The 57,671-nt window shown below is 60.3% G+C and carries 47 protein-coding genes, 2 pseudogenes and 1 riboswitch (1 of these 50 running past the window's edge); of the genes and pseudogenes, 21 read left to right on the top strand and 28 right to left on the bottom strand.

Annotated features, from left to right (window positions below; translation table 11 throughout):
- From CHU95_RS03815 to CHU95_RS03805, 3 genes are all read right to left on the bottom strand, one after another.
- A protein-coding gene (locus CHU95_RS03815) for a hypothetical protein (protein WP_094453911.1) crosses the window boundary here: on the bottom strand, positions 1-158 show its 5' portion. It extends 73 nt beyond the left edge of the window; 158 of the gene's 231 nt are visible here — the first part of the coding sequence; the start codon lies at positions 156-158; the stop codon falls past the left edge of the window.
- 86 nt (positions 159-244) lie between these two features.
- Positions 245-1,057: an OmpA family protein gene (locus CHU95_RS03810; protein WP_094453909.1), complete on the bottom strand. Its 813-nt coding sequence runs from the start codon at positions 1,055-1,057 to the stop codon at positions 245-247.
- 169 nt (positions 1,058-1,226) lie between these two features.
- Positions 1,227-5,558: a chemotaxis protein CheB gene (locus tag CHU95_RS03805; RefSeq protein WP_245837840.1), complete on the bottom strand. Its 4,332-nt coding sequence runs from the start codon at positions 5,556-5,558 to the stop codon at positions 1,227-1,229.
- Between the two features lie 171 nt (positions 5,559-5,729).
- Here CHU95_RS03805 and dps point away from each other — a divergent pair, with 171 nt between their 5' ends.
- Entirely contained in the window at positions 5,730-6,209 is a 480-nt protein-coding gene (gene dps, locus CHU95_RS03800) for a DNA starvation/stationary phase protection protein Dps (protein WP_094453905.1), read from the top strand.
- 396 nt (positions 6,210-6,605) lie between these two features.
- Here the strand turns inward: dps and CHU95_RS03790 are convergent.
- Positions 6,606-7,661 (bottom strand): annotated as a pseudogene (locus tag CHU95_RS03790) (transposase).
- Between the two features lie 404 nt (positions 7,662-8,065).
- On the opposite strand from CHU95_RS03790, the gene CHU95_RS03785 reads away from it, so the two are divergent.
- The 4 genes from CHU95_RS03785 to CHU95_RS22840 all read left to right on the top strand — a co-directional run bounded on the left by CHU95_RS03785 (position 8,066) and on the right by CHU95_RS22840 (position 10,871).
- Entirely contained in the window at positions 8,066-9,082 is a 1,017-nt protein-coding gene (locus CHU95_RS03785; RefSeq protein WP_165771993.1) for an SH3 domain-containing protein, read from the top strand.
- Between the two features lie 258 nt (positions 9,083-9,340).
- A complete protein-coding gene (locus tag CHU95_RS03780) occupies positions 9,341-9,904 on the top strand; it encodes a DUF3320 domain-containing protein (RefSeq protein WP_094453899.1) in 564 nt (187 codons plus the stop codon).
- 347 nt (positions 9,905-10,251) lie between these two features.
- Entirely contained in the window at positions 10,252-10,398 is a 147-nt protein-coding gene (locus CHU95_RS22845; protein WP_165771992.1) for a hypothetical protein, read from the top strand.
- A 95-nt stretch (positions 10,399-10,493) separates the two neighbouring features.
- On the top strand, positions 10,494-10,871 hold the full coding sequence (locus CHU95_RS22840; protein WP_094453897.1) for a transposase: 378 nt from the start codon (positions 10,494-10,496) through the stop codon (positions 10,869-10,871).
- A 14-nt stretch (positions 10,872-10,885) separates the two neighbouring features.
- Here CHU95_RS22840 and CHU95_RS23190 read toward each other — a convergent pair.
- Together CHU95_RS23190 and CHU95_RS22670 are read right to left on the bottom strand one after the other, a co-directional pair.
- A pseudogene (locus CHU95_RS23190) lies at positions 10,886-11,095 on the bottom strand (ABC transporter ATP-binding protein); the annotation flags it as partial.
- Positions 11,002-11,301 carry a hypothetical protein gene (locus tag CHU95_RS22670; RefSeq protein WP_207762366.1) on the bottom strand — a complete coding sequence of 100 codons (300 nt, stop codon included), beginning with the start codon at positions 11,299-11,301 and terminating at the stop codon, positions 11,002-11,004. The gene CHU95_RS22670 and the pseudogene CHU95_RS23190, both read right to left, overlap by 94 nt.
- A gap of 128 nt (positions 11,302-11,429) precedes the next feature.
- A riboswitch (glycine riboswitch) is annotated at positions 11,430-11,516 on the top strand.
- A 299-nt stretch (positions 11,517-11,815) separates the two neighbouring features.
- Between CHU95_RS22670 and CHU95_RS23025 the strand changes: the two genes are divergently transcribed.
- The 6 genes from CHU95_RS23025 (at position 11,816) to CHU95_RS03735 (ending at position 26,064) form a co-directional block, all read left to right on the top strand.
- Positions 11,816-14,833: a TonB-dependent receptor plug domain-containing protein gene (locus tag CHU95_RS23025; protein ID WP_133065417.1), complete on the top strand. Its 3,018-nt coding sequence runs from the start codon at positions 11,816-11,818 to the stop codon at positions 14,831-14,833.
- 126 nt (positions 14,834-14,959) lie between these two features.
- On the top strand, positions 14,960-18,235 hold the full coding sequence (locus CHU95_RS03760) for a S41 family peptidase (RefSeq protein WP_133065416.1): 3,276 nt from the start codon (positions 14,960-14,962) through the stop codon (positions 18,233-18,235).
- Positions 18,236-18,940: 705 nt separating this feature from the next.
- Positions 18,941-21,397, top strand: a complete 2,457-nt coding sequence (locus CHU95_RS23015) for a methyl-accepting chemotaxis protein (protein WP_094453889.1) — start codon at positions 18,941-18,943, stop codon at positions 21,395-21,397.
- A gap of 251 nt (positions 21,398-21,648) precedes the next feature.
- Positions 21,649-23,499: a putative bifunctional diguanylate cyclase/phosphodiesterase gene (locus tag CHU95_RS03745; protein ID WP_094453887.1), complete on the top strand. Its 1,851-nt coding sequence runs from the start codon at positions 21,649-21,651 to the stop codon at positions 23,497-23,499.
- Entirely contained in the window at positions 23,496-24,953 is a 1,458-nt protein-coding gene (locus CHU95_RS22810) for a methyl-accepting chemotaxis protein (RefSeq protein ID WP_094453885.1), read from the top strand. The genes CHU95_RS03745 and CHU95_RS22810 overlap by 4 nt, the downstream gene beginning before the upstream one ends.
- A 79-nt stretch (positions 24,954-25,032) precedes the next feature.
- Complete coding sequence (locus CHU95_RS03735) at positions 25,033-26,064, top strand: GGDEF domain-containing protein (protein WP_094453883.1); 1,032 nt, start codon at positions 25,033-25,035, stop codon at positions 26,062-26,064.
- 439 nt (positions 26,065-26,503) lie between these two features.
- On the opposite strand, the gene CHU95_RS03730 is transcribed toward CHU95_RS03735, so the two are convergent.
- Together CHU95_RS03730 and CHU95_RS03725 are read right to left on the bottom strand one after the other, a co-directional pair.
- Positions 26,504-28,819 (bottom strand): TonB-dependent receptor, encoded by a 2,316-nt coding sequence (locus CHU95_RS03730; protein WP_165771991.1) that lies wholly within the window; start codon positions 28,817-28,819, stop codon positions 26,504-26,506.
- A gap of 329 nt (positions 28,820-29,148) precedes the next feature.
- Positions 29,149-30,603 carry a flavin monoamine oxidase family protein gene (locus CHU95_RS03725; protein ID WP_165771990.1) on the bottom strand — a complete coding sequence of 485 codons (1,455 nt, stop codon included), beginning with the start codon at positions 30,601-30,603 and terminating at the stop codon, positions 29,149-29,151.
- A 265-nt stretch (positions 30,604-30,868) separates the two neighbouring features.
- Between CHU95_RS03725 and CHU95_RS03720 the strand changes: the two genes are divergently transcribed.
- Positions 30,869-31,975 (top strand): DUF3089 domain-containing protein, encoded by a 1,107-nt coding sequence (locus tag CHU95_RS03720; protein WP_165771989.1) that lies wholly within the window; start codon positions 30,869-30,871, stop codon positions 31,973-31,975.
- 363 nt (positions 31,976-32,338) lie between these two features.
- Here CHU95_RS03720 and CHU95_RS03715 read toward each other — a convergent pair whose 3' ends face one another.
- From CHU95_RS03715 to CHU95_RS03690, 6 genes are read right to left on the bottom strand one after another with little or no spacing between them, the layout of a single operon-like run.
- Positions 32,339-33,415 (bottom strand): ArsO family NAD(P)H-dependent flavin-containing monooxygenase, encoded by a 1,077-nt coding sequence (locus tag CHU95_RS03715; protein ID WP_094453877.1) that lies wholly within the window; start codon positions 33,413-33,415, stop codon positions 32,339-32,341.
- The gene (gene arsH / locus CHU95_RS03710) at positions 33,412-34,173 is read right to left on the bottom strand and encodes an arsenical resistance protein ArsH (RefSeq protein ID WP_094453875.1); all 762 of its coding nucleotides are present in this window, start codon (positions 34,171-34,173) and stop codon (positions 33,412-33,414) included. Before arsH ends, CHU95_RS03715 begins: the two co-directional genes overlap by 4 nt.
- A 5-nt stretch (positions 34,174-34,178) precedes the next feature.
- Positions 34,179-35,246, bottom strand: coding sequence for an ACR3 family arsenite efflux transporter (gene arsB / locus CHU95_RS03705; protein ID WP_094453873.1), 1,068 nt, complete (start codon positions 35,244-35,246; stop codon positions 34,179-34,181).
- 41 nt (positions 35,247-35,287) lie between these two features.
- On the bottom strand, positions 35,288-35,713 hold the full coding sequence (gene arsC, locus CHU95_RS03700) for an arsenate reductase (glutaredoxin) (protein ID WP_094453871.1): 426 nt from the start codon (positions 35,711-35,713) through the stop codon (positions 35,288-35,290).
- Positions 35,710-36,216 (bottom strand): arsenate reductase ArsC, encoded by a 507-nt coding sequence (locus CHU95_RS03695; protein WP_094453869.1) that lies wholly within the window; start codon positions 36,214-36,216, stop codon positions 35,710-35,712. Before CHU95_RS03695 ends, arsC begins: the two co-directional genes overlap by 4 nt.
- Before the next feature lie 29 nt (positions 36,217-36,245).
- Positions 36,246-36,587 carry an ArsR/SmtB family transcription factor gene (locus CHU95_RS03690; RefSeq protein ID WP_094453867.1) on the bottom strand — a complete coding sequence of 114 codons (342 nt, stop codon included), beginning with the start codon at positions 36,585-36,587 and terminating at the stop codon, positions 36,246-36,248.
- A gap of 210 nt (positions 36,588-36,797) precedes the next feature.
- On the opposite strand from CHU95_RS03690, the gene CHU95_RS03685 reads away from it, so the two are divergent.
- Positions 36,798-38,060, top strand: a complete 1,263-nt coding sequence (locus tag CHU95_RS03685) for a hypothetical protein (RefSeq protein WP_094453865.1) — start codon at positions 36,798-36,800, stop codon at positions 38,058-38,060.
- 3 nt (positions 38,061-38,063) lie between these two features.
- Here CHU95_RS03685 and CHU95_RS03680 read toward each other — a convergent pair whose 3' ends face one another.
- The 14 genes from CHU95_RS03680 to ligK all read right to left on the bottom strand — a co-directional run bounded on the left by CHU95_RS03680 (position 38,064) and on the right by ligK (position 48,873).
- Positions 38,064-38,918, bottom strand: a complete 855-nt coding sequence (locus CHU95_RS03680) for an OmpA/MotB family protein (protein WP_165771988.1) — start codon at positions 38,916-38,918, stop codon at positions 38,064-38,066.
- A complete protein-coding gene (locus CHU95_RS03675) occupies positions 38,908-39,702 on the bottom strand; it encodes a motility protein A (RefSeq protein ID WP_094453861.1) in 795 nt (264 codons plus the stop codon). The genes CHU95_RS03680 and CHU95_RS03675 overlap by 11 nt, the downstream gene beginning before the upstream one ends.
- Before the next feature lie 70 nt (positions 39,703-39,772).
- Complete coding sequence (locus CHU95_RS03670; RefSeq protein ID WP_094453859.1) at positions 39,773-40,531, bottom strand: F0F1 ATP synthase subunit gamma; 759 nt, start codon at positions 40,529-40,531, stop codon at positions 39,773-39,775.
- On the bottom strand, positions 40,528-42,006 hold the full coding sequence (locus CHU95_RS03665) for a F0F1 ATP synthase subunit alpha (RefSeq protein ID WP_094453857.1): 1,479 nt from the start codon (positions 42,004-42,006) through the stop codon (positions 40,528-40,530). The genes CHU95_RS03670 and CHU95_RS03665 overlap by 4 nt, the downstream gene beginning before the upstream one ends.
- Positions 42,003-42,719, bottom strand: a complete 717-nt coding sequence (locus tag CHU95_RS03660) for a F0F1 ATP synthase subunit B (RefSeq protein WP_094453855.1) — start codon at positions 42,717-42,719, stop codon at positions 42,003-42,005. Before CHU95_RS03660 ends, CHU95_RS03665 begins: the two co-directional genes overlap by 4 nt.
- A 4-nt stretch (positions 42,720-42,723) precedes the next feature.
- Positions 42,724-42,966, bottom strand: a complete 243-nt coding sequence (locus CHU95_RS03655; protein WP_094453853.1) for a F0F1 ATP synthase subunit C — start codon at positions 42,964-42,966, stop codon at positions 42,724-42,726.
- A 3-nt stretch (positions 42,967-42,969) separates the two neighbouring features.
- Complete coding sequence (atpB, locus tag CHU95_RS03650) at positions 42,970-43,647, bottom strand: F0F1 ATP synthase subunit A (protein ID WP_094453851.1); 678 nt, start codon at positions 43,645-43,647, stop codon at positions 42,970-42,972.
- Positions 43,647-43,919, bottom strand: coding sequence for an N-ATPase subunit AtpR (locus CHU95_RS03645; protein ID WP_165771987.1), 273 nt, complete (start codon positions 43,917-43,919; stop codon positions 43,647-43,649). The genes atpB and CHU95_RS03645 overlap by 1 nt, the downstream gene beginning before the upstream one ends.
- Positions 43,909-44,187, bottom strand: coding sequence for an AtpZ/AtpI family protein (locus CHU95_RS03640; protein ID WP_094453847.1), 279 nt, complete (start codon positions 44,185-44,187; stop codon positions 43,909-43,911). The genes CHU95_RS03645 and CHU95_RS03640 overlap by 11 nt, the downstream gene beginning before the upstream one ends.
- The gene (locus CHU95_RS03635; RefSeq protein ID WP_165771986.1) at positions 44,184-44,591 is read right to left on the bottom strand and encodes a F0F1 ATP synthase subunit epsilon; all 408 of its coding nucleotides are present in this window, start codon (positions 44,589-44,591) and stop codon (positions 44,184-44,186) included. The genes CHU95_RS03640 and CHU95_RS03635 overlap by 4 nt, the downstream gene beginning before the upstream one ends.
- Positions 44,588-45,988, bottom strand: coding sequence for a F0F1 ATP synthase subunit beta (gene atpD, locus CHU95_RS03630; RefSeq protein WP_094453843.1), 1,401 nt, complete (start codon positions 45,986-45,988; stop codon positions 44,588-44,590). Before atpD ends, CHU95_RS03635 begins: the two co-directional genes overlap by 4 nt.
- A 275-nt stretch (positions 45,989-46,263) precedes the next feature.
- A complete protein-coding gene (locus tag CHU95_RS03625; protein WP_094453841.1) occupies positions 46,264-47,139 on the bottom strand; it encodes an amidohydrolase family protein in 876 nt (291 codons plus the stop codon).
- Positions 47,136-48,206: a 4-oxalomesaconate tautomerase gene (locus CHU95_RS03620; protein WP_207762361.1), complete on the bottom strand. Its 1,071-nt coding sequence runs from the start codon at positions 48,204-48,206 to the stop codon at positions 47,136-47,138. Before CHU95_RS03620 ends, CHU95_RS03625 begins: the two co-directional genes overlap by 4 nt.
- Complete coding sequence (ligK, locus tag CHU95_RS03615) at positions 48,199-48,873, bottom strand: 4-carboxy-4-hydroxy-2-oxoadipate aldolase/oxaloacetate decarboxylase (RefSeq protein ID WP_094453837.1); 675 nt, start codon at positions 48,871-48,873, stop codon at positions 48,199-48,201. The genes CHU95_RS03620 and ligK overlap by 8 nt, the downstream gene beginning before the upstream one ends.
- 105 nt (positions 48,874-48,978) lie before the next feature.
- On the opposite strand from ligK, the gene CHU95_RS03610 reads away from it, so the two are divergent.
- The 8 genes from CHU95_RS03610 to CHU95_RS03575 form a co-directional block, all read left to right on the top strand.
- Positions 48,979-50,142, top strand: coding sequence for a LysR family transcriptional regulator (locus tag CHU95_RS03610; RefSeq protein ID WP_094453835.1), 1,164 nt, complete (start codon positions 48,979-48,981; stop codon positions 50,140-50,142).
- Between the two features lie 62 nt (positions 50,143-50,204).
- Positions 50,205-51,080 carry an NAD(P)-dependent oxidoreductase gene (locus tag CHU95_RS03605; RefSeq protein WP_094453833.1) on the top strand — a complete coding sequence of 292 codons (876 nt, stop codon included), beginning with the start codon at positions 50,205-50,207 and terminating at the stop codon, positions 51,078-51,080.
- On the top strand, positions 51,077-52,102 hold the full coding sequence (locus CHU95_RS03600; RefSeq protein WP_094453831.1) for an amidohydrolase family protein: 1,026 nt from the start codon (positions 51,077-51,079) through the stop codon (positions 52,100-52,102). The genes CHU95_RS03605 and CHU95_RS03600 overlap by 4 nt, the downstream gene beginning before the upstream one ends.
- Positions 52,099-52,506, top strand: coding sequence for a protocatechuate 4,5-dioxygenase subunit alpha (gene ligA / locus CHU95_RS03595; RefSeq protein ID WP_094453829.1), 408 nt, complete (start codon positions 52,099-52,101; stop codon positions 52,504-52,506). The genes CHU95_RS03600 and ligA overlap by 4 nt, the downstream gene beginning before the upstream one ends.
- Before the next feature lies 1 nt (position 52,507).
- Entirely contained in the window at positions 52,508-53,350 is an 843-nt protein-coding gene (locus tag CHU95_RS03590; RefSeq protein ID WP_094453827.1) for a class III extradiol dioxygenase subunit beta, read from the top strand.
- The gene (locus CHU95_RS03585) at positions 53,347-54,288 is read left to right on the top strand and encodes a Gfo/Idh/MocA family oxidoreductase (protein ID WP_094453825.1); all 942 of its coding nucleotides are present in this window, start codon (positions 53,347-53,349) and stop codon (positions 54,286-54,288) included. The genes CHU95_RS03590 and CHU95_RS03585 overlap by 4 nt, the downstream gene beginning before the upstream one ends.
- 94 nt (positions 54,289-54,382) lie before the next feature.
- Positions 54,383-55,369, top strand: coding sequence for an aldo/keto reductase (locus CHU95_RS03580; RefSeq protein ID WP_094453823.1), 987 nt, complete (start codon positions 54,383-54,385; stop codon positions 55,367-55,369).
- Between the two features lie 794 nt (positions 55,370-56,163).
- A partial coding sequence (locus CHU95_RS03575) for a Calx-beta domain-containing protein (protein ID WP_207762360.1) occupies positions 56,164-57,671 on the top strand: 1,508 nt, incomplete at its 3' end.

Genomic DNA, 57,671 nt, shown 5'->3' with positions numbered 1-57,671 from the left:
TCATGTTCAAAGGCGCCGAGATCGTAGCCTTTTGTGAACCGCTTTTGCAGCCGGTCCAGAAACTTCGGCTCCGTTTCGGCCATATGGGCGATCAGAACCTGCAATATCCGCTCATGTGCAAGGACACGGCGTTCAAGGTCGGTGTTCTCGATGGGCATGGGGTAGCCCTTTCCCGTTGTGACCAGCAAACGGTCGGGCCCGTGTTCACCGGCCCGACCGTCAGTGTTTGGGTTGCAGTCGCAGTCTATTTGACTGTGCCCTCTACCACCCGATTGAGTGGCTCCCGTTTACCGTCGCGCTGGGGCACTGCCAGTTCCCGCTCGCCCACCCAGAGCACCTCGATACGCGAACTGGGGACGCCGGCCGCGATCAGGGTGTTGCGAACGGTTTCGGCGCGTTGCCGGGAAAGGTCCATATTGTAATAGTCCCCCCCGATGCTGGAGGCCTTGCCGACCAGGGTGACATGTCTGTCGGGATTGCTTCGGATCTCCTTGGCCGCTTCGCGGAGAATGGCTTCGCCATCCCTGGTCAGCGTCGCTTTGTCGAATTCGAAATAGGTATTGTAGGATGTCTGCTGGTAAACAGCGGCCACCGGTCCTGGTGCGGCAACGACGGCGACCACCAGCGTTGTCTGACAAGGCGTCGCGGTGCCTTCAATGGTGGCTGGTGCCAAGCCCAGGGACAGGTTCCGGCAGGCCACTTCTTCCACCGTCATGCCCTTGGCCCAATCCTGGCTGGATTCTGCTGGCATCAGCCCATGCCCATGGGTGATCGCCCGGCGCAGTAACGGTTCTGCCAGATCCATCCGTCCTTGCGACTGATATGATGCGCCGAGATTCAGTTCGTCATAGGGGCTGTTCGGCCATTTGATATTGGCTGCTTCCAGGATCCGGGTCGATTTGTCGAAATTTCCGGCCTTCAATGCAACATATCCCGGCGAGGTCACGGAAACGTCATGCCCCGGTCCCCGATAGCCCGCTTCCTGATGTCGATTGGAACAACCGTTCAGCAGTAAAAGCCCGATGGGCAACGCCCATAATAAATTGGCATTGGGCATGGTATCAATCCTTGGATTTCAAGCTCCAGGAAGCCGGAGCTACTTCAAAGGAATGATATACAATAATGATCTATCAGAACATCGTCGGTATATACCTACAGAGGAAATATTATCTGCATTCAGAATGATTAACCTACTTTAATATTTATCTGTATGTTTATATTTCTGATTAATCCACTTCTATTTCTGCCGAAATGTCCCAGTCTGCCAGTAAGGCAATCCGCGCCAGGGCGGGAATGGATCGTGCTCCCGTCCGGCGCATGATGGCGGCCCGGTGATGCTCCACCGTGCGCTGACTGATCCCCAGGTCTGTGGCGATGTTCTTGCTGGGGTGTCCGGCCAGTACCATGGTCATGATCTGCCGTTGCCGAGCCGTCAGCCCGGCCAGGTGTTCGGCAGCGTCCTGATGCCATGTGGCCAGCTTACTCCCGTCCTCTGCCCTTTCCAAAGCAAGGCCGATGCTGGCCACCAACTCGGGTTGGCTGACCGGCTTTTCGATGAAATCAGCAGCTCCCGCCCGCATGGCGGCCACAGCCACGGGCACGTCGCTGCTGCCAGTCATGACAATGGCGGGGGTCATGACGCCGGTCTGCCGCAGATGGTGCAGCAGATCGATCCCGCCCATGCCGGGCAGGTAGGCGTCGATCAACAGACATCCCCGTCCTGTTTGTTGCCGTTCAGCTAGGAAATCCTCGGCACTGGCATGGTCAACCAGATGCCAGCCTTGCCCTTCCAGGGCTTGGTGGACGCTGTTGCGCAGCAGGGCGTCATCGTCGATGATGTGGATGGTGACGCCCTCCACCGCCTCGACTCTGGGTTCCGGCATCCGCGCTGACAGTGGCGGCATGGACAGCATCCGCTGAATCGTGCGCAGCAAATTGGCGGGATCAACTGGCTTGTGCAGTTGCAATTCGTTGCGCAGGGCGATAGCGCGCAACGTCTCCGTGGAGATATCTGCTGTCAGCAACAGGCCCGGAACTGCGCGATGCAAGTCGCGGCGCAGGGCCGTCAGCAGATCCAGCCCATTGGTCCCTCCCGGCAGATTAAAATCGACCAATAAGAGGTCCGGGCGGAAGACCTCTCTCGCTATCTGGCGTTGGGCCGACGGCGCATCGACCGCCAGCAACACCCGGTGGCCAGCATCGCGCAGAAGCGTACATAACAGATCACCCACCTCTGGGTCATCCTCCACTACCAGGATATTACCGGGGGTGGTGACTTCTTGTTCCAGACCATCCGGTGTGAGCAGGACGGGTACCTCCTGTGCCTGCGGATCGGCGAAAGTATCGATAGCGAACACCGACCCCTTGCCCGGTACCGACCGTACCCTCACCGGATGGTTCAGAAGCCCGCTCAGCCGGCGGACGATCGACAATCCCAGGCCTAGGCCGTTGCCCGGTTTACCGTCGGCCTGGATGATCTGATGATGTTCCTCGAAAATCGCCTGCTGTTCGGCTTCCGGAACGCCGATGCCCGTATCCCAGATTTCGATGCTGATCCCGCCTGCCCGGCGGCGGCAGCCCAGCAGCACCTTACCCTGCCGGGTATATTTCAGGGCATTGGACAGCAGGTTGCGCACCATCTGCTCCAGCAGGCGCCGATCACTGAAGACCTGAACACCGCAGGGAACCACGCGCAGGGCCAGGCCACGGGCATGGGCGTGGTAACTGAATTCGTCCCGCATCCGGGTCAGAAGGTCGTTGATGGGAAAGCGCGAGAGCTCGGTGGCGATGACGCCGGCTTCGATCTGGTTGATATCCAGCAGGGCGTTCAGCATGCCCGACATAGCGCCGATGGTTTCCCCGATCCGGTCCAGCAGTTCCCGGTCTTTGTCAGCCTGTATGCGGCCCGCCAGGATGCCCTGCAAAAGGATAAGGGTCTGAAGGGGTTGGCGCAGGTCATGGCTGGCGGCAGCCAGGAAATGTGATTTGCCCCGGTTTGCCATTTCCGCCTGACGCTTGGCGGTCCGCAGGGCTTCAGCCACGCGCCGGCGTTCGGTGATATCGACGAAGGTGATGACCACCCCCTCCACCTGATCGTCACGCGTCAGATAGGGTAGAACCCGGCGCAGGTACCAGGCGCCAGATCGTGCCTCGATCTCCCGCTCCATCGGCACGCGCAATTTCAAGACAGATTGTGCGTCAGCAAACAGGTCGCCGTCAGCGGCCAGCGAACTGAGGTCGGCCAAGGGCCGGCCAACATCGCTGGGAAGGATGCTGAACAGTGAACGGGTGGCAGGCGTAAAAAAGCGGATGGCCAATTCCAGGTCCAGGAAGATGGTCGCCACATCCGTGCTGTAGAGTACGTTCTGCAGATCGTTCGATGTGGTTCGCTGCTGGTCCAGGGTTTCCTGCAGCTGGCTGTTCAAGGCCGTCAGTTCCTCGTTCAGCGATTGTAACTCTTCCTTGGAGGTCAGCAATTCCTCGTTGGCGGACTGGTATTCTTCGTTGATCGACAGGGCTTCCTGGGTGACGGCCTTCTGTTCTTCCCCTGCCAGTTCCAGGTTGCGAATGGCTGCTTCCAGTTCGGCGCGTGTGTGGTCCAACTCACGGGCCAGATTGCCGGTCTGTCCATTGGCGGACAGCGGTGCCTTGTTCTGCGCACCGGCCGGGCGGGGCTCGTCGATGAAGCAGACCAGCATCAAATTCTCGCCCTCATGCGTGACGGGATGCACGGCGATGCTGAACTCCATAATGTCGCCATCCCGGCGCATCTGACCGCCCTGGATCGTGATCTTGGCCTTTTCCTGGTGCGCCTGCTGGATGGCGGCGCGAAGTTTGACCGACAGACCGGGGGGTGTCATGGCCAGCAGATCCTGGGTCGGGTGGCCGGATGGCACGCGCAAGAAATGGTCGGTCGGCCCCAGGGAATAAAGGCAATCATGAGAACGGTTGATCAGGATGGCTGCCGGGGCATAATCCCGCATCACCAGTTGCCGGCACAGCTCCGCCAAGGCGTTCTGTCGCGATGGGCCGGGGCCGGTGCCGATACGGGGCAGGGCGCGGACGCCATCCCCTGTGCTCATCAGGAAACTGAAATCGCCGGGCTTGCTGCGGCCCACGTGGCGGAACAGACGGGCGGGTTTCGACACGATCTCGAACCGGTCGGATGCTGTCGGCAGCACAGTTTCCGCACCGCCCAGCAGCAGGAAACCACCATCGCGCAAGGCGAAATGGAACAGGGCCAGCACCCGCGCCTGTGCCTCCGGCATCAGATAGATCAACAGATTACGACAAGAGATGAAATCGAGGCGGGAAAAGGGCGGATCCGCCAGCACGTCCTGGACTGTGAAGATGACATGGGCGCGCAGTTCCTGCGTGACCCGATATCCTCCTCCATCGGCGATGAAGAATCGGGCCAGTCGGTCTGCGGAAACATTCTCGGCAATGCTCGCCGGGTACCAACCTTCGCGCGCGGTGACGATGGCGTCGGGATCGACATCGGAGGCGAACAGCTGCAGTTTCATCGCTAAACCGGCCAGTGCGATCTGTTCCAGGAACAGGATGGCAAGGGAATAGGTTTCCTCCCCCGTACTGCATCCCGCCACCCACAGGCGAAGGTGATTATCCGTGGATCGTCCCCGGATCAGACCGGGAATGACGGCCGCAGCCAGGAGCTCGAACACTTTCGGATCGCGGAAAAATTCTGTGACATTGATCAGCATATCCTTGGCAAGATTGTCCCGTTCCGCCGGATCACGCCGCAGCAGCTCAAGATATTCCGGCAAACCATCGGCGGCGATACCGGCCATGGACATCCGCCTGTCGATGCGCCGCCGCAACGTCCCCTGCTTGTAAAGCGTGAAATCATAGGGCGTATGGGTGCGCAGCAGGTCGATGATAGCGGCTAACCCGTTGTCCGCGTCTTCCTCCATCCTTTTGGAAGCTGCTGTGTCCGTGCGGTGGCGGTTGCGGATGACCTCAGGCATAGCCGCAACCGGTAGCACATGATCCACCAGGCCAGTGGCCATGGCGCTGCGCGGCATGCCTTCATATCCAGCCTCCGCCGGATCCTGTGCGATTACCAGCCCACCCGCCGTCCTCACCGCGCGCAGCCCGTGGCTGCCGTCCGTTCCGGTCCCCGACAGCACGACACAAACCACACGACTCCCGAAGTCGCGGGCCAGAGATGCCAGCAGGAAATCGAAGGGCAGGCGTGTGCCCTGGCCACGCGGCGGGGCCGTCAGGTGCAGACGCCCGTCTATCACCGAGAGATAGGCGCCGGGCGGTATGACGATGACTTGTCCTGGCAACAGTTCCATGCCGTCGGTGGCCTGCCAGACACGCATTGCCGTGTGCACCGCCAGAAGATCAACCAGCAGGCTGTCATGGTTGGGGTCCAGATGCTGCACCAGGATGAAACAAGCCCCTCCGCCATCCCCAAGTGCTTCCACGAACCGGCTTGCCGCCTCCAGACCGCCCGCAGACGCGCCAATGGCAACAATATCCATTGCTGCCTTCGACGGAGAGGGGCCGTCTGTCTTCTTTGTGGAGCGAGTCATGGTGAAATTACCGGTCCAATTTTTGATTGGAATACATTGTATCACGATTGTTCATTCGATGGGTGACGAATGCGGATTTTGAAATACCGCTTTAGGATTTAGGTACTTCCCGAGCCTTATATTAATCAATTTCCAATCTTACGATCAGTACCGCACAACGGGAGGTCGACCATGCACTACACTCACAACACCCTGTCTGAAAACATCCGGGGACAGTCGGTTGAGTTGCTTAACAGGCATCTGGCTGCGGCCATTGATCTGCATGCACAGGTCAAACAGGCGCATTGGAACGTCCGCGGTAGCAGCTTTTCCGCTGTGCATGAACTGTTCGACAATGCCGCCATCGAGGTCGAAACCTATTCCGATCTGATTGCGGAGCGGGCTGCGGCTTTGGGTGGCACGGCCCATGGTACTGTGCATATCGCGGCTGAACGGTCATTTCTGTTGCCGTATCCCTTGGGTGTAGCAGAAGCGCGGGAGCACATCTTCGCCCTGTCGCAGGCGGTCAGCGCCTTTGGCCAGTCGGTCCGCGAAGCGATTGGTCTGTCCACCACCCATGGCGATCCCGTCACCGCTGACCTGTTTACCCAGGTCGCCCGTGGTATGGATCGGCAACTCTGGCTGATTGAATCCCACTCAGTGCGATCATGAACCCCGCCGCTCTGCCAGTGGTTCCATTCGTCGAGCGTGAGGCGCTTTCAAGATGGGATAGTGAGGGTGGTGCTGCATCCCGGCCCGCAATGAGCCGCAGCCTTCGTATATTTGTCGTTTCCGGAGATCCGCGGGTTTCCCTGTCTTTGGCCGCTTCACTCGATGGGACTGGGCATCAGGTCTGTGCCATCGCCACAATCAATCATCAAGCCGTCAAGTCCGCTGCGACCTGTCATCCGGATATGATCATCGCAGATGTGTATCTGGAAGATGGACACTTCCGGTAACCCTTTGTGATGGGGTCATCTGAGCACAATTCTGGCTTCGCGGCACCGCGTTGGCCGTTTTCTGGCGTGTTGCGGTCTGCCAAAGCCGCCCTATTTGGCAGCTTTGGCGTCATGCGGACGCCGTTCTCCCGTTGAGCCAGACCCAGCGCTTCATGTTGTAGGCCATGGCGGCGAATGTGATGGCCGCCTCGGCACGTTTGAGGCCGATGGTGCGGATGAAGAGCTTCATCGGTCCCTTCAGCATGGCAAATGGATGCTCGACCTTGGCGCGGATGGCGGAGTTCCGTGCATTGGCCCTGGCGGTGCGTGCGGACATCGGCTTACCCTTGGGCTTCTTGACATAGATATGGCTGACTTTGCCGACCGCGCGGAGGAAGTCCTCATTGGCCTGCGAACGATAGGCCGTGTCGACCCAGACGCCCGACGCCGTATTGTCCGGATCGATCAACCCCTCGCGCAGGCGCGCCCCGTCATGGGCAGCGGCATCGCTGACCAGCCGGCGCCGGATCACCCCATGCCGGCGGTCGATGGCGATATGTGCCTTGTAGTCAAAGACCGGGATGGCAATGTCGGGCGGCTGCGGCGCCCCCTCGGGAGCCGGCTTGGCCTTGCTGAATTTCACCGTCCAGCGCGCATCCACATCCTTCTGGGCCGCCTTGGCCGGCTGGTCGGGTCAGATCTCATGGGCGGACTTGCCTTGCTTGATCGCCGCTTTCTCCGCCTCCTTGTTACGCTGGCGGGGTGCTGCCACCAGGGTCGCATCCACGATCTGGCCCGACATCGGCAGATAACCCGCTGCAACGATCGCCTGATCCAGCCGCGTGAACAGCGCGTCCAGCGCACGGACACGGATCAATGTGCCGCGGAAATCCCACAGCGTGTTGGCATCGGGTACCCCGTCCCCTGGACCCAGGCCACAAAACCGCATCCAGCTCAGCCGGTCGCGCACCAGATACGAGGTCTGTTGCAGCGACAGCCCGTGCAGCGCCTGCAACACCTGCATCTTGAATTTCAAAACCGCGTCGAACGGCGGGCGACCGCCCCTGCGCAGGTCGCCGCGGCGCAGGGCCTTGGCCAGAACCGGCCGGAACTGCTCAAAATCAACCGTCGCCGACAACTGACGTAGACGATCCTCAAAATCCCAGAAACCGCCCTGTCCCGACATGACCAACCTCGCTACAGGCTGCATGCCGCATCATAGCAGAAATCGGCAGTTTCCGGAGGTGTCCCCGTTTCCCAATGCAGGTCACCGCCGATCATGGAAATGCCGGCTTCCATTGTGCTCCATCCGAAGCGGCATCCTTCAGAAAAGGGTGGTGCTGATCGTCAGTATCTTTTCGGGATGATTATATCCGTAAAAATACGGATTGAAGCCAAACGGGCAAACGCTTCAAATTGAGCGAAACAACGGCTGGCGCCAGTGAGCCATAAAGAGGAATAAATCATTATTCAGGCTAAATAACCTGGATATTGATTGACTAACTCCTGTTCAAATTACGGCGCTGTTCATGGCATCTTTCGAGAGGAATGCTGATAATGCGGGATTCATTGGTAAAATTTGGAGCCGTTATGATGGCTGCCAGCGCACTGTCGGGTTGCGTGTCGTCTGGTACCAAACTTGGTTCCGGTGGGTCGATGGTGTCAGGCGCCGGCGGAGCGGCAGGTAATTCACAGGCAGCGGCCCAACTGACAAAGTGCGACCGTCCGTTGGGTACCGCTGCCTTGGTGGAGGAGGATATTCCAGGCTTGGCGCAGGCTGGGCTGACCTCACCTGTGCCTTTGCTGCGCTTGATGATGACACAGTCCGGCTGCTTCCGGGTGGTTGACCGGGGCCAGGCCATGCAGCGCATGCAGCAGGAGCGCGCCTTGGCGGCGGGCGGCACCTTGCAGGGCGGGTCGAATATCGGCGGCGGGCAGATGGTGGCCGCCGACTTTATGATTACACCCAATGTCATCTTCCAGGACACCAATGCGGGGGGGAGCGGCGCTGGTCTGGGTGCATTTTTACCCGGCATTGCCGGGGTCGTGGCCGGCGCTATCAAGACCACCAACCTGCAGGCGCAGACAATGCTGACCCTGACCGATGTCCGCACGGGTGTGCAAGAGGCGGTCGCCGAGGGGTCGGCACAGCATAAAGATGTTGGTTTCGCCTTTGGCGCAGGCGGACTAGGCGCGCTGCCCATCGGCGGCGTCGGCGGTTCTTACGCTTCCACCGATATCGGTAAGGTGGTTGCCGCTGCCTTCATGGACGCCCATAACAAATTGGTGGATCAAGTCCGCGCCATGCCAGCCATCCAGGCTAAACTGGCAGCCCCTCTGGCCACCCAGACCGCAGCGCCGCCGACCAGTTCTGCTCCCCCCATTCCCGCGACGGCGCCGTCACTGGTGGCCGGCAGCAGCTACAAGACGGTGACAAACCTGAATCTGCGAGGCGGTCCGTCTACCAACGACCCAGTCATTGGTAAGCTGGCTGCTGGTGAGAGTGTAACGGCGGTGGGCGAACAGAATGCCGGTTGGTGGAAAGTGACCAATAGCGCTGGTCAACAGGGCTGGGTGTCTGCCCGTAATCTTCGGCAAGGCGGCTGAACTCGCACAGCGAAAAAATTGGAAGCAGCGGTGTGATGCCGCTGCTTCTACACATTTAACCTCTGCAATCTGTGCGACCCGGTTAGCCGCCACATCAATCGTTGGGTGAATGGACGTCTGACAGACTTACGGCATCCAAAGTGTTTTCCGACCCTTATCTCGGCATATGGTCGGTGTAAACTTGGTCGTTTTCTGTCCCAGAGGCGATGGCGCCCCACTGGCCAGCACGCTTCCACCTCATACTCTCTGGCGGGTAGCATGGCACGCAGCCTAAAAACCGCCTTGGAAGCCGCACTCCGTCCCGAAGCCCCACCGGCCCCCCCTGTATCACTTGCTGATCTGCCCGCTGATCCTGTCGACCCGCAGGAGGAGAACGCCGGGGCACCGCCGGTACCCGAAATGGAACTGTTGGTTGGTGATTACCGTATAACGGATTTCTCCGACCAGCCATCAATCGCGCCGGAACGGTTTCAAGATCCGGATTATGCAGCCGTTCTCCGCGATATGATCCTGCGTGTTGTCGAATGCGAGGCGCCCATCCGGGAAACGCTGCTGCTCGAACGGATGATCGCCCGGGCCCATGGCTTCAAACGGTCTGGGCGACAGGTTCGCGACCGCTTGCTGTCGGTGGCGCGTGGTGTGGCGCATCTGGAAACAGAGACCTCCGGCAGTGGCTTCATCTGGGCCAATGCTACCGCACCGGCGGCGTGGGAACGGGCCCGTTATCCTTGTTCAGATGAGGACATCCGCATGGTCGAGGATATCGCCTTGCCGGAACTGGCTGCTGCAATCCGGGCTGGGTCGATGCGGAGGATGCGCTGACGGATGCTGCCCGCCGCTTCGGGATCCGCCGTGTGAGCGCGGTGGCCAGGCAAAGGTAGGTATTGGCCAAACCTGTGACGGGACATATCCGCGATTGATGCGGTGGTACGTCCTCATGAGTAGAAGATTATCCAATGAACCACGACGCTCGGGACGACATAAGGCGGTGTCATGGGAAGATGCGCCGCTGTTTATATGGTTGTCGTCAGTTCAGCATACCATCGGTCAAGGCGCGCCCCCGCAGCCACCCTGACACAGCAAATGCCCTGTAACCTCAACAGGCGGACCCCTCCGGAAACTGCCGATTTCTGCTATGATAGGGCATGCAGCCTGTAGCGAGGTTGGTCATGTCGGGACAGGGCGGTTTCTGGGATTTTGAGGATCGTCTACGTCAGTTGTCGGCGACGGTTGACTTTGAGCAGTTCCGGCCGGTTCTGGCCAAGGCCCTGCGCCGCGGCGGCCTGCGCAGGGGGGGGCGGTCGCCCGCCGTTTGACGCGGTTTTTGAAATTCAAGATGCAGGTGTTGCAGGCGTTGCACCGGTTGTCGCTGTAACAGACATCGTATCTGGTGCGTGACCGGCTGAGCTGGATGCGGTTTTGTGGCCTGGGTCCAGGGGACGGGGTACCCGATGCCAACACGCTGTGGGATTTCCGCGGCACATTGATCCGTGTCCGTGCGCTGGACGCGCTGTTCACGCGGCTGGATCAGGCGATCGTTGCAGCGGGTTATCTGCCGATGTCGGGTCAGATCGTGGATGCGACCCTGGTGGCGGCGCCCCGCCAGCGTAACAAGGAGGCGGAGAAAGCGGCGATCAAGCAAGGCAAGTCCGCCCATGAGATCTGGCCCGACCAGCCGGCCAAGGCGGCCCAGAAGGATGTGGATGCGCGCTGGATGCGGCGTTCGGTGTGGACATCCACGGCCGACGTCGCCTCGTCCAGCACCAGCACGGCGGGATCGGCGATATAGGCACGAACCAGACAAACAAGCTGCCGTTGACCCAGGCTGAGATGGCTGCCCATGGGACCAACAGGGATGTGGTAGGCCAGCGGCAGCGCCTCTAGCACCTCATCGGCGCCTAGGTCACGGGCGGCGTCGATCAGGTCGGCATCGGTGGCGTCCGGCCGGGCCAGACGCAGATTGTCCAGGATGGCGCCGTCGAACGGGACATTGTCCTGTAAAACAACGCCCACATACCGGCGCAGGCTGCGCTGTGACAGACGCGGACATCGTGGCCGTCGATATTCACCGTGCCGCCATTGGCCTCGTAGAAGCGGGTCAGCAACTGCACCAGCGTGCTATGCAAACCACTGAGCAGGTTTCTTTCGGGGAATTGGTAGCTTGTCTGCCACTTTATCTGTTCTGCCCGGTTTCCATGCGCGCGCAGATGGGTTTGCATTCAGATCATTGTGCGCTGCACAACCACATATTGTCATGAAGTTACGGTTTGTGGTGCAAAGCCGCCAAAATGTTACCCTGATGGCTTGACAGCGCTTCTTTTGCTGCGCACTCTGGTATACGTTTTTGCAGAAGCACATGGGAGAGACCGGCCTTGCCGGCGCCGAAGGAGCAACCGCCCCGGAAACTCTCAGGCAAAAGGACCATGGGCTCACGACTAACATCTGGAGAGTGACGGCATGCCACAGCATGACCGTCCGCCGACGGGGTAATACTCTCAGGCACAAAGACAGATGGGGCACCGAAAAGCAGAGAATCCGCTTTTGGAGGTGCCGTCATGACTGACTCAAGCTGAAATCACGGGTCTTCTGCTCGATAGACCCTACATCCCCCAATTATCACTCAACATAAGCGGCTGGCGGCGTTCCAGCGGGCTAAGGCGTACCTATTTGGTGCGTTTTCAGCCTGTTTGAATGCGTCAAATGACCAGCGCTGTCTGTGAACAGGGAATGAAAATGAACAGATTTGTAAAGACGGCGCTGCTGGGCAGCGTTTCCGTTGCGGCACTCTTTTGGCCTGTCGCTGCGCAGGCGCAATCATCCGACACCAATCTTCTGGCCAAGCCCGCAGATCCGACTGCCGAGGCAGCCCCGCAAGCGTCATCTGATACCGGTGTGGAAGAGCTGGGTGATATTGTCGTGACAGGGTCACGATTGCGCTCAGAATACAATACTGCAACACCAGTCCAGATCATTAATGCAGAGACGGCGCGCAATGCCGGTGCGTTCGATACCGCAGGGATTATTATGCGCTCGGTCGCGGCCCTGGGTGTGCAGCAGGTGAACAACAAGCTGTCGGCGACGGGTGCGGGTGGCCGGGTCGTCGATGGCGGGAACAATGCCCAGACGGTTGGCCTACGTAACCTGGGGGCAGGGCGCACACTGGTCCTGTTGAACGGGCAGCGCCTGACCCCGGCAGGTACCGGCAGCCGTGTCGGTCAGGTGGATCTCAATACGCTGCCATCCTCGATGATCAGTCGGGTGGAAGTGCTGACCGGTGGTGCCTCTTCCATTTACGGCTCTGATGCCATCGCCGGTGTGGTCAACATCATTCCGCGCAAAACTTCCGACGGGGTGGAGTTGAATCTTGACGGTAATGTAAGCGAACATGGCGGCGGCAATTATGTTCAGGGCGCCTTGTTCTGGGGCGAGGATTTCGGCCAAGGCACCTTGACCGTCGCCGCCGAATATCGCCGCCAGGAAGCCTTGAAGAACCGCCAGCGCGAACGGACATCCTGCGCCCAGGATTATGTCTATGATCCCAGGACGGGACAGCGGACCGATCTTCTGGACACCAGCGGCAACATCAAATGCCGCAACCTGAACCCCACCGGGATATTCTTCGACTACACGTGGTATGGCGGCTGGTTCCAGTATGCACCCGGTGCAGCCGGTGCATCATATCCCGCCTCGGCCTTGGGTCTGCGCAACGTCCTGCCGGATTGGGTGCGAACAGCGCGCGGCGGGTTCCCGGAGACCTATACCTATGGCATCAGCGACAGCCCTGCCTATCAGAATGCCGACAGCATTTCGCCTTTGTCCACCGGCAGCCTGTATGTTGCGGGCTCCTATGAACTCGCCCCTGACATTGAAGCCTATGGCAATGTGCTGCTGAACCGGCGGGTTTCTTCCTCAGATACGTGGCAGTTCCTGTATCCGCTACTGTCGCCAACCAATCCGAACAATACGGTGGCGGCTGGGTTGATCCAGGCCAGCGGCGGTAATTCGACTGGTCTGGTCCAGCCGCAGATGAACATGGCCCAGGAGCAGCGCCAGAACGTCAATTATGGCCAGATCACCGCCGGTGTGCGCGGTGGGCTGGAGATGCCAATCATTGCCCGCCCCTGGTCGTGGGACGTTTCCGGCCATGCCGGACGATCCGATGGCGAATATAGCAGTTCATTCTTCTACGCCGATCGACTGGCGGCAGCGACGGCGCCGGGCGTTGCCTGCAACGCCGCGCTGATCAGCATTTCCGGCCCGACAAACTGTGTGTCCATCCCCTGGCTGTCGAAGCGGTTCTTGGTTGACCAGGATTGGACGGATGCTGAACGTTCGTTCCTGCAGGGACGCGAGACAGGGCGTACCAAGTATGACCAGCTTGGCATTGACGGCTCAATCTCCGGTGCGCTGTTCGACCTGCCCACAGGGTCGGTTGATCTCGCCACGGGCTTCACGATCCGGTATCAGGCCCTGAACGACACACCAGGTTACAACGCCCGCAACGGTAACTATTTCGCCTCCTCCACCGCTGGGATCACCAAGGGGTCCGATACGGTCCAGGAAGTATTCGGCGAAATCGGCGTGCCGCTCTTGGCTGATTTGCCGGTGGTAGAGAAGCTGACTTTTACCGGTTCCGGCCGCTACACCAACTACCGCAGCTTTGGGTCGGATGAAACCTATAAGGCGGGCCTGGGCTGGACCGTCAATAACTGGGTCTCTTTGCGTGCCAGCACGGGGACTTCGTTCCGCGCCCCCTCGCTCTATGAACTGTATCTGGCCAACCAACTCAGTTTCTATGCCTATAGCGATCCTTGTGTCCGCTATGGCGACACGGCTGGCCCCACAGTTGCTGCCAACTGTGCCAGCCAGGGTTTTGCGCCAGACTTCAATCCGGCCAACAATGGCATCACTGCCGTAACAGGGGGTGGCAAGGGACAGTTGAAGGCAGAAACATCACGGAACAAGAGTGTCGGCATTGTGCTGACCCCGGCCTTTGCCGACCTCAGCATTGCTGCGGACTATTACAGTATTGCGGTACGCAATGAAGTGGCTTCCTATGGAGTTGGCAGCATTATTTCCCGTTGCTACAATAGCCCAACGTTCCCTGGTAATAACTTCTGCGCCAGAGTTACACGTGACCCCATGACCCGCGCGATTACGGTCGTCGATGATCGTCTGGTCAATCTGGCACAGCAGAAGCAGCGGGGCATTGATCTGTCAGCCTCATTCCGGCAACCCCTTGGCTTTGGGGACTTCGGTCTGAATGTGCAGTGGAACTGGGTGTTTGAGAATTCCCTGCGCCGTGATGAGAATTCCTATGAAGACCGTAACGGGCTTTCGGGCAATCCCAAGACCGTCGGTTGGGTGGAAGCGAACCTGAAGGTAGAGGATTTATCATTCTTCTACGGCTTCAACTTCATCGGCCCAACGAACGATGCGAAGTACTATGATGGCGACAATCTGTTCAATTATTGCGGTGCCTATGCCGGCCGCACGGTGCCGGGGAACCGCAATGATTGCTTGCAGGTGGCGGAAAAACTGACGGTCGGTTCCTACATGACCCACTATGTCAGCGTCCGCTGGCAGATTGAAAAGGACCTGTCGGGCCAGATCGGCATTATCAACATGTTCGATAAAAAGCCGCCGGTGATGGGGTCTGACAGCTACACCTATCGGACCGGTTCGGTGCCCAGCAATCTGTATGATCTGCGGGGCCGTACGGTTTCGATCCGTCTTGGCAAGACGTTCTGATTGCAGCAGTGCCGGGGCGTATCATCCGGCGGGTGATTGCGCTGACCCGGTGGTGGAAGGTTGCCACCATCGGGGCAGCGGAGAGGCTGGAATGTATGGAATACCGTCGCGCGGTGGGAGGGGAGCTTGCGTCGTTTGGAAATGTGGGTGCGGGCATTGGGGATCGCGGCTTGTCTGACGCTGTGCGGCTCTGCTGCCATCGCGCAGGGGGAACCGCAAAGACTGCTGCGTTTTCCAGACATCCATGGAAAGCAGGTCGTCTTCTCCTATGCCGGTGATCTGTGGATTGCCAGCACGGATGGTGGTGCAGCACGGCAATTGACCAGTGGTCCGGGGCTGGAACTGTTCGCCAAATTCTCCCCCGATGGCAAATGGATTGCCTTCACAGGGCAATATGGCGGGGATGAACAGGTCTACCTCATTCCGGCGGCGGGCGGGGCTCCCCGGCAACTGACATTCTACCCCGCGCGTGGCCCCCTTGGCACCCGCTCTGGATATGACAATCAGGTCACGGGGTGGAAGCCGGATGGCTCTGCGGTGCTGTTCAGGTCGTTCCAGGATGTGTCCCTGAACACAGAATCCAAGCTCTATACTGTTACTGTCGACGACAGTCAGGTACAGCCCCTGCCCATGGCGCGGGCAGGCAATGGTGTCTATTCACCCGATGGCAAGCGGCTGCTGTTCTCGCCCCTGTTCCGCGATTTCCGGACATGGAAGCGCTATCAGGGGGGATGGGCACCGGACCTGTATATTGCCGACCCTTCGGCGCAAAAACTGACCCGTATCACCGGTACGCCGCGCACCGAACGCGACCCGATGTGGACAGAGGCGGGGATACAGTATCTGTCGGATCAGGACGGGCATATGAACCTGTACCTCACCGACGAGCAGGGCGGGGCACCCCGCAAACTGACGGATTTTAAACAGGACGGGGCGGAATTTGCCAGCGCCGATGCCAAGGGCAATGTGGTGTTGCAATATAATGCCGGTTTGATGCTCTATGACATCTCAACCGGCAAGGTGCGCCCGCTGGATATCACGGTTCCGACACAGGATTTGAACCGGTTGCCGCGGCTGGTCAAGGGTTCCAAGAATATCGAAGGCGGGGCACTGTCGCCGGACGGCCAGCATGTGTTGGTGGTGGCGCGCGGCGATGTGTTTGTGATGCAGGGCAATCGCTTGGGTGCGGTTGTCAACCTGACACATAGCCCCAGCGCGCATGACCGGGAAGCGGCCTGGTCCCCCGATGGTCGCACCATCGCCTATATCAGCGACGCCAGTGGTGATGAGGAATTGTGGGTGGTTCCCGCCAGCGGCGGTGCCGCCCGGCAGGTCACAAAGAGCGGCGGCAACCGCTATTACCGACCCAGTTGGTCCCCCGATGGCAAACGCCTTGCCGTGCTTGACCGGGAAGGCACGCTGTTCAGCGTTGATGTGGCCAGCGGGGAACGCCGGAAGGTCGGCAGCACCGGTGCCTGGTACATTCGCCAATATGAATGGTCGCCCGACAGCCGGTACATCGCCTATGCCGAGTTGCAGCCCAATGACATGCGCATGGTCCGCATCTGGGATTCCCGCGACGGTGCCAATCGTCCGGTGACGGACCCCAGTTATGACAGTGGTGAGCCCGTCTGGTCCCCTGACCGTCGCTATCTGGCCTTTCTGTCGGTTCGGGATGTCAATCTGCTGATCAGTGAGACGGAATGGAACTTTGCCGCTGCCCGCCAGACGCGGCCCTATCTTCTGGCCCTGCAAAAGGATGCTCCCAACCCATTTCCGGCGGGTGTGCCCGTCGGTAGGGGCGGTGAGGAACCGGTGTCTAAGGCGGATAAACCGCTATCGGTGGAGTTTGACGGGCTGGAAGAACGGGTGATCCCCGTGCCGGTCGACAAAGACAATTACCGGGATCTGAGTTTCGGACCGGGTTTCAGCCTGATGTTCAGGATATCGGACGCTCCCCGGTTCGAGGCGGACGGGCCGCAGACCAGCACCTTGTTCCTGCTACCCTTTGGTGCCACCAAGCCCAACCGCGTCACGGGTGATCTGGTCGGTTATGATGTTGACCGGAAGCGTCAGACCATCCTGTTGTTCCAGGGACGCGACGACCTGCGGGTGGCGGGTTTCGGGCCCGCTGGCCTGGCGGGAGACGCGCAGCGCCTGGATCTGGAGCGGATCGTAATGCGGGTCGATCCGCCACAGGAATGGGCAGCGATATTCAACGAAGCCTGGCGGCTGTATCGGGACTATTTCTACGATCCCGGCATGCACGGTCATGATTGGCAGGCGGCCCGTGAGCGATATCGTGCCCTGCTGCCCGCGCTGGGCAACCGGGCTGACCTTAACTATCTGATCAGCCACATGATCGGTGATCTCAATGTCAGTCACGCCTTTGTGGATGGCGGGGATGATGGTTTGCCCCCCCGCCCTGACATTGGGCTGTTGGGTGCCCGCTTCGCCTTGGACAAGGCCACCGGTCTCTGGCGGATCACCCGCATTTTTGCGGGGGACCGTGCCGATCCGCTTTACCGATCCCCGCTGAACAGCGTGGGCAATGAGGCGCGGGTGGGTGAATATCTGCTGTCCATCGACGGTGTGCCGCTGAACGCCACCACCAACCCCTATCAGGCATTGATGGGCAAGGCGAACCAGGTCGTTGAGGTAGGGTTGGGGCCGTCCGCGACAGTGGAGCGCCGCCTTCTGGTCAAGACCCTGCGCACCGAAACCCTGTTGATCCGGCATGAACAGCGTCTGGCCGCCCAGCGTCTGGTCGATGAAATGTCGGGGGGACGCATCGGTTATGTCCATATCACCGACATGACCGGTGCCGGTCTGTCTGAATTCGTCAAGGAGTGGTACGGACAGCTTCGCAAGGATGGGGTGATCATCGACATTCGCGGCAATACCGGGGGCAATGTCTCTCGCATGATCCTGGAACGCCTGCTGCGGCCGGCCTTCACCCGCGGCTTTGTGCGTGGTCTTCAGCACCCGCAGACCTATCCCTGGGGCGGCTACACACAGGTCTTCACTGGCGAAATGGCCATGCTGATCAACGAAAACACCATGTCGGACGGCGATACCATGGCCTGGACCTTCAAGCAGACACAGCGCGGCAGGCTGATCGGAAAGCGCACCTGGGGCGGGGTTGTCGGTACCGGCGATCTGGGGCCGTTGCTGGATGGCGGCCATATTGCCGTCCCGCAATATGCGCTGGCGGGACCCAAGGGGGAATGGATCATCGAAGGTGAAGGGGTAACCCCTGATATCGAGGTCGATTTCGACCAACCCGCCCTGCGCGGCGAACCCGATGCCCAACTGGTCGCCGCCATCCGTGATCTGCAATCACGGATCAAAGGCACACCCGGCAATCTGGGGACCCCGCAACCCTACCCGATCAAGCCCTAACCTCACTCCGCTGCGGCGGCCGCCAAATCCACGCCAAGCAATTTTATAAGTTTGCCACCTTGGGCGTGCGGAAGGTCTGGCGACAGTTGGGGGGGCGAGGGGTTCGATGTCACCCGCTGCACGGTCGACCGGTTGAGACCGCGCAGTTTCCGTTCATCTGCTACACCGAGCGGCTGGCGGTGCCCGGCATCGCCCCCGCGGTCGGCAGCGTCGCAGATAGCCAAGACAACGCTGTGGCGCAGACCGTCAACGGCCCCTTCAAAGCCGTGTTCGCCCATAGGCGCGGCCGTTGGAGATCCATTTAGGTCGCTGTATGTGCCCCCCAGGGGGATCGACTGGCCGAATGATCATTGCCGGCTGGCGCCTATGAGAGTATTTCCCGTGAAGATATAGAATAAATTGACAAAAAGAACGCAATATTTGAAAAATTGCCAAAACTAAATGGCAATAATTCGTGTGTTACCCAAAAAAGGCTCCATATATATTTCTGATAATCGGGCGTTATATTTGCCACTAGATGAAATTTTTTGCTTAACCCCGATCAGTTGTGACCCCTCAATCGCCATCGGTGTTAGTTATTATTCTCACGGCAAGCTTAAAGTCTGTGCTTGGCTGTTGGGAATATTTGTGATCTAGATAGAGGACAATTAAAAGCTGTTCGTTTAAATAGAATCAGCCTCTAAGCCCTCAAGGGGAGAGAATCTTATGCGGGACAATGGACCGGTAACCGGACGTGAAGTCGATCTGCCCGCTGATGAGGTCTTGGTATCGCGGACGGATGCCGGCGGGCGCATCACTTTCGTCAATCAGGCGTTTGTCAGCATTAGCGGGTTTACTGAGGATGAACTCCTCGGCTCCCCCCACAACATGGTGCGCCATCCGCACATGCCAAAAGAGGCCTTTGCTGATCTTTGGGCCACCGTCAAGGCGGGTCGGGCCTGGGAGGGGCTCGTTAAGAACCGATGCAAGAATGGCGACCATTATTGGGTCCGGGCCAACGTCACCCCACAGATCGAAGACGGAAAGCTGGCCGCCTGCATCTCCATCCGCTCAAGGCCGTCCCGTGAAGAGGTGGCCGCCGCAGAGGCTCTTTATGCGCGTATGCGGACGGGCGAAGCCAAGGATGTGAAGATCGAAGACGGGTTCATTGTTCATCAGGGGCTCGCGGCCCGGATCACCATGATCGCAAACAGCTTCAAGGGACGCCTTCTTGCTGCCTTTGCAATGACATTGATGCTTATGTGTATTGTCAACATATTGGGCATCTGGGGCATGGCTCAACAGAATGATCGCCTGGCTTTCATTCGCGACGACCCCTTTTCTCACGCCACCAGCCTCAAAATCATTTCTGATGCCTATGCCGTGGACATTGTCGATGCTGCACACAAGGTCCGCAATGGAAATACCAGTTGGGACGTCGGCGCGGCCTCAGTGAAGCAAGCGCGGGCCAAAATCGCAAAGGCCTGGGTCGCGATCAAGGGCACCGATGGGGAAGGGGATTCAGACCCTCATGAAGGCGCTATCCTCGCAAAAGTTGAACAGACGATGGCGGTCGCTGACAAGGATGTGCGGGACCTTGAGAATATCCTTTCGTCAAAGGATGCAGCCGCCCTGGATAGTTTTGTGAAGACACGGCTCTACCAGTCGATTGACCCGGTCAGTACACAGATCAGCGATCTCATCCAGTTCCAGAATGATGAAGTCGCGGCAACGATCGCGGAAGGTACTGCGGCGGGGCGGACACATCTCGTCACTGACCTTACAATCCTCGCCGCTGCGATCGGGCTGACGGTGGTCTTTGCGTGGCTGGTGATGGCCGCCATGCGCAACCCGATGCGCCGGCTTGAGCAGCATTTCGACGCCGTTTCGCGGGGCGATTTCGATGCCGTGATCGAAAATCCTGTCATCGCAGAATTCCGTCGACCCTTCGCGCAGTTACGGGCAATGCGGGCGAAACTCTCATACTCGACCCAGGAACGGCTAGAGCGGGAACGGGTGGCTGGGATTGCGCGATCCAAGGCCCTGAACGACATGGCCGGTTCGGTGGAAAACGGTTCGTCTGTTGTTGTCGAGCAAGTCTACAGTGAAACGCAGGACATGTCGGGCCAAGCCTCGGTCATGGCTGAAACAGCAACGCGGGTTAGCACCCACTCTCAAAGCGTGGCTGCTGCGGCTGATCAAGCGCTGGCCAATATTCAAGCCGTTGCTTCGGCCACAGAGGAACTGTCGGCTTCCATCAGTGAGATTGCCAACCAGATTACGCAGGTCGGCAGTGTGACAAAGTCCGCCGTTGCCGATAGTGGCAAGACCCAACGAGCCATCGAGAAACTGTCGGAGGAAGTGGGCAAAATCGGTGAGATCGCCCATCTGATCGGCGACATTGCCAGCCAGACCAACCTTCTGGCGTTGAATGCCACCATCGAGGCAGCCAGGGCCGGCGAGGCCGGAAAGGGCTTCGCGGTTGTCGCTGCGGAGGTCAAAGGACTGGCCACGCAGACCGCCAGATCCACCGAAGAGATCACCCGTCAGATCACATCCATCCAGGCTGCTACCAAGGAAGCGGTTGAAGCGGTTTCCGGCATCGGGACAAGCATCGGCTCTATCGATCAGGTCACAACCATGGTAGGTGCCGCGGTAGAAGAACAGAGTGCTGCGACACAGGAAATTGCACGCAACGTCACCGAGACCAGCAAAGCAGCACAGGAAGTCAGCCGTCTTATTGGCGAGGTAAGTCGGGATGCACAGCAGTCCGGCCAACAGGCGTCAGAGGTACAGAAGGGTGCCGTAGAGATTGCTGACCGCGTGGGTGCCCTCCAGCGGGAGATGGTGCGCATTGTTCGCACGTCGACCCGAGAGGCGGACCGTCGTATGTATCAGCGCTTTAAGTGTGCTGAAGCCTGCACGGTGACAGTCGGAAGCTCGCGCCACTCAGGACAGTTGATAGACATTTCCCAAGGTGGTGCTGGGATCCATGGCATCAGCGGCCTGCGGGAAGGGGCAAACGGGACCATCGAGATCCCCAAACTGTCCATCCGCACAAGCTTTGAGGTCCGCGCAAATGAAGAAGAGCGTACATACATCCGCTTCACCAATCCAGACCGTGAATTTGTCAAGCGTTTCACCTCCGCGTCGGCGGGCATGATCTCGCTAAATGTAAGTTGACACACGCGCTAGACTGTCAAATGAACGACGGCTCATCAACAAATCAAGTCCTGTCCTCTGGCGTGCAGCCCTTCTTGCGAGATGTTGCTCATGTCTGCCGGTCTTTGCCTGTTGGGGCACAAGTCCGGCAGAAGCTTGGCCAGGGTCGGTTTATGTTCACGCATGCCCAGGTTTGTTGCTGCTGTTGCCGACAGCGGTTTTGGCACTACCCGACTGAATACTTATCTGAATTGATTTGAATCATAGCCACGATGATCGAGTTGACGGCAAATAATGAACCAGCCGCGTCATCTTACGCGGCCAAGGGTTCGAAAGGAGCGGCAAGCATGCCGACCACCGACGCCAGCATTGGCAAGTTCCTGGACCTGACCTGCCCTGATTTTACGGGCGTGGTCGCCAGTGCGACCAACGATGCATTGATGGTCACGGGCACAGATAACCGCATCCTTTTCGTTAATCCTGCCTTTTCTAGAATTACGGGCTTCTCTCCTGCGGAACTTATTGGTCAGGAGCCGTTCATGTGGAGAACCGACCGTTCAACGCCCGAATTTTATAGGCAGATGTGGCAAATGTTACAGGATAGGGGTTTCTGGGAAGGCGACCTCTGGACCCAGAACAAAGCGGGTCAGGCCATCAGTGAGTGGACCCGCATCTACCGCCTCCCCTGTAACGTGCCCGGTGATGTCTTTCACGTAGCCCTGTTTACGGATGTGTCATCGCGTCGTCGCCTGCAGGCCCGTTCGGTCAAAAGCCGGCTTACGGACGGCCTCACTGGATTGCCGAACCGCCTTTGCTTTGTTAATGAACTGCGCGCTGCTCTTGGCCGGACCGGTGTGCCCTCGGTTACGGTCATTGTGATGAACATTGACCAGTTTCGCCGCGTCAATGAACAGGCCGGTCATGAAGGCGGTGACCGTTTGTTGAACCGGACAGCTTGCGCCCTCAGGCAGCAGCTACGCGCTACAGATCTGCTCGCCCGACTGGCCGGCGATGAGTTCGCTGTCCTGCTTGCAAACCCAATTGATAATGATGATGCGCTGTCCCTCGTCCGCGACATGCAGTTGGCCATTGCCAACGCTGGCAAGGACGCCGTTCTGAGCGACCCATTGACGGCATCGGCTGGCATCGTAATCCATACCGGGCCTTGCGCCGACCCTTGCGAAGAGTCGGAGTTGATGTTGCGCAATGCGATTGCTGCCGTTGATGACGCTCGCCGAGCCGGGCACCATCGGGTCGCCATCCATACCGAAGAAAGCGCTGCCCGTCGGTTGGCACGGCAGACACAAGAACGCGCTTTGCGTAAGGCGATTGAGACGAACACGCTCGCACTGCACTTTCAGCCCAAGGTCGATCTGCAAACGGGCGCGGTGATAGGGGCTGAGGCCCTGGTGCGCTGGCATCTGGAAGGCACAGGTGACATTCCGCCCGCACAGTTCATTCCCTTGGCTGAGGAATGCGGTCTGATCCATCGAATTGGTGAGATCACCCTTGAAAAGGCATTCGCAGCCCTGGCTGCTTGGATGGAGACGGATCTGCCGCCGGTGCCGGTGTCGGTCAATGTGTCTGCTGTACAGTTGGACGGTCGTCTTCTGGCAGCAAAGCTGCGTGACCTGCTGCGCGCCAGCACAGTGCCGCCGGAACTGGTTGAGATCGAGGTCACGGAGACGGCGTTTGCACATGACATGGAAGGCGCGATTGCCGAACTCCAGGCCGTACGGGCCATGGGGGTCCGAATTGCCCTGGATGATTTCGGCACAGGCTATGCGACCTTGTCGCTGCTCCAACGGCTTCCGATCGACACGCTTAAAATCGACAGATCCTTTGTCTCGGATATGATCGACAGCCGTTCATCGGAAGAAATTGTTCGGATGGTGGTCGCGTTGGCCCGCGCACTGGGTAAGGACTTAGTGGCCGAGGGCGTAGAGACAGTCGAACAGTCTCGACGCCTGGTCGAACTCGGCTGCGAAGCGGGACAGGGTTGGCTTTATGCCCGAGCTATGCCGGTGGATGCGCTGATGGCGTTCATTGAAAGAAACCGTGGCACCGTACTTGGTCGAGCACAGCCGAACACGCCCCAAGCCCTGCGGAGGATGGCCCTATGACACCCGTCGAACGGTTACGTGCACTGACATCCATCCTGGTTCTTGCCCTTCTCGCCTTACAGGTCCCCACGATTGCCGTGCTGACTGTGTTGGTGTCCGGTACGGTCTCCTTGGTGGAGCCAGCGGTTGCTCTGCTGAGCCTTGGGGCTGCGGTTGCCGCGTGGCGATTTTCCCCGGGCCCAACCGTAAGGCTGGTGATGGCTGTCAGTCTGCCTGTGGCTGCGTCCATGTCGGTCGTGGCCGTCGCCGGCCATCCCTGGCAGACGGCAATGGTGACCTATGTGCATGTGCTTACCGCATTGTTGGTTGGTTTCAGTGATTGGCGCTGCGTCGGCGTTGCCGTGGCAACAACGGTTCTGCTGACGCTGAGTGCATTCCTGGCGGACATGCCTGGGGTTGGCAGAGTGGACCTGGTCCAGATACTGGCGGAGGTCTGGCTGACGATCTTTGGCGGCGCCCTTCTTGGCTGGTTGGCCATGTCCATGGCGCGCGCCTTTGATAATGCCGCCACTGCCCTGGTGGAGGCGGAATCGGCGCATGCGTCATTGACCTTGATGGTAAATGAGCGAGAGGAAGCAGAAAGGCGCGCCAAGCAGGAGCGTGGACGGCTGTTAGTCGCGGTGGCGGAAGAGTTGGAAGCGAAGGTCGGTGGCCTTGCCGGGGAGGTCGCCAGTGAAGCCGCAGTGGCGGCCACCGATGCTGAAAGCCTGCATAACCTGGTTGCGAAAGGCTCCAAGGCGTCGGAACTCATGGCCGATGATGGCCGTGAAGCACTGATAGGTGCAGAGGCCGTGGCCGTCGCCAGTCAGCAACTATCTGGTGCAATTGCCGAGGTGAGCGGACAAACCGCCCATTGCTCTGCGCTCGCACGCGGGGCCGCCGATATTGCACGGACGACACAGACAGCGGTTCTGGAACTCCGCCATGCTGCCGACAGTATCCAGGATGTCGTCTCTGCCATTACGGAAATTGCAGAAACCATCAATCTGCTCGCTCTCAACGCTTCGATTGAAGCCGCAAGGGCAGGGGAGGCCGGCAAGGGCTTTGCTGTTGTCGCCTCAGAGGTCAAACACTTGGCCGGACAGACAGCGAAGGCGACCGCGCAGGTTGGTGACCGCATCGCGGCCATTCGGCATGGCGCCGGTTCCGCGGCCGAGGCGGTGACCAGTATCCTGGAGGCGGTGTTTAAGGTCGACGCGGCTAGTGCTGCTATTGTTGCGGCGGTGGAGGAACAGGATGCCGCAACGCGAAAGATCGCGCAGGGTGCCACAGAAGCGGCCCGGATCGCGCAGTCTACTGCGACTGGCGGATCTGGCATGGTGGCCAACTGGGTTGATGCTAGCCACCGTGCGGATAGCGTGTCGGAGCTTGCGGGCCGTGTTGCGGAACGGACCGACCGCTTGCGCAACGCCCTGACGCACCTTCTGGATCGTATCAGGGCTGAAGCGGGTTAATTCTAATCCAGCTAGAACAAACATCTTAAGATTGCGCAATCTTTCAGTATGGTCTTTTGCCTAGGATCTGGGGCCTCAGATGAATTTTGATGATACCTTGGATAATGCCAGGAAGTTCGGCGCCGCTGCTGCCGCCAGCCTGTCGCGTTATGGGATTGCTCCCACGCCGGCCGCCTATGCTGTGTGGTACACCTATCACGCCGGACACATCCCCGACTTGGTGAGTGCAATCGCCACCATAATTGCCGCCGGCAACGGCCCAACGGATGGGGACTGCGAGAGTTTATTTGGACGTTTTCTATCGGGCACAGCCGAGGCGAAGGTTGTTGAGGATACAAGCTTCGCCTTACAAGAGGCACTGGATATTGCCGTATCAGCCCTCCGTGATGCCAGTGAGGAGGCAAATGACTATGCCGATATCCTTAACAAAACATCTGCTGCACTGAAGTCGTCTTCGCTGTCGTCAGTTCCTTTACATGATATCATTTCCGCTCTGGCCCGGCGCACGGCAAAGACCGTCACCCATAATCTCCAACTTCAAGGTCGGCTCCAGGACTCGGCAACCGAGCTGCAGACCATGCGATCGACTCTGGCTTCCGTCCATCTTGAGGCCAATACCGATGGCCTGACTGGCGTCGCCAATCGCCGTCGGTTTGACACGGTACTGCGAAACGAGATCGCCCGCGCGGGCGCTGAAAACCATCCGTTTTCGCTCATCATCGCGGATGTCGACCATTTCAAGATGTTCAACGATACCCATGGACACACTGTTGGTGATCAGGTTCTACGGTCGGTCGCCGGTCTTTTAACGTCGCTGGTGCGCGAAGGCGACACGGTCGCCCGGTACGGGGGCGAGGAATTTGCCATCATCCTGCCCGGTATCAGTGTTGAGCAGGCTGCCGCGACAGCGGAACGGCTACGGGCGTCTGTTGCCAGCCGAAAGATCATACAACGGGGATCAGGCACGCCCGTTGGCTCTGTCACCATGTCATTTGGGATTGCGGAATATAGGGGCACTGAAACAGCGCATTCCCTTATTGAACGGGCAGATCGTGCGCTCTATGCCGCCAAGGCCGGTAATCGCAACATTGTGTGTGGGGTAAACAGATGAAAAAAAGCTGTTGATGCCATGTTCTGCGCGGGGTTTACTGCGGGATTGAATGCACCAGTTAAGCAGTCGCCGCTAGGGGTTCCAGGGCATTGTAGAATCCAGCCTCGGCCTCGCGACAGACCGCCCCGCCATCTGCCGCGCCCCGTAACAAGGCGTCTCCAGGACCTGCTCGTTAAGGGCATCAGGAACAGGTTCAGTGACCGCAGGGTGCATTGCCTGACAATGGACAGGATCGCCTGCCAACATGGGCCATGCTGGACCGAACCAACACCTGTCCACACACTATAGCCGGCACTTAACACCAAACCCGCCCTTAAAGGGCGGGTTTGGCAGGCGAGGTTATGCCACCCAACTGTCACAGCAGCGAGGGGAAGCCGCTAAACCGATCCGGTGGGGCATTCCAAATGCCCCCCGGAGGTGCCCAGGGTCCGGTTGTGGCTTAGAACTTGTAACTCACGGTCGCACCAATGCTTCGCAGGTCAGGTAGCAGGACCGTCGGTTGGCGCCCCAAGGTATTCAGCATCAGTGCCGATTGTGCCAACAACGGGGTCTTGTCGTTGAACAGATTGCGGACCCATAGCGATCCTTCGAGCTGATCACGGATCAGGCCGACTTTGGCGTTCACCACCGTACGGCCCTCGACGTAACCCAGATTTGGGGTCGTGAAGCCATTCTTGCGAGAGTTATACTGAATATCGGCGCGGACATAGCCATCCAGGCTATCGGTTACCGACGTCTCATATTGTGCGCTGGCATTAAACAAGTGCTTGGCCTGGCGGGGCAGCGCATTGCCGGAAACATCAAAATTCGTGCGATAGCTGGGATAGGAACGAAGTGACCCGTCAAGCGCGTTCACGAACTTTGAATCTGCCAGCGAATACGACCCCTGCAGCGTGAGGCCGTCTGCGGGCTTCGCGATAAGTTCCAGTTCAAAGCCTCTGCTGCGCCCAGTACCGGCGTTGCGGGTCAGGAAGATGGTGGGCGACACAGTGGAGGGATTTGTAATCTGGATGCCATCCATCTCGACATTGAACAATGCCAGATTGACCCGTAACTTGCGATTCAGCAGGTCACTTTTGACACCAACCTCGTAGGTCCAGTTGAACTCAGGACCAAAGGGCAGTTCGTCGGCTGTTGGTGCGGAGGCATTGAAGCCACCGGCCTTGGCGCCCCGCGCAGCCGAGGCATAGAGCAGCAGGTTGGTGTCCGCCTGGTAATCAAGCGTAAAGCGTGGGGTCAGATATTTGAAGGTTTCGTCGGTTACAGAGGTGCTTGTGGCCAGATACTGGAAAAGCGTCTTCTTCTCGGATGTGTGGCGCAGTTCGGCGCGGGCGGTGATATTGTTTTCGAACGTGTACTCAATGGCGCCGAAGGCAGCGTAGGTTGCTGTTTCCTTTCGGCTGCGTGAGAAGAAGGCCGTGAAGAAATCGTCTTGCAGCGTAGCGTTGGGAATGGGCCGTAACCCGGCAGCAAAAACCACACCGCCGACCGATGTCAGCCGGGCGCCAGTGGGAACGGGTGTGGTATCGATGGCGTAAGGCGCATCTGTATTCAAACGATAGCCGTAATAGCTGACGCCTGCCAGCCACTGCAACGGGCTGTCACTGATCGATTCAATGCGAAATTCCTGGCTGACATCAAAGCTGTCGCCACCGGTGCCTTGTAATGCGGTCAGGTTGACGGTTCCTGTCTGACCGTTGGGAAGGGCGTATGTGAACGGAAGCCCCTTATACTGGCGGTCCAGATCCAGAAATGTCCGCGTCTTCAACGTGTTGTACCCGGATAATGAGGTCAGGCGAACCGTATCGCCGACATCCTGGGTCATGTTCAGACTGGACCGTGTTGTGACACGGTGCGTGCCCTTGGCGCGCGTGTCGTACCCGGAGAGATCGGGATCATCATAGCTGGGATAGGCACCGCACCACGCCCCAAGGGCCCCGGAAATCAGCTCACAATTTCCAGCGAACATGATCTGTGGGGCGGGGCCAACATCGTCCTTTGCATAATAGCTGTTCAGATTGGCTTCGAAGCCACTGTCCAGGACCAGCCGCAGCCCACCGGATGCAAAGCGCGATTCATAACCCCCAATGCGAAGCGAGCTGTTACCGTAGGAACCGTTCCATTTGTCATAGGCGGCACCGACACGGGCGAACAAAACATCCTCTACCAAGGGGCCGGACAATGAAGCCTTGGCGCCCAGTCTCGCATCATCGCCAACGGTAAAGGATGCGCCGCCCGATGCCGTGTCTGTCGGTTTGCGGGTGATGTAATTGATCGAACCGGCATAGGAATTCCGGCCGTAAAGTGCGCTCTGTGGACCCTTCACCACCTCGATCCGTTCGACATCCAGAAGGCTGGCGTCAATACCATCGCGGCCAGAAACGTAAACACCGTCGATGAAGACCGGAACATTGTTTTCATCATCCGAACGCGAGACCTGTGAAAGGCCGCGCACCACTGGTGTGGTGGTTATCTTGCCGCCGGTGCTATCCAGTTGCAGACCAGCGGTATTGCCCGCAAGACTGGCGATATCCACGATACCGGCACGCTCAATCTCTTTCTCAGTCACGGCAGAGATCGACAATGGCACGCTCTGTATCGTTTCACTGCGCAGACGCGCGGTGACAACAATTTCTTCCAGCAGCAGGCTTTCAGTTGCTGGGGCTTGGCTCTCTGTCGCTGATTGAGCCTGGGCCATTGTACAGGTCAGCGCCGCTGTGCACACACCCGTCAGTAACTTCGCATAGTTCCACATGTGAACCCTCCACCTGTTCTTGTGTCGCGTAAAAAGCGTCGAAGCTGGTTTTCTTCGTTTTCTAAGTTTATTTTTAAATAACCCCAAATACATGAGACTGTTTACCGATATCCACCTGTCGGCTATTTTGAATACCACCCTTATTCATGCTTAAATTTATGGCGGCGGAAGTATTGTTATGCAGAGGACCATTTTAAGACAGTGGCTCTGCCGCCTAACTTGCAACACCCAGACGGCCGGTTGCCACTGGGAGGCCGCCGCCCGACCTTGTGCGGCACACGGTTGCTCCTGTCACCAGCCGCTGGCCAGGGACAGGAGCAACAGCAATGTCACGCTGCTCTGGCCATAATCTCCAGCGCTGCGCGTTCGCCGCTTTCCATCGCGGATTCCATGCCGAAATCGCTCCGTCGGGTGTGTTCGCCAGCGAAGTGCATGACTTCCCATGGCTCCAGCATGGTGCGGGCGAAACTATTGACCTGTCCGGGAGCCAGGCTGAACCCGCACCCCAATTGGAGCGGATCGGCGCCCCAGTCCATGTAGGTGTTGACCCGAACCTTGCCCGCAGAGGCAGGACGGAGGCGGGCAAGTTCGGACAGCAGGAACGGAACAGCCTGCTCTGTTCCTCGTTTGGTGATCTCCCGCGCGACGGCGCTGACCAGGACGATCATGGCCCGATGGGGGCCTGTGCCCTTGTGATTGTCAATGGCCCAGAACATGCCAAGCGGTCCGTCGGTGGAGAAGCTGGGTGGCAACCCGTCCTCCAGCCAGAACGGATCAACCGTCAGGTAAAGTCGGGCCGTGTTGGCGTAGGGCATGGTCGCAATCGCCTGGGCTACGCTGGGGCCCGGCGGACCGGAAATCTTGACCTTGCGCAGGACCGTAAAGGGGACGGCGGAAATGATGAACCGTCCCCGATACCGACTGCCATCGGCGCAGGTCACAGCGCCAGCGGAGGATGACAGCTCAATATGCACCACCTTCTTGTTAACGCGTACGGCATCGCCAAGCGGCCTTGCCATGGCCAGGGGCAACAAATGGCATCCACCCTCGATGTTGGAGGTGGAGGTCAAGCCATTGACAATGTCCCGGGTATGGGCTTCGCCAAAGGGGTGGTCCTTATGGGCGTCGGTCTTCACGTCGGTGCCGAACTTCCGGTCCAGGGCGCCGCGTGTCTCCTCCTGCCACATCCGCAGCACCGACGTTTCATCAATGCCTATGCCAGGAGCGGACAGGGCCGCCAATTCAATGGCCTGCGCGCTGTGTCCCTTCTGGCGCAAAAGGGTGCGCAGGCTCACATCATATTCAGAGAATTTCGGGTCGAGCCAATCATCTATGTTTTTCAGCGGATTGTATTTTCCAGCCAACCGCGATCCCATCATCAGCGGGGGGATGGAACGCTCTTCGCCCTCGCATCGATTAAGGGGGTGCGATGCCCAGGTTGCATTATCTATCCAATGATTTTGGTAATGAGCGCCGAATTTCAGCAGGTCGCGGTCTTCCGGGATCAGCTTGAGCCCATAACGCCAGCAGGCGTCGATGACCCGGGCATAGGAACGACCGATCTGACTGGCGCCGACATCAATGGGGCCATTGGCGGTATGGTGGGTGCGAACACGACCGCCAACAACATTATTGGCATCCAGCACGATGACCTTGAAACCCTGTTCAACCAGAAGATTGGCAGCGTTCAGGCCAGAAAGCCCGGCCCCGATAATCACGACATCGGACTTTTCCTCTGCCAATGCGACGCCGGGCAGCAGGGTCAGGGCCGCGGAAGTTGCCAAAAAGTGCCGTCTCGTGACCATCACGCTCCATCCTGTTCTGATGCAACAGCTCCTCTTAAACCCAAAACCGGTAACGCCGATACGCGGGGGGCTGAGGACCTGTTGTTTCTACGGGCTGTTTTGCTGCCGACACGATGGCAGAAGACTTTACGGACAGAATGATTGCCTTCCTAGACTGTCCACTGGATGGACGGCGGCAATGGTGTATGCCAGGAGCGTGCCCCCATGGCGTTACCGTCGCTTCATCAGCAAGCTGGAGACAAACATGAGATCGCGCCTCTGTCTGTTCGCCTTCACAGTTCTGGTGACGACAACCTCATCCATCGCCTTTGGCGCCGATCCAACGCCCGCCAGCTTTGCAATGCAAACGCCACCGCCTGCCCCTGATTATGCCAAAGCGGAAAGCTGGGCTGCGCGCGCCGATGCGCCGGGGATGAGCGTTATCGTGCCCGCTGGTGCGGCGCCCGGCCGCCTGGGGACCGATATCGACGTCTTTTATGTGCATCCGACAACCTTCCGCAGCACGGTGCGCTGGAACCAGGACATTGCCGACACCCAAACCAATGCCTGGACCGATGAAAGCGTCGTGATGCGCCAAGGTGGTGTGTTCAACGCTTGTTGCCATATCTATGCCCCGCGCTACCGACAGGCTTCCACCTTGGCGCTCACGGCCATGGACGGGGACGGCGCCCGCGCATTCGATCTGGCCTATTCAGACGTGGAACGGGCCTTCGATCACTACCTCAAGCATGACAATAACCGCCGTCCCTTCATTCTGGCTGGACATAGCCAGGGTGCCCGCCATTTGCAGGACCTGTTGGAACGCCGCATCGATGGAACGCCGCTGGTGAAACAGATGGTCGCCGCCTATATTGTTGGGGTGAATTTGTCGGAAGGTGATTTCGGCAAGACCTTCAAAACGATCACCATTTGCAACAAGCCTGACAGCATCAATTGTGTTGTTGCCTGGAATGCCAGCTTGCCGGAGTTCAACATTGCAATGGTCAACAGATTTGCGGAAAAGCGCTATGTTGATCGGTATGGCGACGACCCCGGCAAGCGCATTTTGTGCGTTAATCCCGTGACCTTCGATATTGATCAACCACAATCCAGCGCAGAACAAGCCAAGGGAAGCGTTACCGGGACACCCGGCAACGCCCCGATGAAGCCCCTGCTGGCGAAATCGGTATCAGCCCGGTGCAACAACGGTACCTTGACCGTTCAGCCTTCTGCGGATCTCGGTCTGTCGCCATTGCCCGGCGGATCAATGCACTATCATGACTATGGACTGTTCTACGCCGACATCCGCGCCAATGCCGCAGATCGCGTTCAGGCCTTCCTTCAACGTAATGCACCCCGTGAATTGCAATAGCCGTCTCGGCGTTGCGGTGCCGCTTTGTGCCCGTTTCAGCGGGGCGTCCCCGGCTTGTGTCCAAGCTGGACAGTGGAACGATACCCTGTATCGGTGACGGGTCATTGAAGCGGCCGGCCCCTGCACGCTGGTCCGCCGTAACAGCGCTGTCCTTTTTCAGGCAGCGGCTTGACACTTAGTAAACGGTGCCTGCCTTTGCCTGGGCATGTCCAGTTGCAGCGGGTTACCAGCCCACTGTCCAAGATGGAACGCAGCCCTGACGTCGCAAGGAGGCGTAGGGCGGCAGCGTCGCGGGCCGCCGGTCGGTTGATCCAATCTCATCCGGCGTGTCACAAGAAAGCACGGTCTGATCGCCAGATGGTTTCAGTTCTGGATGGCAAGGCCGTCTGTCAGTGCCGCTATCATCTGCGCCGCGGTATCGCGGGCGCTGCGGCCCACGCCGATCAGTGTCGCGGAACCGGGGCCGGTCCATGTGCCATACCCCACGAACCATAGTTTGGGGTTCAGACGGCAGCGGGTACCGTCCAACGCCACCGTGCCATCCGGTTCGATCAGGCCCAATTCGGCAACGGGGGTCAAGGCAGGGCGGAAACCCGTACACCAGATCACAGTGTCGATGTCGGTCTGTGTGCCGTCACCCCACATGACGCCTGTCCTGGTGAACCGGACGAAGGGCCGCACACTGCCAAGATCGCCGCGATCCCGTGCGGCCTTGACCGGGGCCACCATGACGATGTCGCCCAGCCCGCCAGGCGGTGCATCCGGCGTGCGCCCTTCCTGAAATGCCTTGATACGGGCGGTCGCCCGCTGGAAAAGAACCCTGCCATCGACATCATCGGGCAAAAAGACGGGCGGGCGCTCCGTCACCCAGGTCGCATCGGCGATCAGCGATAACTCAGCCTGTAATTGTGCCCCGGAATTGCCGCCACCCACCACCAGCACCCTTTGTCCGGCAAACCGTTCGGGTCCGCCGTAATGGGCAGAGTGGATCTGCTGTCCCTCGAACAGCTCTTGCCCCGGATAGGTTGGGATATAAGGGTGGCGCCAGGTGCCCGTGGCCATGACACCGCCCCTCGCCCGCCACGCCCCCTTGTCGGTCATGATCCGCAGCCGGTCGCCGTCATCTGCAATCGTCTGAACATGGACGGGCCGGTGAACGGGGAAGGCATAGCGCTGCTCATACCGGGTCAGATAGTCAATGACGGCGTCTCGGGACGGGTAATCATCGTCACCTGGCGGCATTGGCCAGCCCGGCAGGGAGCTGTAGGCGGCGGGGGAGAACAGGCGCAGGCTGTCCCAGCCATGCCGCCATGCCCCACCCGGTGCCGCCTCACCATCCAGGATAACAAAGTCGATATTGGCCCGGCGAAGGTGATAGGCGGTGGCCAGCCCGGCCTGCCCACCGCCGATGATCGCGATATCGACCTCGCGCCCCGTCATGATGCTTGGCCCGATCCACCACCGATGGCCAGAGTTGTAAGATCGGTCGCAGGATTGACGGGTTTGCTGGCCTCCCGCCGTTCTGAGTAGCGGTCTACCAACAGGTCGGCATGGGGGCGCAGCAGCACGGTGAAACGGACCAGTTCCTCCATGACATCCACGATACGGTCATAATAGGCCGATGGCTTCATACGCCCGGTTTCATCGAATTCCTGGAAAGCCTTGGCGACGCTGGACTGGTTAGGGATGGTCACCATCCGCATCCAGCGTCCCAGAATGCGCAGGGTGTTGACGGCGTTGAAGCTCTGGGAGCCGCCGGAGACCTGCATGACGGCCAGGGTGCGTCCCTGGGTGGGGCGAATGCCGCCTATGGCCAAGGGCAGGTGGTCGATCTGCGTCTTCATGATGCCGGTGATCTGGCCATGGCGTTCGGGGCTGCACCAGACCTGTCCCTCTGACCAGATGGAGTGCTCGCGCAGTTCGCGCACGGCCGGATGGTCGTCCCCCTTGACCTGGTCAGGCAACGGCAGGTCGGCGGGATCAAAGATCCGTGTCTCTGCGCCGAAATACTCCAACAGGCGCGCCGCCTCCTCCACCGCCAGGCGGGAGAAGGAACGTTCGCGCAGCGACCCGTACAGCAGAAGGATACGCGGTTTGGGGTCCAGCGGCCCCAGGCCCAGCGCTGGCCGCTGATGGACATAGGCGGGGTCAAGTGCCGGCAGATGGGTTGGATCGGGCAGGGGACGGAGACGGTTCATCTGGTTCACTCCTTGGCCGGTGCGGTGGCGGGATACCAGCGCCGGCCCAGCCACAGGGCCAGTTGCACCATCAAGATCAACACCGGCACCTCCACCAGCGGCCCGATAACGGCGGCAAACGCCACGGGGGACGCAAGGCCAAAGGCGGCGATGGCCACCGCAATCGCCAGCTCGAAATTGTTGCCTGCCGCCGTAAAGGCAACGGAAGTGGCGCGGGGATAATCGGCATCAATCAGCCGCCCCATGAAGAAACTGACCAAAAACATGATGAAGAAATAGAGCGTCAGCGGTACGGCGATGGTCAGCGCATCCAGGGGCAGGCGGACCACATCACCGCCTTTCAGGCTGAACATGGCGACGATGGTGAAAAGCAAGGCGGTCAGGGTGATAGGGGAAATGCGGGGCAAAAACCGCTGCTCGTACCAGCTTTCCCCCTTGGCGCGGATCAGGACCTTGCGGGTCAGGAACCCCGCCAGGAAGGGCACGCCCAGATAGATCAGCACCGCCTCTGCGATCGTCCAGAAGGACACATCGATGACGCTGCCCTCCAGCCCCAGCAGCGGCGGCAGGAACCCCAGGAAGAACCAGGCATAGACGCTGAAGAACAGGATTTGGAAAATGGAGTTGAATGCCACCAACCCCGCCACATACTGGTTCGATCCGCAGGCAAGCTGATTCCAGACCAGCACCATCGCGATGCAGCGGGCCAGTCCGATCAGGATGAGGCCCGTCATATAATCCGGCTGGTCGGCCAGGAAAATCACTGCCAGGGCGAACATCAATACCGGCCCGATGACCCAGTTCTGGACCAGTGACAGGGCCAGGATACGCTTGTCGGCGAAGACCTGATGCAGCTCTTCGTACCGGACCTTGGCCAGTGGTGGATACATCATCAAGATCAAGCCGATGGCGATCGGGATGTTTGTAGTGCCCACTGACAGCCGGTCCAGTGCCGCCGGTAACCCCTCGAACAGGCTGCCCAAGGTCACGCCCAGCGCCATGGCGGCGAAAATCCACAAGGTCAGGTATCGGTCGAGGAAGGAGAGACGGCGGGCGGGTGCAGTTTGGCTCACGATGGCGGACCTTGGGGCGTGAATTGGCAGGGGAAGCAGGATCAGCGCAGGCGGTTACCGGCCTCGTCCACGACGGCCTCGCCATCTTCCTTGGCAAAGGCGGATTTCTGCGCATCGGGGAGGATGTCCAGCACGCGTTCCGATGGCCGGCACAAGCGCACACCCAGCGGCGTGATAACGATCGGCCTGTTTATCAGGATCGGATGCTCAACCATGGCATCAAGCAGGGCATCATCCGGCAGGGTCGGATCGTCCAGCCCCAGTTCGGCATAGGGCGTACCCTTCTCCCGCAGCACATCACGCACCGGCACGCCCATGCGCGTCATCAGGTCTACCAGGGTTTCGCGGTCGGGTGGGGTCTTCAGATACTCAATGATTGTCGGCTCCACGCCGCTGTTGCGGATCATGGCCAGCGTGTTGCGCGAGGTGCCGCAGGCGGGGTTGTGATAGATGGTGATGCCGGTCATGCCATGGCCCCCTGCTGTCCCATTTCCGTCAGCTTGCGTTTCAATGCAAGCTTGTCCAGTGAGGCCAGTGGCAGGCTCATGAACAGCTGCAGCCGGCGCTGGATCTGGCGAAACACGTCGGCGGTGAAGGCCGCCTTCTCGGCATCGGTGCCAGTGGCCGAGGATGGGTCAGGAAAGCCCCAATGTGCCGTCATCGGATGGCCGGGCCAGACCGGGCACACCTCTCCCGCCGCGTTGTCGCAGACAGTGAAAATGAAATCCATCTGCGGCGCGTTCGGGGTCGCGAACTCATCCCAGGTCTTGGAACGCAGGCCCGCCGTATCATGGCCGAGATTCTCCAACAGGTCCTTCACGAAGGGGTTGATGCGGCCAGACGGCAAGCTGCCGGCGCTGAAGGCCTGAAACCGGCCTTTGCCCTCCTTGTTCAGGATGCATTCCGCCATGACGCTGCGGGCGCTGTTGTGGGTGCACAGGAACAGGACGTTGAAAACGCGCTCGGACATGATGTCTCCTTTGGCGAGCGTCAGTTAGGTCAATCCGGGCAATCGCCGGCACAGACCGGCACCTGGATGCCGCCGCAAATCTCCGGGCGGCCTTGGCAGCAATCTTCCATCAGGAACGCCACCAGCTTGCGCGTGCCCTCATAGTCGGTCGCGTAGAAGATCTGCCGCTGCACCCGCCAGGACCGAAGCAGGCCCGCCCGCTCCAGGATGCCCAGATGGTGGGACAGCGTGGAGGCGGGAACGCCGACCTGGGCGGCGATCTCGCTGGCGTGCAGGCCGTTCGGCCCCCGCTGCACCAGCAGGCGGAAGATGGAGAGCCGCGTTTCCTGGGCAAGGGCGGCGAAAGCTTCTATGGCGTGTTTTGATTCCATAATTCAATAATTATAGAATTATTGATCTGTGTCAAGTGATCTGACAATTTGGGTGGCGAAGGTTGCGTTATGTCATTGCGCCGTGCAGCGCGAGCCTGTCAGATCAGGACAGTCCACGTTGTCTACCCAGGTGACGAAAACGGTCATTATACTGTATTAATGGTTGGGTATGGCGGTATGTCTAGCTGCGGGTATGAAGGGCGGATACGGATGCAAAACCTCTCCCGATTACTTGGCGTTGCAGAACATTACCGGCGGGACAAACCGCATCGGCATGCTGCCATTCTTGATCTGTCTGGATTACTGCACCTTGATGAGCTTGACTTCCGGCGTACGCTGCGGCGATTGCTGGTCGGGGATGTGAAGCCTACGGCCGATGGCGCGAATGTTGTTCTTTTTGATTCAGGCAAGGACAAGCTGGTTCTCTCCATTCCCGACAGTCTTCTCCCGGAACGCCGTCAGGCCTTGGGCCGAGTCGTGGAGGCTCTTGCCACCCATCAGAAGGGTGAGTTGCAAACAACGTGGTTCGATCTGTCGCGTGAAGCTGATGAGTTTGCCAACGCTGTGCGTGACATGGTCGAGCGGTTAGGGACCCAGCAATATCCCGACGCACCACCGGCGGCGGATGCACTGGACAAGTTCTTGGAGATGGAGCGCACGCTGCACGCGGTTGACCTCTCCTCGCTGCTGCGCGAGCAAATGATCTTCCGGCTCGAAGATGAGCAGGGACTGGTCCCGGTGATGGTGGAGCGGACAGTTTCCATCGAAGCCTTGGACCGTCTGTTCGCTACTCATATGCGGCGTGAACCGTGGCTGTTTGATCAGGCAACCGCCCTGCTGGATCGCCGGATGCTTTATAATCTGTTGCGTGATGATGCCGTCCACACCCTGCCCATCGCCGTCAAACTGCACGCCGATACAGTGGCAGCCGATGAGTTCAGTGAAATGACGGCGCAGTTCCCGGCGCGTTTGCATGGCAAACTGGTGGTGGAGATGCCCTTTCTGGAATGGGTCGCCGACCGGGAGCTGTTCCGCAAGGCCTTAGGACGGGCTAAAGCGGATGAAATCGCTGTCGCCATCGACCACATACCCGCAATAGCACCGTCAGACACCGAACTGCCGGTGGTGGACTGGTACCGTATTCCCTGGCTGGGTGATAACAGCGCCCCGCTGGATTTATCTGCGGGTATTGCCTGGTTGGGACCGGTTGCCCGCGCGCGCTGCATTTTGACCCGGTGCCGCGACGACCAGGCCCTGGAAGATGCCCGACGTCTGGGTTTTCGCTATGTGGAAGGGGCGGCCGCCAACCGTGCCTATCGTGACGGCCTGAAAATCGGCGAAGAACCGCGGCCGGACCGCGCGGCGTCCGCACGGGTGCAAAGTGTCCAGGTAGATATCGACGATACGGCCGAAACGGAGAAGCCTACCTCCTGGTGGTCGCGGCTGTTCGGTGGCGGTCAATCGGCAAGTTGATGGTCACCGCGTGGCGGCATGTGCTGTTGTCACATCAGTATCGACCACGATTTCAACCCGCCGGTTTTCGGCCCGCCTTGCTGGATCGCTGGTGAGAGGGCGGCTATCGGAGAGACCAAGAGCAGCGAGCCGTACCGGCGGAATCCCCATGCCAGCCAAGGCACGCACCACGGCGGCTGCCCGCGCGGCCGACAACTCCCAGTTGGAGGGGAAACGGATGGTGCTGATGGCCAGATCATCGCTGTGACCTTCCACGGTGATGCTGCCCGGCAATTCCGATAGGGATGGCGACAGCTTGCGCAGCAACTCCATCGCAGCCGGTTGCAACGTAGCGGAACCCGACGCGAACAGGATTCGTTCGCGCACCACAATGGTCACTTTGCGTTCCGTGGCACTGATATCGATATCGGGTGGCAGCCCCAATGCCGCCAACCGGTCAAGCCACTGTTTGTTGCCGGGTGTCAGAGAGACAGGGGCGGGAAGGGTCGGCATCACCCTATTGGCATCGGTGGTGGCGGCAGGCGCAGGCCCCTCCTGGGCAACTGGCGGCATCGGCGCGACGGGCTGCGTTGGCACATCCTGCTGCAATGCCTCGGTTACTGCGGCGGCGGCTGCACGTTCTGCTGCACTGGGAGCAGCCAGACGCCCGTCCATGCCCATGATGGCCAGCATGCCCAGGAAGACGGTCATCAATACGGTGACCATGTCCATATAACTGATTACCCACTCCTCGCTTTCTTCAGCCGGTTCGCCAGCACGGGTACCGGCATTGCTGCTCCACCGGGCGGCGTTCCGAACCTTGTCTGTGTCCCGGTAGTGTCCGACGGCGCCGTTGCGGCGTTCCTGCTCAACGGCCACGGCCCACCTCCTCGTGCACATCCATCAGATAGGAGGCCAGCGTTTCCTGAATGACCGAGGGTGAGCGGTTCAGATGGGCCAACACCACGCCTTCCAACAGGATATTCAACTGCGCTACATGCTCTGTCGTCCGCTGTTCCAACTTGATGGCCAGCGGCTTGAACACCAGGTTCGCCAGGATCAGGCCGTAAAGCGTGGCCAGCATGGCGATTGCCATGGACGACCCGATCAGGCCGATATCTCCCGCGCCCAGTTGCTTCAGCATGCCCACCATGCCGGCCAGCGTGCCGAGCAGACCAAAGGCCGGGGCGAAGGATGCCAGCACGCGGAAGAACCGCGTCTGAGCCTGCTCTGCCTCCGCCTGTTTCTGGATACGCCAGTTCATGACATGCATGATGTCGTCCAGCGATGCCCCATCCACCACCATTTGCAGGCCCAGCCTTAGAAATGGGCTGTTCACCTTGCGGACCCGTTCGTCGGCAGCGGCGATCTGCTTGGCATAGAGAAGTTTCGATACGTCCATCAGATCAGCCACTTCGCGGTCCAGGCCGCCGGTCCCACGAAAAACCGCGGCAATGGCGGACAGGGCCGCCCGGATCTCATCCCCCCGGAACGCCAGCAGCGTGACACAGACCACGCCGCCGCCGACGATCACCAACCCTTCCTCGTTATAGAAGAAACGGGCATCGCCGCTGGCATGGGTCACAAACCAGAGAAGCCCGATTGTGGCCAGGATACCCAGGACAGAAGTCAGGATAAAACGGGAAGAGCCTGCACGGGCCATTGTCGGAAAACCGCAAAAATTCACCTAGGAAATGAATATCACCGCATGCGACCGACAGCCTTGATTCATCTCAATGTTGAAGGACCCGCCGACCCGCCCAGAGGTCGGCAATTTCCTGGCTGATTCCGTCCTGGCGTGCCATGGACAGTTCGACGGATAGCGACGCACACCGGTCGCGGATGCGCTCCCTCGCCCCGGTCAGGGTTGTTAGCCGCGCCATCTGTTCCGCGACGTGATTGAGCACCAAAAGATGTAAAAGCCGGGCTTCACGATCCTGCTGCCCGGCGGCGGCCAGCAGAACTTCTCCCGGCAACGGCATCAATAGGTCATGACGCCCTGGCCGCGTTGCCAGTGGCGGCAGCTTGGTACACACAATTTCGTGCCCCTTTGCCGATATCACGGCGACCGCGGCGTCGGCGGGCAGGAGGTTGGTAAGCTTCGTGGCCAGCGCTGGCAGGGCTTCCACGCGGCTTGATGTCCCTTCCACGGTGATCACAGGCCAGGAACGGGCATGGAAAGCTGCCTGCAGGCGCGACCCGACAACCAACGGACTACAACCTACCGGAACCGCCGCAGCAAGACGGCCCGCCAGCCCCCCTGTGAAACCTGCATCGGGGCCCAGTACGATGGTAACCTTATCGCCTGCCGTCGCCCTTTCGGGGGCGAGCAGACGGATGCATTCCTGCGCTGCCACCGCGTAGCCATCGATGGCGGGAAGAACCGACAGGGCCTTCTGCTGTTTGGCGGCGGTCAGGGATCGTAACGCCTCCACGACGCCAAGAAGCGCGGTGAGGGTTGAAAGACGATAGTCGAGAGCGGCCACGCTCATGTTGCTCTTTCCCTGGCGTCGGCAATAATCTGGCGCAGTGAGTGCAGGTCGGTGGGGTCGGTACCATTGACGCCCGCTACGATGGCGTCCCGGACCCGTTCAACGACCGCCAGATCCAGTCCGTCCATCAGGTTTTCCTCATGGGCCAGAAGAAGGGCCACTTCCGCGCCCAGGGTACGCGGCCGGCCGTGGCGCTGTGCCAGCAAACGCCGTAGCCGTCGCCCGCGGTCGACGGTGTGGCGCGTGCGTTCATCCACCAATCCACCAAACCGGGTAAAGGCTTCCAGTTCCAAAAACTGCGCATATTCCAGTTTGAGCTGTTCAGCCAGTTGGCGGAGCATTTTATGTTGGGTGCGTGCCCCCACCCGGCTGACAGATCGGCCGACATCAATGGCGGGGCGTTGGCCGGATTGAAATTGCCGGGCATCCAGCACGATCTGCCCGTCGGTGATGGAAATCAGATTGGTCGGGATGTAGGCGGACAGATTCCCTGCCTGCGTCTCCACCACCGGCAGGCAGGTCAGTGACCCGCCCCCCGCTGCCGCTGACAATTTGGCCGATCGTTCCAGCAACCGGGCATGCAGATGGAAGATATCGCCGGGAAAGGCTTCACGTCCGGGGGGGCGTTGCAGAAGCAGGCTGATCTGTCGGTGCATTGCGGCATGCTTGGACAGATCATCGAGCACCAACAATACATGCTGACCCGCATCGCGGAAGAATTCCGCCATGGTCATGGCAGCAAAGGGTGCGATCCATTGCAGGCCGGGGGCCGCATCGGGGGCGGCAACAATGATGATCGCGCGCTCCATCATGCCCGCTGTTTTCAGGCTGGAGATGACGTCGGCGACGGCCGATGCGCGCTGACCAATGGCGCAGTAAACAGGAATGATGTCGGTGCGTGACTGCGCCAACATGGCGTCAACCGCAATACTGGTCTTGCCGGTGGCGCGGTCGCCTACAATCAATTCGCGCTGCCCCCGACCGATCGGGTACAGGGCATCAATGATGGTGGTACCGGTTGGCATTGTTTGCGACACCATGCCACGCTCGGTCAAGGATGGTGCCGCCCGCTCAACCGGGTCAAAACGGTCCGGAACCGGGGGGCTTCTGCCATCAAGCGCCCTTCCCAGGGGATCAATCACTCGCCCCAGCAGGCTATCGCCAACGGGCACCCGCAGGACGTCCTCGGCCACACTGACCGGATCACCGGCCTTGATCGCCGTGCCATCACCCAAAAGCAGGCAGCCCAACCGGTCTCTATCCAGGTCAAGCACCAAGCCGCGCACACCGCCGGGCAGCAGCAACATCGCATCGGCAGCGGCGCCGTCCAATCCGCTGACCTGTGCGATGCCGTCCCCGATATGGGTGACGCGCCCGCGCTGTTGCCAGACCGGGAGGAATAAAGGATCGGCCAACAATCGGTCCCGCTGCCGCCCGGTCCATGTCGCCAATGCCAGGGAAAGGGTGTCGGTCATTCCCTTAAGCCTTCTTGCGCAGATGTCAGAGCGGCCCGCCAACTGAGATCGATCAGATGATGGCGGCCGGACAGTTCCACCCCAGCGATCAGGTCCGGGTCGACCACCCATTCCACCGGGTCAGACGGCAGCACAGACTGCAAGGCCAGCCGACGCTGTTCTGGCCAAGGGCGCGCTATGGTCACGGTGATCCGTTCGTTGGTGCCCAGCAAAGTCGCTTTCTGGGCTGGTTCCATATCGGTCAATTCGGATATCAGCGCTGCGGCGAAGACAGCATCCGCCCGATCCGGCCATGTATCAACCAGCAGCCGCCGTGCCATGGTCAGCGCCAGGGTCCCTGCCTGCTCTGCCAACTCGGCTTCCGCCTGCCGGCGTTCGGCATTGATGCGATCGGTTGCAGCTTGACGCAACCCGTCCGCTGACTGTCTTGCCGCGTCTAGGATGCGCCGCCGCTCAGCCTCCGCGAGGTCCCGTGCCTGGGCCCGCAGAGCGGCAGCATCGGCTGCAAGGGCTGCGCGGTCGGCAGCGATTGCGTCGCGGGCCGATTGGGCCTCAGCCAGCATTCCCTCGGCATCCCGCTGCCTCGTCGTCTGGGCCGCCTCTCGCCGGTCGATGGCGGCCAGTACGGGCCTGAACAGGAACCGCCGCAACAGCAAGACCAGGACCAGAAAATTGACCAGTTGCAGAGCGAGCGTTGTCGGGTCCAGGTGCATGGTGTCAACCCACAAACGGATTGGCGAACAGCACCAGCAACGCGATGACCAGACAATAGATGGCCGTTGTCTCAATCATCGCCAGTCCCACGAACAGGGTCCGGGATATGGTGTTGGCGGCATCCGGCTGACGGGCAATGGCGTCCAGGGCTGCGGCAACCGCCCGGCCTTCCGCCAGGGCCGGGCCGATGGCGCCAAAGCTGACGGCCAGGGCGGCGGCTAGGATACTGATCATTTCAATGCTCATGGGTCAGCCCTTCTCAATGGTACCAATGGCCCCACCAATGAAGACGGCAGCCAGGATGGTGAAAATGTAGGCCTGGATCAGGCCCAGCAGCGCTTCCAGCGCCATTAACGGCACCGGAACAAGAAATCCTGCCAGTGACAGGACAATGGCGATCACAAACTCCCCGCTCATCACATTCCCGAACAGCCGCAGGATCAGCGACAGGGTGCGGGTCAGTTCCGACAGCAGGTTCAGGGGCAACATCCACCATCGCGGATGGCCGAAGCTGCGCAGATAGTCCCGCCAGCCGCGACGGCGCACACCCAGCACATGCACCGACCCGAACACGGTCAACCCAAGGGCAATGGCGGTTTCCAGATGCGCTGTCGGTGCCCCCAGCCCCGGCACCAGCCCCATCAGATTGGCCGTTGCGATGAACAGGAACAGCCCGCCAAGCAGCGGCAGAAACGGGCGGCTGTTCGTCTGCATCACCTGATCCAACTCTGCGCGGAGCAGGTCGACCACAGCTTCCACACTTGTTCCCAGCCGCCCCGCACGTTCCGTCGCCACGCGGGCGGACAGACCAATCCCCAGCCCTACCAGCAACAGGCTGCACAAAAGGGCATGAATCACCGGCCAAGTGATGGCGACTGGGCCTAACGCGAAAGCAACGGGTGCATCAAAGGGGGCTGTAAGCTGCATCACCCCCTCCTGTACTGGCGCAGAAGCAAAGGACGCATCAGCAGAAAGCCGCCAATGACCGCCAGCAAAGGGACCGCCCCACCCAACCGCGCTACAAAAATCAGCAAAGCGGCCGTGATGCTCAAGCGTCCGGCGTGCAAGATCACAGCGGCAACTGCCCGCCCGCTGGCATAAAAGCGGGTATTCAGTGCCAGCATGCGGAAGAACAGCCAGGCGCCGCCGGCCCCTGCCAGCAGAGCAAGGCCTGCCGTGATCCAGGTTTCAGTCATCATGATGCCCCTCATCAATCCGTCGCCATGCCGCCCAGCAACCAAGGAAGACGCCGGTAAACAGCAGCGACAGGGTCCAGAACCGTCCATCGTTGGCCCGGTCCAGCCACCGTCCCACAAACAGGCCGGCCACTGGGGGCAAGACAATCAGCCAGCCCAAGGTACCGATCAGGGTCAGCGTCGCCCCCAGCCCCCGACGTTTTTCAGTGGCCGCTCGTTCCTGGGCCTGTTGGGCCTGTCGGATAGGGTTGATCAGATCAGGGTCAGTCATGCCTCACCCATCCGTTCGCCGCTCACACTGTCCAGCAAGTGGTGCAGCAGCGCTGCGTGCAGCGTGCGTTCCTGTGCGTCGCCCTCTCGTTGCCGATGCTGTTTTTCCTGTTGTGCTGCGGCGACACGGGCGGCCAGGGGGGCCAGTTCTGAGCCCACGGCTGCATCGGCGCTGGTGATCAGCACACCCTCACGATCCACCCGCAACAGGCCACCCGCCATAGCTGCGTAGAGTACCAGCCCATGGTCAGTACGCAGGGTGAGGACGCTGGGCGGCAAGCGGGTCAGAAATGGGGCATGGCCGGACCGAATTCCGAAGGCGCCGCTTGCGTCATGGGCCTGCACTTCGGCGATGTCCGACCGGTCGATGATGGTGGCCAGGGGCGCAAGGAGCCGTAACCTCATGTTACCGCCTCCCGCATCTCTCGGGCACGGGCATCGGCCAATGTGCCGGTCATGTAGAGCGAGGATTCGGCCCATCCATCGGTATCGCCATTCAGGATTGCCTCGCATCCGGCCAAGGTATCCTGGATATCAACGGTGACACCCTGCCGGCCTGTAAAACCACCGGTGACGTGGAACGGCTGCGTCAGGAAACGCAGCAGGCGGCGGGCCCGTGCCACGACCTGCCGATCAGCCGCCGACAACTCGTCCACCCCCAAAAGTGCGATGATGTCTTCTAGCGCCCGGTATTGCGCGATCGCGGCCCGGACCGCGGCGGCAACTTTGTAATGGCGCTGGCCCAGCAGATCCGGGTCCATCAGCCGGGTCGAGGATGATAGTGGATCAACAGCAGGGTAGAGCCCTTCGGCCGCCACCGCGCGCGAGAGCACGATCGATCCGTCAAGATGGCTGAACAATTCGGCGACGGCAGGGTCGGTAAAATCATCTGCCGGGACATAGACGGCCTGGATGGAGGTGATGGCAGCCCCGGCGACCGACGCGATGCGTTCCTGCAACATCCCGATTTCGCCCGCCATTGTCGGCTGATAGCCCACACGTGCCGGCATATGACCCAACATACCGGCGATTTCCGCACCGGCCTGAACAAAGCGGAAAACATTGTCCATCAGCAGCAGCACATCACGGCCCATGACGTCGCGGAAATACTCTGCCTGCGTCAAAGCGGTCAGACCGGCGCGCCAGCGTGCTCCCGGTGGTTCCGCCATTTGCCCCAGCACCATGACGGTCCGTTCCAGGACCCCTGATCCACGCATATCGTCCAGCAGTTCTGCTGCTTCACGCGACCGTTCACCAATCCCGGCAAAGACCGACAGGCCGTCATCCTGTTCCACCACGGTGCGGATGAGTTCCATGATCAGCACGGTTTTGCCCACACCGGCACCGCCAAACAGCGCGGTCTTCCCCCCGCGTGCCAGCGGTGCCAGCAGGTCGATGATCTTGATGCCAGTCCATTGCGGGGTCAGCCGGGCGGATCGCCGGGACAAGGAGGGGGATGGCTGGTGGATGGACCGCAGCGGCGTTTCGACGGGGAGTGGACCACCGCCGTCAAGCGGTCGGCCCATCACATCCACAACGCGTCCCAATAGAAACGGGCCGACGGGTACTGTCAGGCCCTTACCGGTCCGGTGGGCCGGGTCACCGCGTTTCAGGCCCGCCGCGATATCCATGGCCACCCCACGGACCATATCGGCCGACAGATGTGCGCGCACCTCGACGGGCACGGCGTCCCCAACCAGGACAACCTCATCCAGGCCGGGCAGGCTGCCGGGAAACCACAGATCCAGGACGGATCCATGGATGGCTTCAATTCTGCCGAAAGGAGGGGCGTCAACGGTCATTATGGTTTGATCTCAGGAATATCTGAAACAACCATACGTTAGACCGGAAGCGCGCCGCCGAAACTGATTCAGGTCAATGGGGATACGATTTGATTCATGAATGTTTTGAAAATGAACAAAATCACACTTTAACCCCAGAGGGTTGTGTCAGTGTCCTCCCCCTGCTGGGCTTAAAGATGTCGATCCGGGCACCGGCACCGGCACCGGGCTTTCCCAGGTGACCGGTCCGGCAATGACGGTACGCTCTCTGATGGGCGGAGAAGACGGACACGCCGTCAATTCTCTTCCGGCCAATAGAGCCGCATCGGGTTCGCGACCAGCAGCTTATGCTGTAAGGCTGTGGAAGGTGCGATCCGGGGGATCATATCGGTGATCAGGCCATCATCAGGAATGGATTTCTCCATGTTTGGATGTGGCCAGTCAGTACCCCAGAGCACCCGATCTGGATAATCGGCGACCAAGGGTGCCACCGCTTTGGCGAAATCATTCCAGCCCGGTATTGTTGACAGCCGGTCGGGGCAGGTGACCTTGGTCCAGATATCCGGCCGGCTGTCCAACAGCCGGCGGAAGGCGCGCATGTCCGGCCCTTCCGGCCCCTGTGTGACATCGGGGCGGCCCATATGGTCGATGACGATCGGGGTTGGGATAGCGTCCAGGAACGCGCGCATCTCCTCCAGAAGGTCGGCTTCAAAATAGACAACAACATGCCAACCCAGATGCTGAATCCGGTGCGCCACGTCGAGAAACCTGTCCTTGGGCGCATCATCCACCAGCCGTTTCAAGAAATTGAAACGAACACCCCGGATGCCGCCATCATGCAAGCGTTCCAGTTCTGCATCATCGATGGCCGGATCAACCACCGCCACACCACGGCAGGTACCCTGAGATACCGCGATGGCATGCAGGGTGGCGGCATTGTCGGTGCCATGGCAACTGGCTTGAACAATCACGTTTCGGCTCAGGCCCAGGTGCCGTCGCAGCGCGAACAGCATCTCCGGCCCGGCATCCTGTGGCAGATATTTCGCCTTCGGGCTGAACGGGAACTGCGCCATGGGTCCAAAGACATGGCAATGGGCATCCACGGCCCCCGGCGGGGGTGTGAAGTGGGGACGGGAGGGTGTGTCGGTCCAGCTCCGGATACGGTCGGTCATGGGAAAACAACTCCATCCATCAACTTGCGGGCGGTGCGCAGCAAGGCGGCGGTCTGCACCTGACCTTGTTCATCCAGTTCCAGTACGCAACTCATCTCACCCGTCGGATGTTCGACCGACAGGGTCTTGCGGTCGCCAGGTGGCAACACGGCCACCTCCGCTGCGGGTGATCCGGGCACCAGACAGGCGGTGGCCACGCTCACGGCACCCAGTACCCCGATGGTCGCATGCGCGCGGTGGGGGATGAAGCTGCGAACGCAGATGGCGCCCCCCTCACGCGGTGGCGCCACCAGCATGATTTTGGGTACTGACTTGGCGGAGACATCGCCCAGGTTCATCAGCGGCCCGACCTGCAGGCGGATGCTCTCGATCCGGGCCTTCAGCGCGCTGTCTGCGTCCAACGTCTCCCGATCCTCGTACCCGGAGGCGCCGACATCGCTGGCCTTCATCACGATGCAGGGCATGCCATTATCGATCAGGGTCACCGGCACACCATTGATGATATCGACGGCATTCCCGGTGGGCAGCAGGGCGCCGCAACTTGAACCTGCGGTATCACGGAACTCCAACGGCACTGGAGCATGGCTGCCGGGCACACCGTCGATGCGGGCATCGCCGCGATAACTGACCCTGCCGCCAGGCGTGCTGACCGTTGCCACAGCAGCCTGTCCGGTGTTCTCCATGAAGATGGCAACCTTGGTCTCTTCACCGGTCACCGCGACCAGACCGCGTTCGATGGCGAACGGGCCAACGCCGGCCAGGATGTTTCCGCAGTTCTGGGCATCGGTGACGATGGCCTGATCGACAAAGACCTGCAGGAACAGGTAATCAACATCAATTCCCGGCCGTGACGACCGGCTGATGATCGCTATCTTGCTGGTCAGCGGGTCGGCCCCTCCCATGCCATCAATCTGCCGCGCATCGGGCGACCCCATGACCCGCAGCAGCAGCGCATCGCGCTCCGCCGTATCGGCGGGCAGGTCTTGCTTCAGGAAATAGCCGCCCTTGGAAGTGCCGCCGCGCATCCACATACAGCGCACACCATCTGATCCGGCCAACTCAGACATATTTCAGCCCCATGGCGGCCAGCTTGCCCCGCATGTCATAAATGTCCAGGCCCAGTTCACCGGCGGCTAGCCGTGCGCGCTTGGCGGTTTCCGCCGCCTCGCGGGCCTGTGCCTTTTCCAGAATCGTGGCGGCATTCGCGCGCGGGACCACACACACACCGTCATCATCGGCAATGATCACATCACCAGCCTGGATCGCAGCCCCTGCGCAAACCACTGGGACATTCACCGAGCCCAGCGTTGCCTTCACAGTGCCCTGCGCCGAAATGGCCTTGGACCAGACTGGGAAACCCATCTCTGTCAAATCGCGGACATCACGTACACCAGCATCAATGACCAGACCCCGGCAGCCGCGCGCCATGGCGGACGTGGCCAGCAGATCACCGAAATAGCCATCTTCGCAGGGGCTGGTCGGGGCCAGTACCAGAAGGTCACCTTGCGTCAGTTGTTCGATGGCCACATGCACCATCCAGTTGTCGCCCGGCGGGGCGGAGATGGTGACGGCCGATCCGGCGATCCGCGCGCCGGCATAAATGGGACGCATGTGGCTGGCCAGGAGGCCGGTACGGCCTTGTGCCTCATGCACCGTGGCCACGCCGCAGCGGGCCAGTCCGTCGATGACGGACGCCTCGGCGCGTTGAATGTTCTGAACGACGATGCCGGACATGGAAACTCTCCTGGGGAAGATCACTACAACTGTCTTGACCCCGGGGACGTGCTGGGGCAATTCAGAACCGCGCCCACGCCATAAGTTTTTGCTAATCGTGTTGCAATGCAGATATGGAATCTCAATCTCCGTCATGTGCGCGCCGCCCTGGAGGTGATGCGGCGCGGCAGCATCAGCGCCGCCGCCCAGGCCGTGGCGTTGACCCAGCCTGCGGTGACCCAGGGTTTGGCGCGGCTGGAGCGTGAACTGGGCCGGTCTTTGTTTGAACGGCGTGCCGACGGAATGGAGATGACGGGTGCCGCCCGGCTGGTGCAGCCCCGGTTTGAAGCTGCACTGGCCCATATCGGGTCGCCGCGCGTGACTATGGCCCAGGTCCGCGCCCTGATCCTGGTGGGCGGCGCCGGCAGTCTGGTAGAGGCGGGGCAGGCGGGGGGGCTCTCGCAGCCCACCCTGCACCGGGCCATAAAAGACCTTTCGCTGGCCTTGCGCCGCAACTTGATCGAAAGGCGGGGACGCGGCGTTGCCCTCACGGAGGCCGGGCATCGCACCCTGCGCGCCTTCCGTCTGGCCCGGGCCGAACTGGTCGCTGCACTCACCGAGTTGCATGCCTTGGACGGGGTTGAAGTCGGGCGGGTGGCCGTCGGCGCCATGCCCCTGTCACGGGCCCGGCTGTTACCGGGCGCTGTCGCTTCCTTTCACCGTGCCCATCCCGGCATCACCATCACCATTGCCGAGGGATCACATGCCGAACTGATCGAGCCGTTGCGCGACGGCGATCTGGACCTGCTGATTGGTGCGCTGCGTCTGGATCATCCGCCTGTCGATGTGGAACAGCGTGCTCTGTTCGATGACCAGCCCGTGATTTTTGCCCGGCCGGGGCATCCCATCCTGAGCCGGACCGATCCCTGGACGGCTCTTGCCGACTATCCCTGGGTTGTGCCGGCGATCGGGACGCCCTTGCGCAGCCAGTGGGAAGCAATGTTCAGGGCCGGGGGCCTCTCTGCGCCGGCCGTGCCTATCGAGTGCGGGTCGGTCATGACCGTGCGCCAATTGATCCGCGACAGCGATTTCCTGACACTGCTGTCCCCCGACCAATTGTCGGTGGAGCTGCAGGCGGGCGTGGTGGCGCAGGTAGGGGCGGCGCCCGGCGACCTGCGCCGTACCATCGGCATTACCACCCGTACCGGCTGGCGCCCCACCCCAATCCAAGCGGACTTCATCGCGGCGCTGGTTGCCGCTGCCCAGGGTATTAGCAAGACGATTAGCTAAAACTTATGGCCTGTTGCTCGAACTGATTTGCTCTCTGTGCCGGGGGCGGCCAGGGTTAGGCCATGAAGAACGAACCTCATCCCCTGTCGGGCCTTGCTCTGATCGGCTTCGGTGAGGCGGGGCGCACCTTTGCCACCGCCGGCGCCTGGCACGATGCCACGGTCTACGACCTGAAGACCGACCAGACGGGAACGGCTGCGGCCAAATATGCCGACTATGCCGCCGCTGGTGTCCAGGGCCGGGAGAGTGCGGCGGCGGCATTGGCTCACCGGCCGCTGGTCTTGTGTCTGGTGACCGCTGATCAGGCACTGGCCGCTGCGGAGGCTTGCGCCCCGCTGCTGGCGTCGGGCGCGCTGTGGTGCGACATGAATTCTGTGGCGCCAGACACAAAGCGCGCCGCCGCCACCTTCATCGAAGCGGCCGGGGGCCGTTATGTCGATGTGGCGGTGATGGCCCCGGTCGATCCGGCCCAACTGTCGGTGCCGTTACTGGTGAGCGGTCCTCATACTGATGTGGCCGTAACCAGCCTGCTTGCGCTGGGCTTCGCCAAGGTGCGCGCTGTCGGCGCCACGGTTGGGCAGGCATCGTCCATCAAGATGGTGCGGTCGGTTATGGTGAAGGGCGTTGAAGCGCTGACTGCGGAAATGCTGCTCGCCGCTGCACGCGCCGGCGTGGTGGGGGAGGTTCTCAGCTCGCTGGGCCCTGAATGGGAAGGCCGCGCGGATTACAATCTGGATCGAATGCTGGTCCATGGCCTGCGCCGCGCCGCCGAGATGGAAGAAGTGGTGAAGACCCTTCAATCATTGGGGGTGGAACCGGCCATGACCCTTGGCACTGTCACCCGCCAACGCCGCCTTGGCGCCCTGGTTGCTGGTTCTCCAAACGGTCTGAACAATAAGCTGAACCTTCTCACCCGCGACGGGACGGAGATGTCATGACACTTGTGATTGATTGCCACGGACATTACACGACGGCACCGGCGGCCCATACCGCCTGGCGGGAGGCCCAGATCGCCGCCTTCAAGAATGGTGAGCCCGCCCCTCCCTATCCGGAGATTTCGGACGCCGACATCATCGAGACCATCGAGAAGAACCAGTTGCGGTTGATCCGCGAACGGGGGGCGGACCTGACTATTTTTAGCCCGCGTGCGTCCACCATGGCCCATCATGTCGGTGACCAAGCCGTGAGCCTGGAATGGTCGCGGCGCTGCAATGACCTTATTGCGCGGGTAGTGAAGCTGTTTCCGGAAAGCTTTGTCGGTGTCTGCATGCTACCGCAATCGCCGGCGGCGGGACTGGAGGCGTCGATCGCCGAGCTGGAGCGCTGCGTCAAGGAGTTGGGCTTCATCGGCTGCAACCTGAACCCCGACCCCGGTGGTGGGCATTTCAAGCACCCGGCTTTGACCGACCGCTACTGGTATCCGCTTTATGAGAAGATGGTGGAACTGGACGTACCGGCCATGATCCATGTCTCCGGGTCGTGCAATGCCTGCATGCATGCGACCGGTGCCTTCTACATTGCGGCTGATACGATCGCCTTTATGCAGTTGATCGAGGGCGATTTGTTCAAGGACTTCCCGACCCTGCGTTTCATCATTCCTCATGGCGGCGGGGCTGTGCCCTTCCACTGGGGGCGCTATCGCGGGCTGGCCGATATGCTGAAGAAGCCGCCGCTGGGTACCCATGTCATGAAAAACGTGTTCTTCGACACTTGCGTCTATCATCAGCCCGGCATCGACCTGATGGTGAAAGTCATCGACAACGGCAACATCCTTTTCGGCTCCGAAATGGTAGGTGCTGTGCGCGGCATTGACCCGACCACTGGTCACTATTTCGACGATACTAAGCGCTATATTGAAGCGTTGGACATTTCGGATGCGGAACGTCACGCGATTTATGAGGGCAATGCGCGGCGCGTGTTCCCCCGCCTGGATGCGATCCTGAAGGAGAGGGGGCTATGAGCCATCTGGACATCCATTCCTATCTGGCGGCTTTCGACGATATTCCTGGCACACGCGTTTACACGGTGGCGCGGGCCCGGAAAGGATATTGGATCAACCAGTTCGCCATGAGCCTGATGAAGCCCGAGAACCGCGCCCGCTGGAAGGCGGACGAGACGGCCTATCTGGAAGGCTGGAACCTGGACGACGACCAGAAAGCGGCGATCCTGGCGCGTGACTATAATCGGCTGCTGGATCTGGGCGGCAATATCTATTTCCTGGCCAAGATTTTCTCCACCGACGGGTTGAGCTTCCTGCAGGCGGTCAGCACCATGACCGGCATGAGCGTGGAGGATTATCAGGCCATGATGCTGGCCGGTGGCCGTTCGCCGAACGGTGTCCGTTCAATCAAGGAGGGTAACTGATATGGCCCGCATTACCGCAGGGGTGGCAACCAGCCACGTGCCGGCCATCGGCGCCGCCATTGATCTGGGCAAGACAAAAGACGCGTATTGGCAACCCGTTTTCGCCGGTTATGACTGGTCGCGGCAGTGGATTGCGGGGGAGAAACCCGATGTGGTCATCCTGGTTTATAATGACCATGCCTCGGCCTTCGACATGAAGATTATCCCGACCTTCGCCATCGGCTGTGCGGAGAGTTTCAAGCCGGCGGATGAAGGTTGGGGGCCGCGTCCTGTTCCAACGGTGGAAGGTCACCCGGATCTGGCCTGGCACATTGCCCAGAGCTGTATTCTTGATGAATTCGATATGACCATCATCAATGAGATGGAGGTCGATCACGGCCTGACCGTGCCGTTGAGCCTGCTGTTCGGGCAACCCGACGCTTGGCCGGTGAAGGTAATCCCCTTGGCGGTCAATGTGGTCACCTATCCCCCTCCATCCGGCAATCGCTGCTGGCTGTTGGGCGAGGCCATTCGCCGGGCCGTCGAAAGTTTCCCTGGCGATCTGAAGGTCCAGGTCTGGGGTACGGGTGGCATGAGCCATCAGCTTCAGGGACCGCGCGCCGGCCTGATCAATGCCGAATGGGATAATCGTTTCCTGGATATGATGAGCCAGGACAGTCAGCGCCTCCGTTCTATCCCTCATATCGAATATCTGCGGGAGACCGGGTCGGAAGGCATCGAGATGGTGATGTGGCTGATCATGCGCGGTGCGCTTGGGTCCGAGGTGCGTCAACTTCACCGTCATTATCATGTGCCGGCCAGCAATACAGCGGTCGGCCATCTTGTTCTGGAGCCTGTCGCATGAGGATCGCCCTGGTCGGTGCTGGTGCTTTTGGTGAAAAGCATCTTGACGCACTTAAACTCATTCCCGGCGTCACCGTCACCTCCGTCATCAGTCGCCGCCTGGATCAGGCGCAGGCTGTGGCGGAGAAGTATGGCGCGGTGCATGCCGGTACAGAACTGGATGAAGCGCTGGCTCGGCCCGATGTCGATGCTGTCATCCTCTGCACCCCCACCCAGATGCATGCCGCGCAGGCGATCGCCTGCATGGAAGCCGGCAAGCATGTGCAGGTTGAAATCCCGTTGGCCGATAGCTGGGCCGACGCCCAGGCTGTGTTGAAGAAACAGCAGGAAACCGGTCTGGTTTGCATGGTTGGCCACACGCGGCGCTTCAACCCGTCGCACCAGTGGCTGCATCAGCGCATTGTGTCCGGGGAATTGTCGCTTCAGCAGATGGACGTGCAGACCTATTTCTTCCGCCGTAAGAACATGAATGCCAAGGGCGAACCGCGAAGCTGGACCGACCACCTGCTCTGGCACCATGCCGCCCATACTGTTGACCTGTTTGCTTATCAGTCGGGACGTATTGTGCAGGCTAATGTTCTTCAGGGGCCGATCCATCCGGACCTGGGCATTGCCATGGACATGTCGATCCAGTTAAAGGCGGACACAGGAGCGATCTGCACCCTGTCTCTGTCGTTCAATAACGATGGACCGCTGGGCACCTTCTTCCGTTACATCTGTGACAATGGCACGTACATCGCGCGTTATGACGATCTGGTCACGGGCCGGGAGGAAAAGATCGACGTGTCGCAGGTCGATGTATCGATGAACGGCATTGAGCTGCAGGACCGCGAATTCATCGCCGCTATCCGTGAGAGGCGTGAACCCAATGCCAGTGTGGCCAAGGTTCTTGCCTGCTATGAGGTCCTGCATACGCTTGAACAACAGTTGAACCGTTGAAGGGTTTGAGGCCATCCCCTGTGCGTCATGCCGGCGTCCAGGGGATGTCCCGTTTTATTTCGGGTTCTGTTGGCGAACTGGAAAGGGTTGTGTGATGAGCGGAGGCCACCGTGCGCTGGGGCCCTTCACCGTGTCCGCCATTGGGTTGGGTTGCATGAATGTCAGCCACGCTTACGGCGGCCGACCCGATCGCCGTGACGCCCTGCGTCTTTTGGCAGAGGCGGTGGAGTTGGGGATCACCCATTTCGATACCGCCGCGCTGTACGGTTTTGGCCAGAATGAGGAACTGGTGGGCGAGGCCCTTGCCCCTTTCCGGTCCCGGATCACCCTGGCCAGCAAGTGCGGGATGACGGGCATTAACGGGAAGCGGGTCATTGATGGGCGCCCCGAAACCTTGCGCCGGACCTGTGAGGAATCGTTACGCCGACTTCGCACCGATGTGATCGATCTCTACTATCTGCATCGGTGGGACAAGGTTGTTCCGATCGAGGAAAGTGTCGGTGCGCTCGCTGATCTGGTGACACAGGGGAAGATCCGCGCGGTCGGCCTGTCCGAGGTCTCTACATCTACTCTGGAAAAAGCGGTATCCGTCCACCCGATCGCTGCTGTGCAGTCTGAATATTCCCTCAGTAGCCGGGGTGTGGAGAAATCGCTCTTGGCAGCTTGCGCGCGATTGGGGACGGCGCTGGTGGCTTTTTCCCCGCTGTGCAGAGGGCTGTTGACCGGCGCGGTTACAGAGGCGACAGCGTTCGCACCGGGTGATATCCGGTTGGCCATGCCGCGTTTCCAGCAGCCCCATCTTGCCGCCAATGTTGCACTGGCAACCATGCTGAGGCAGGTGGCAGCGGCATTGGATCAAACGCCGGCTCAGGTCTGTCTCGGCTGGTTGCTGGCCAAAGGGCCCCATGTTCTGCCCATCCCCGGCACGGGAAGGCGTCAGCACCTTGTTGATAATGCGGGGGCGGGGAGTGCGCCACTTCCGTCCTGGGCGTTAGCACGCTTGGAAACTCTGTTCGCGGTCGGCGCTGTTTCCGGCGACCGCTATCCACCGGCGACCCTGGCGGAGGTGGATGAGGATTGAACCGTGGAACTGCCCCAGGCGTCGGCGTCGGGGCAATCCCATGACCGTCGCCTGTTAACAGGTATTCGACACGCATCGCCGGACGCGTCAAACCGGCCTGACCATCAACATCTCCTGTGCATGTCGGGATTGTGGGGATACAGGTTTCCGGTGGGTGCCAAATCCCAGATCATCACAGCGACAGCCTATTGAACCGCTCTCAGCCTGCGCAAAAGGGAGTTTCGGTGTGTAGGGCGGCCGGCAGCACCATATTGTTGTTTATAGAGACGTTATTGCAGCCTCAGAGGGTGGTGCGGCGCTTCCGGCAGGCCCCTGATGTCCAGGCCGTTCTGGCCACATTACGACGCCTGAACCACGATCGACAGAAATTCTCGCCGTCAAGGTGATGTCAGAGGTTTGCTCTGGCCCAGCCGCGCGCATCCATCGTTGCGCGAATCAACTCGGCGCCGGTGACGTGACCCAGGGCCTTGGCGCAAGCGGGTACGAACTGCTCAAGATTACCCTTTCTCCGCCGTTTGCCCCGTTAGTGACCCGCCATCGACATGTCTTGAGGACGAACCTCTGATCGCCAAACCCCTGTCGTCTCATCGCAGGATTTGGCGGTTTTCAGCGGGTCCTGATCATTCTTCATATCCAGAACATCGCCCGTGTTTTCCCCGCAAAGCTATATATCGACCATATGAACAAAAAAAGTCTCTGACGTTTCTTGCTTTACGAAACGGGGTCACCATGTATCCTAATGGTCGCAAAACCACACCTCTATAAACGCATATAATTGTATTCAGGAGAATGCCATGGCTGCCCCGCGTCTGGACCGTCCCATCGCTGACCAAACCGCGACCGAAGGTCGGAGCTTCACCCTGACCTTCCCGGCCAATACATTTTCGGATGCCGATCCGGGGCAAAGCCTCACCTACACCGCGGCGCTATCGAATGGCGGTGCCTTGCCAAGTTGGCTGTCATTCAATTCAACGACGCGAACATTTACAGGAACGCCGCCAACCAACTCGTCCGATGTCATCGTTCGCCTCACAGCTCGTGATCCAACAGGCCAAACGGTTTCGGACGAGTTTGTGATTACGACGCCTGGCCGCCCGCCGGCCACCCTGGCCATCGCGGCCGGGGCCAATGGGGGGGCTGACAAGGCCGAGGGCAACAGCGGTACCACGCCCTTTACCTTCACCGTCACAAGGGCGGGCGACACCAGCAGCGCGGTGACCGCCAACTTTGCTGTCACCGGCTCTGCCGTGACCGGTGCCGATTTCCAGGGCGGCACCCTGCCGCGTGGCACCGTCAGCTTTGCTGCCGGGGAGACGACAAAGACCATCACCGTGAATGTCGCCGGGGATGCCAGCGTGGAGCAGAACGAGGCCTTCACCGTCACCCTGTCTGGCGCCACCAATGGCGCCACCATCACCACCGCCTCGGCCACCGGCACCATCCGTAATGATGATACGGCGACGCCGGCCACCCTGGCCATCGCGGCCGGGGCCAATGGGGGTGCCGACAAGGCCGAAGGCAACAGCGGCACCACGCCCTTCACCTTCACCGTCACAAGGGCGGGCGATACCAGCAGCGCGGTGACCGCCAACTTTGCCGTCACCGGCTCTGCCGTGACCGGCGCCGATTTCCAGGGTGGCACCCTGCCGCGTGGCACGGTCAGCTTTGCTGCCGGGGAGACGACAAAGACCATCACCGTGAATGTCGCCGGGGATGCCGCCGTCGAACAGAACGAGGCCTTCACCGTCACCCTGTCCGGCGCCACCAACGGCGCCACCATCACCACCGCCTCGGCCACCGGCACCATCCGTAATGATGATACGGCGACACCGGCCACCCTGGCCATCGCGGCCGGGGACAATGGGGGTGCCGACAAGGCCGAAGGCAACAGCGGTACCACGCCCTTTACCTTCACCGTCACAAGGGCGGGTGACACCAGCAGCGCGGTGACCGCCAATTTCGCCGTCACCGGCTCTGCCGTGACCGGTGCCGATTTCCAGGGTGGCACCCTGCCGCGTGGCACGGTCAGCTTTGCTGCCGGGGAGACGACAAAGACCATCACCGTCAATGTCGCCGGGGATGCCGCCGTCGAACAGAACGAGGCCTTCACCGTCACCCTGTCTGGCGCCACGAACGGCGCCACCATCACCACCGCCGCGGCCACTGGCACCATCCGTAATGATGATACGGCGACACCGGCCACCCTGGCCATCGCCGCCGGGGCCAATGGGGGTGCCGACAAGGCCGAGGGCAACAGCGGCACCACGCCCTTCACCTTCACCGTCACAAGGGCGGGTGACAC

This window comes from Niveispirillum lacus (genome assembly GCF_002251795.1).
GTDB lineage: Bacteria > Pseudomonadota > Alphaproteobacteria > Azospirillales > Azospirillaceae > Niveispirillum > Niveispirillum lacus.
Note: the sequence above shows the minus strand (reverse complement) of the source record. Positions and strands in the feature narration are given on the sequence as shown.

Excerpts from the sequence above, each read along its gene's own strand:
- CHU95_RS03810 (WP_094453909.1), bottom strand. The coding sequence starts at position 1,057 with ATGCCCAATGCCAATTTATTATGGGCGTTGCCCATCGGGCTTTTACTG.
- CHU95_RS03805 (WP_245837840.1), bottom strand. The coding sequence starts at position 5,558 with ATGACTCGCTCCACAAAGAAGACAGACGGCCCCTCTCCGTCGAAGGCA.
- dps (WP_094453905.1), top strand. The coding sequence starts at position 5,730 with ATGCACTACACTCACAACACCCTGTCTGAAAACATCCGGGGACAGTCG.
- CHU95_RS03785 (WP_165771993.1), top strand. The coding sequence starts at position 8,066 with ATGATGGCTGCCAGCGCACTGTCGGGTTGCGTGTCGTCTGGTACCAAA.
- CHU95_RS03780 (WP_094453899.1), top strand. The coding sequence starts at position 9,341 with ATGGCACGCAGCCTAAAAACCGCCTTGGAAGCCGCACTCCGTCCCGAA.
- CHU95_RS22845 (WP_165771992.1), top strand. The coding sequence starts at position 10,252 with ATGTCGGGACAGGGCGGTTTCTGGGATTTTGAGGATCGTCTACGTCAG.
- CHU95_RS22840 (WP_094453897.1), top strand. The coding sequence starts at position 10,494 with ATGCGGTTTTGTGGCCTGGGTCCAGGGGACGGGGTACCCGATGCCAAC.
- CHU95_RS22670 (WP_207762366.1), bottom strand. The coding sequence starts at position 11,301 with ATGCAAACCCATCTGCGCGCGCATGGAAACCGGGCAGAACAGATAAAG.
- CHU95_RS23025 (WP_133065417.1), top strand. The coding sequence starts at position 11,816 with ATGAACAGATTTGTAAAGACGGCGCTGCTGGGCAGCGTTTCCGTTGCG.
- CHU95_RS23015 (WP_094453889.1), top strand. The coding sequence starts at position 18,941 with ATGCGGGACAATGGACCGGTAACCGGACGTGAAGTCGATCTGCCCGCT.
- CHU95_RS03745 (WP_094453887.1), top strand. The coding sequence starts at position 21,649 with ATGATCGAGTTGACGGCAAATAATGAACCAGCCGCGTCATCTTACGCG.
- CHU95_RS22810 (WP_094453885.1), top strand. The coding sequence starts at position 23,496 with ATGACACCCGTCGAACGGTTACGTGCACTGACATCCATCCTGGTTCTT.
- CHU95_RS03735 (WP_094453883.1), top strand. The coding sequence starts at position 25,033 with ATGAATTTTGATGATACCTTGGATAATGCCAGGAAGTTCGGCGCCGCT.
- CHU95_RS03730 (WP_165771991.1), bottom strand. The coding sequence starts at position 28,819 with ATGTGGAACTATGCGAAGTTACTGACGGGTGTGTGCACAGCGGCGCTG.
- CHU95_RS03720 (WP_165771989.1), top strand. The coding sequence starts at position 30,869 with ATGAGATCGCGCCTCTGTCTGTTCGCCTTCACAGTTCTGGTGACGACA.
- CHU95_RS03715 (WP_094453877.1), bottom strand. The coding sequence starts at position 33,415 with ATGACGGGGCGCGAGGTCGATATCGCGATCATCGGCGGTGGGCAGGCC.
- arsH (WP_094453875.1), bottom strand. The coding sequence starts at position 34,173 with ATGAACCGTCTCCGTCCCCTGCCCGATCCAACCCATCTGCCGGCACTT.
- arsC (WP_094453871.1), bottom strand. The coding sequence starts at position 35,713 with ATGACCGGCATCACCATCTATCACAACCCCGCCTGCGGCACCTCGCGC.
- CHU95_RS03695 (WP_094453869.1), bottom strand. The coding sequence starts at position 36,216 with ATGTCCGAGCGCGTTTTCAACGTCCTGTTCCTGTGCACCCACAACAGC.
- CHU95_RS03690 (WP_094453867.1), bottom strand. The coding sequence starts at position 36,587 with ATGGAATCAAAACACGCCATAGAAGCTTTCGCCGCCCTTGCCCAGGAA.
- CHU95_RS03685 (WP_094453865.1), top strand. The coding sequence starts at position 36,798 with ATGCAAAACCTCTCCCGATTACTTGGCGTTGCAGAACATTACCGGCGG.
- CHU95_RS03675 (WP_094453861.1), bottom strand. The coding sequence starts at position 39,702 with ATGGCCCGTGCAGGCTCTTCCCGTTTTATCCTGACTTCTGTCCTGGGT.
- CHU95_RS03670 (WP_094453859.1), bottom strand. The coding sequence starts at position 40,531 with ATGAGCGTGGCCGCTCTCGACTATCGTCTTTCAACCCTCACCGCGCTT.
- CHU95_RS03665 (WP_094453857.1), bottom strand. The coding sequence starts at position 42,006 with ATGACCGACACCCTTTCCCTGGCATTGGCGACATGGACCGGGCGGCAG.
- CHU95_RS03660 (WP_094453855.1), bottom strand. The coding sequence starts at position 42,719 with ATGCACCTGGACCCGACAACGCTCGCTCTGCAACTGGTCAATTTTCTG.
- CHU95_RS03655 (WP_094453853.1), bottom strand. The coding sequence starts at position 42,966 with ATGAGCATTGAAATGATCAGTATCCTAGCCGCCGCCCTGGCCGTCAGC.
- atpB (WP_094453851.1), bottom strand. The coding sequence starts at position 43,647 with ATGCAGCTTACAGCCCCCTTTGATGCACCCGTTGCTTTCGCGTTAGGC.
- CHU95_RS03645 (WP_165771987.1), bottom strand. The coding sequence starts at position 43,919 with ATGATGACTGAAACCTGGATCACGGCAGGCCTTGCTCTGCTGGCAGGG.
- CHU95_RS03640 (WP_094453847.1), bottom strand. The coding sequence starts at position 44,187 with ATGACTGACCCTGATCTGATCAACCCTATCCGACAGGCCCAACAGGCC.
- CHU95_RS03635 (WP_165771986.1), bottom strand. The coding sequence starts at position 44,591 with ATGAGGTTACGGCTCCTTGCGCCCCTGGCCACCATCATCGACCGGTCG.
- atpD (WP_094453843.1), bottom strand. The coding sequence starts at position 45,988 with ATGACCGTTGACGCCCCTCCTTTCGGCAGAATTGAAGCCATCCATGGA.
- CHU95_RS03625 (WP_094453841.1), bottom strand. The coding sequence starts at position 47,139 with ATGACCGACCGTATCCGGAGCTGGACCGACACACCCTCCCGTCCCCAC.
- CHU95_RS03620 (WP_207762361.1), bottom strand. The coding sequence starts at position 48,206 with ATGTCTGAGTTGGCCGGATCAGATGGTGTGCGCTGTATGTGGATGCGC.
- ligK (WP_094453837.1), bottom strand. The coding sequence starts at position 48,873 with ATGTCCGGCATCGTCGTTCAGAACATTCAACGCGCCGAGGCGTCCGTC.
- CHU95_RS03610 (WP_094453835.1), top strand. The coding sequence starts at position 48,979 with ATGCAGATATGGAATCTCAATCTCCGTCATGTGCGCGCCGCCCTGGAG.
- CHU95_RS03605 (WP_094453833.1), top strand. The coding sequence starts at position 50,205 with ATGAAGAACGAACCTCATCCCCTGTCGGGCCTTGCTCTGATCGGCTTC.
- CHU95_RS03600 (WP_094453831.1), top strand. The coding sequence starts at position 51,077 with ATGACACTTGTGATTGATTGCCACGGACATTACACGACGGCACCGGCG.
- ligA (WP_094453829.1), top strand. The coding sequence starts at position 52,099 with ATGAGCCATCTGGACATCCATTCCTATCTGGCGGCTTTCGACGATATT.
- CHU95_RS03590 (WP_094453827.1), top strand. The coding sequence starts at position 52,508 with ATGGCCCGCATTACCGCAGGGGTGGCAACCAGCCACGTGCCGGCCATC.
- CHU95_RS03585 (WP_094453825.1), top strand. The coding sequence starts at position 53,347 with ATGAGGATCGCCCTGGTCGGTGCTGGTGCTTTTGGTGAAAAGCATCTT.
- CHU95_RS03580 (WP_094453823.1), top strand. The coding sequence starts at position 54,383 with ATGAGCGGAGGCCACCGTGCGCTGGGGCCCTTCACCGTGTCCGCCATT.